This is a genomic window from Fontibacillus phaseoli, assembly GCF_003337355.1.
In the GTDB taxonomy this organism is placed as follows: Bacteria; Bacillota; Bacilli; order Paenibacillales; family Paenibacillaceae; genus Fontibacillus; species Fontibacillus phaseoli.
In genome coordinates, this window is sequence record NZ_QPJW01000003.1 from 345,202 (window position 1) to 402,872 (window position 57,671).

Genomic DNA, 57,671 nt, shown 5'->3' on the forward strand with positions numbered 1-57,671 from the left:
ATGCAAGGCAGGCCGCCGCAAAGCGATCCATCACGAGATACTCTCCGATGACAGGAATGACCGGCAGGCCGAAACAAAAGAACAGCATTTGCAGCAGCAGCGGCGTTCCGCGCATGACATAAATATAGGCGTTTGCAATCCAGGCCAGCGGCTTTACGGCACTCTTGACCATTAAAGTGAACACAAAGCCAAGAGGAATGGAGGTCACGATCGCCAAAAAAAACAGCACGACCGTCGTTCTTGCTCCTTCCAGCATCGGCCCCGTAATATTCAGGAAATATTCCAGACTCATAAATTACGCTCCTTCTATGAAAACTAAAAACCGGATTAGATAGCAATCCGGTTTTTAAAGCCCCCGTCCCGTTACTGTTTTTTAAATTAGCAAATGTAACGCAAACTACTTCAGCACCTTATCTTCGCCAAACCATGTTTCCGAGATTTGCGCCGCAGTTCCATCCTGCCCCAGTTCGTCCAAAGCTTTCTGCAGTTTGTTCAGCAGTTCTTCCTTGCCCTTCTTTACGCCAATGCCGTATTCTTCAGGGGCAAGCGACTCGTCAAGCAATTTGAAGGTTCCGACCTCTTTGGACATATAGTAGCGGGCCACAACTTCATCAATCACGACCGCATCGAGCCTTTTCGTCTTCAAATCGCTTAAAGCCAGAACATTGTCCGGAAATTCCGAAACTTCCTTAATCTCGCCCTTAATCGGGTTTCCATTCAATGCATCCGCAGCTGAGGATAGCGATTGGAGGCCAACGACTTTGCCTGCAAGTTCGCTGATCTCGGAAATTGGCGATTCCGCCAAAGTAACGATCACTTGGCTATTTTTCAAATAGGGTTTTGTAAACAACACTTTTCCTTTGCGTTCCTCCGTAATCGTGTATCCGTTCCAGATCAGGTCAATCCGTCCGCTGTTCAGCTCGGACTCCTTCGCGGACCAGTCGATCGGCTGGAATGTAACCTCCATGCCCATCTTCTCGGCCGCCGCCTTTGCGTAATCGATATCGAATCCGACGATCTCGTTGTTCTCATCCCGGAAGCCCATCGGAGCGAATTTGTCGTCAATGCCAATCACCAGTTTATTATCGTCCTTGCCGGAGCTAGAACATCCTGCCAAGGCTATTAGCATCATACCCAATACCAAAATTAAAATTGCACTCTTTCTCTTCATTTGATATATTCTCCCCCATCCATTTGACAAAAGCGCCAAACGCTTTAGTTCGTTAATACGTTATCAGACTCTCATGATAACATACTACCGGAATAGAGTCGAGAGAAATGAAAGGTTTCCAGAAAGTGAGCTTAAATTGCCACAACTTAGATTAACTACCGGTACCCGTAAACGAGCGGAGCCCCCTCTTCCAGAATAAATAGGCGATAGCCACACTGAGGAAGGCGACAACCGGCGTCCAGACCGCGGTATGACGGTATCCCGAATCTTCGAGAAACCAGGCCGCCGGGTAAAAGGCGGTAAATCCGTACGGAATTATAAATGTGAGCACAAAGCGAATCCCCTTGCCAAAAATATTCATGGGATAACGAGCGAAATCGCTGGTTTGCTGCACCGCATACATGACAGGCAAACTATCCACCATCCAGAACGATAATGTGGCAAAAAACAAATTGACCGCCATATATATAGCCCCGCTGGAGATAACCATCACAATCAGCATAAGTATTTCCGCCGCTCCCCATTCCAGACCAAGTGAAGGCGCCGAAGTGAACAGGACGATCAATCCGATGATAAAGCTGCCGATCCCGTCCTGCTGAACCCGTTCCGCGACAACCTGGAACAGCGGATTTACCGGGCGGATCAATACCCGGTCAAAATTCCCCGGCCGGATATATTGCCAGCCCAGCGTCCAGAGATTGTCGAAGAACGTATGCTCCAGAGATCTTCCGAGCATGGCAATCGCATAAATAAACAGCATTTGCTGAAACGTCCAGCCATGGATCGTATCGATGTGCTGAAACACAATCGCGATGAACAGAATCGATGTGCCTTGCGTAAAAAAGACGGAGGCAACGCCGATTAAAAAGTCAATGCGGTATTCCATCATCACTTTAATCCTTGTCTTGAAATACTGCCAATATAAACGGGCATATCGCCGCATGTCGTATTCTCCTCTCCCTTATTGCCGTACTACCCGCCAAAAATCGTAACCTTGCGGATCGCAAACGACCAGACGGTTCGCATGACCACGATGATCCCGACGAGCCAGGCCAATTGCACGCCCAAAGCCTGAAGAGCTACCAGTCCGGAAAGCTGTCCCGTATAGATCGACACCGGCACGAACACCATCGATTGAAACGGCATAAATCCGCTTAACACGCGCAGCCACTCCGGAAACAAGGTAATCGGAACCAGGGCGCCGGTAAAGAACAGCGTAATCGCACCGCCCAGCACGCGCAGCCCCCAGACATAATCCAGCCAAAACGCCATGATTCCGATAATCAGATCAAGCTGGGTTCCAATCAGGATGCCCAGCAGCGCGCTGAGGAGAAACATAGGAACGGCCTCCCACGAAGCTGGGGCGCTCACGCCAAGAAACAGATAAGCGATCAGCAGCATCGGCAGCGTCTCGCGGATCGTACCGGATATTTTGGAACCGAGATCCAGAGCAACCAATTTATCGAGTAAATTATAGGGACGCATCAATTCAATGGCTACGCTTCCGTCCCTCACCTGATTCGCCAGCTGAGAGCCGACGCCTGACATATAATTGTTCAGCAGCGTCGCGAGCATGGTATATGTAATCATGGCTTGCAGGGACATATCCCCGACCGTAGTGCGATTCTCAAAGACAGCATGCCAGAAGGCATAAATGATCAGCATCCGGAAGATGACCGATGCGCTGCCGGCCCAGTACCAGGCTGTATATGCCGTATCCAGCTTGATTTGCGACTTCATCATTTCCCAATATTTGCGCATCCTTATATCCCCCGGCAATAAATATCCTGCACGATCGTCTCGATTTTGGAATCGGAGATCGTCAGATCCCGGATACGGTACTTTCGAAGCATTTCCGAGATGACATCCGCGGCCGTGATGACATGATTGCTAAATGCGACACTGACGGTTCCCGTTTCTCCCGGCGTCCATTCGGCCTTACCCGCCAGATCAGGAGGCAGTTGAAATTCTTCTTCGAGTTCCAGCTCGAAGTGAATGACCCGCTTATCCCCGTACCGGTCTTTGATCGATTGCAGACTTCCGTCGTACAGCACCTTCCCGGCATCGATAATGATAATCCGGGAGCAAATTTCTTCAATATCCTGCATGTCATGAGTAGTTAGAATGACGGTGGTTCCCCGCATCCGGTTCATCTCTTTGATGAACTGGCGGATTCTTGACTTGACGGCCACGTCCAAGCCGATGGTCGGTTCGTCGAGGTAAACGATGCCCGGATTATGCAAAAAAGCCGCCGCCAGTTCACAGCGCATTTTTTGCCCCAGTGACAGTTGTCTTACCGGCGTCCCCAGCAGAGGTTCAAGCTCCAGTACTTCCGTAAACATCTGCAGGGTTTTCCGGTATTCGTCTTCCGGAATGTCATAGATATGCTTTAGAAGGTCGTAGGATTCACGGACTGCGATATCCCAAAACAGTTGCGAGCGCTGACCGAAGACAGCCCCGATGTTCTTGGCGTTCCGGTTTCTTTCCTTATACGGAACGATCCCGTCTACCAGGATTTCGCCTGTGGTCGGGGTCAAGATCCCGCAAAGCATTTTAATCGTCGTCGATTTTCCGGCTCCGTTCGCTCCGATGTAACCTACCATTTCTCCGGACTCGATTTGAAAGCCGATGTCGTCCACCGCCTTTTTGGTCACGCGTTTTGGCGCGAACAAACTCTTGAACGCTCCCGACAGCCCGGGACTCTTTTCCGTCAATCTGTAATGCTTCGATAAATTTTTCACTTCGATCATAGAATTTCTCCTCTCCACGCTTACGAACAAACGTTTGCACAAATAAAAAAAAGCGGCTCCATTTCATTCGCCATTGAATGATGAAGCCTTGCTCTCGTTGTGTATTTGCTCATCCGATCAGCATTCTGAGACCGATTATTGCAGAATTTTCGAATAAACGCAATGATTTTTTGCGAGCACACGTTCTTATTTTATGACAATTCTTCTGATATAAAATTCCTGAGTCGCCGGTAGATTCCGACGATCTCCTCCATCTTCATCCGCACAAGCCCGCTGGAAGAAGGCGCTACAAAATCAAACACCCCATCGACGACGGATTCGTTCTGAAATCCCCAATCCGCCTTGGAGCTCCCGCTGTATTCCGTGTACACGCCCTTGCCGACAAAGCAAGCGACATTGGGCCGGTATTGACTAAGCTTGTTCCGTAATAGTTGACGTCCTTGTTTATACTCTTCGCGGGTGATATCTTCAGCCCCACGGGTAGGTCGGGCCACGATATTCGTAAAGCCGTAACCCAACTTCAAGAGTCCTCCGTCTTCCGATGCCTCATACAGACGAGGGGTGAGCCCGGATTGGTAAAGGATTCTCCAGAAATTATTGCGGGGATTGGCGTAATGGTGTCCCGTCTCCCCCGAGCGAATGCTCGGATTGAATCCGATAAATACGATGGATAAGCCGTAATCGAGATGATCCTGTACTCCATTCATACGCTGCGGCCTCCTGCTGTGATCAAGAAATATAGTCACCCGGTTTCCGGGTTCTTTGGTCCCTCCGGGTCTTTCGGGCTTGCCGGCTCTTTACTTTATCCGTAAGGACGAAAAAGACGGCATACATCATAATAAACAAAAGCAGGGCGATTCCTTCTTCGGCCAGCAAATAATAGGGATACGGCCCCAGCATATCCAGAATGGAAGGGGTATCCGGTTTATGCAGCAGAAACATATAATTCGCCCCGATGGCGTAATTCAAAAGTCCGATGGCCAGCGCCAGGCCGTTCAGAAACAGCATCGTTTTTCCAATAGATTTCCAGGTTGGCCTGTATTGTTCCATCCAGGTCATATATAAAGAGGCCAAAATGATGGCCGAGTGAGCAATGAAAAATTGAAAGAAACGAAAATGCGGAAAGCCATACGCCAGATTCGGCGTAAGAATAGCTTGCAATGCCCCGCCTATCCCTGCAAAAAACAGTACTTCATAAAGGCCCCGACTCCGGTTCCAAAGCATAATGATGGATAGCAGCAGCGTTATGGAGCATAGCTCAAAAGGCAGGGTATGACGGACATTCCACACCCCTTGCTCCCAATACCAGACATTGAGGCCGACTTCCGATACCAGAAGGATGCCCAGCAATCCGTATCTTACCGCCAGACGCAAACCTTTTCGTTCCCGAATAGGGTTTCGGGCCCAATATAGCCCCAGAATCATAGCAACCAGCAGCCCGATCCAGACAAGGTGAGCCTGAGAAAATAACATAAAATCCGGTGCCTGCCCGGAGGAAAAAAAAGATATCGATTCCATGGGAACTCCCTTCTATCGCGGAAACGACATATCCGATGCCGTACTTCCCCGGTTTCTTCCGCTCTCTTTGGAACGATAAAGCGCCCTGTCTCTGCCAACGTATTGCCGGTCAGTTCAAAAGCAAAACCGAAAGCATACACCGCCGACAATAAGGTGATTCAGAAAAACAGATTGATTCCGGATTACCTAAAATATTAATTATATCGTAGCATAAGAGCGAACCTCAGCGGAAGAAATCATTTCTCGCCCATTCTTCCGAATGTTGATATAATAGAAACGGTTTCAGAAAACGTTTTCTTTGTTATAGGCACCCGACATTTAAACACTGAATAAATTACCCTTTTTACAGTAAATAGAGAGGATTTTCAAGTTTTTTTCATCCACTTCGGAAAACGTTTTCTGTGGTTAAAGGGACGGATTTCATGTTCCCGCGCATTAACTTCTAACTTAGGAAAAGAGGGATGATCAGTGAGCGATGCAAAGCAACGAAGTTTAACCGTCAATCAAGTCGGATATCCGCTGCATGGCGGAAAGTGTGTCATTAGCGCCGGTAAAGAGGGTTCATTCGAAGTTATCAATTCCGATACCGGAGAAGTAGCTTATCGGGGCGAAACCGGGCATTCACAATTTGACGAGTCCGCAGGAACGGCAGTCTGCACCGGCGATTTCTCGGCCCTTACTACTCCCGGCAGCTATTATGTCCGGCTGGGGGACGAAGTTTCCGCTCCGTTTCTTCTATCGGATAACCCCTACGCGGAATTGCAACGCGGTCTTTTAAAAGCTTTTTACCTTTTCCGCTGCGGCTGCGATCTCGATGAAACTTATGCCGGGCCTTGGAATCACAAAGCCTGCCATCTGGCGGACGGAACGGTATATGACGATCCCGGGCGGAAGCTGGAAAGCAAGGGCGGCTGGCATGATGCCGGAGATTACGGACAGTATACCGGACCTGGCGCCAAAGCCGTCGCCGACCTGCTGCTCGCTTACGAGTTCTATCCTCAAGCTTTCACGTCTCAACTTCCTATTCCCGAGAGTGACGACGTTACGCCGGACGTGCTGCATGAATGCCGTTATGAACTGGAATGGTTGTTCAAAATGCAGGATAACAAAACAGGCGGCGCATTTCACAAATTAACGACCAAGCATTTCCCCGACTTGAACGTGATGCCTGAAGACGACTTGGCGGATTTATATTTCCTCCCGGTCTCGGCCACGGCCACCGGCTGTTTTGCCGGAGTCATGGCTATGGCATCCCGGGTCTACCGCCAATTTGACGGCAGCTTTGCCGACCGTTGCCTGGAAGCGGCTAGAGCAGCTTGGCAATGGCTGCTGGATCATCCGGAAACGCCGGGCTTTAAAAACCCGCAAGATGTGTCCACCGGGGAGTACGGGGACGAGCATGATCTCGACGAGCGGTACTGGGCGGCGGCCGAGTTGTTCCGGACAACCGGGGATGAGTCTTATCACCGGCAATTCAAGGCATTGGCCGCGCAGCAATTTCCGAAATACGAGCTGGGCTGGGCCGATATGGGCGCTTACGGGAGCCTTGCCTATTTGGTGGGAAATCCGGTCAAGGCCGATCAAACCCTGTACTCCCAGCTCAAGGCAGGGCTGCTTGCCGAAGCCGACAAGCTGACCGCAATCAGTAATGCCGTCGGGTATGGCATTTCGCTGACTCCGGCTGATTACATTTGGGGCAGCAACATGGTCGTGATGAACCGGGCGATGCTTCTGTTGTTCGCCTACCGATTGACTGAAAATACCCGCTATGAAGAGAGCGCCATTCATCACATTCATTACCTCATGGGCCGCAATCCGCTGGATCTCAGCTATGTAACCGGCTTCGGCGACCGTCCGGTGATGCATCCGCATCATCGCCCGTCCGTCGGCGATAAGGTAGCCGATCCCGTACCCGGCCTTGTGGCGGGCGGCCCAAACCGCGGCCTGAACGACGATTGCATGATGGAACACCTGCAAGGCAAGGCACCCGCACAGTGCTTCATCGACGACGAACTCAGCTATGCCGGCAATGAGGTGACCATTTACTGGAACTCTCCCGCCGTCTTCGTAGTCTCGAATTTCGTGAAATAACGAGCTAATGCATAAGGAAAAGGATCCGGCCAAGACGACCGGATCCTTTCTTTTTAGGTATGAGAGCCCGGCTTCAATCCGCCAGCGCCAATTCCCGCATCATCCTTAACAAGACACCGCGGCCGCGGCCCGGGTCGTGAATTCTGCGGGCGCGAATTTACCGGCGCCTTCCCCTTGGAGGATGCAGCACAGAGAACAAAAAAGAGGATGGCTTGAATTAATCAAGTCCATCCCCTTGTATTGGTTATAGGTTACTCCTTAACTACGACCTCTCCGCCTTGATCGCCAATGTTGTATTTATGATCTCTGGCTGCTTCTTCAATCTCTTGATAAGCCCAATAGGTAGTAGGTACGTCAGTAAAAGTCACGGTATGCGTACCGGTGAGCGGACCGCGTTTGAACAAACGGTTAAGCACCCACGGCTTCGGCTCGAGTCAGCTTTCCATCCGGTCTGAACGTATTGTCCTCATATCCGACCATCAAGCCGGTGGAACTCATGAAGGAGATCGCTTCAGCCGCCCAATGCGCCGAGGACACATCCTTATAACCCGCACTGCTTTGACCGGACAAGGTGGAACAGCCTTCAAATGCGGAGACATCCTTAGTGCATTCCTGCTGAATCCATCGGTAAGCGATTGTGGCCATTTGCGCCCGGGTCACCGAACCATCGGGATCGAAGCTGTCTGTCTTAGTTCCCGTCATCATCCCCAGCGCTTTGGTTTTCAGGATCTCATGGTAAGCCCAATGCGCTGCGCCGACATCCTCGTAAGGACTTTGATCTGCCGATGGCTCTTGATCGGCTGCATTGCGCGCCAGCATGGCGGCCATTTGTGCGCGAGTAACGAATGCGCCAGGACGGAATTCGGTTCCGAATCCTTTAATGTATGCCGTATGATGGCTTACATGCGCTGCCTTCCATCCGTCCATGTACACAAGGGTAAAGGTACTGAACTTCGTAATCGTAAACTCTATACTCTCGGAACCGTCTTTCAAGGTCACCAGCTTGCCTTGAAGCAATTCCTTGGTTCCGTCGCTATGCTCGATAAAGACACCGAGGTTGTCTAGGACCTTCTGCCGTTCGGCAGAATCGGCCGGCAAGCTGTCTTTAAGCGGCAAAACAATGGATACTTCGCGGCTTTGCATATTCGTTTCGATTTCCATCGGGCGGCCCAAAATCCGGACTTCCCCGTTATCTACGATTTCTTGGATTAACTCTTCTTGCTTTGCTCTTTCTTCGACTTGCTTACGCCCGGTCTCCGATTTAATCGGGATGATCCGGAAATATAAATCATCGTTGAAATCGGCGATGGATTTTGCCGGAATGGAGATTATGCCATTGTCCGTTGCAATTTCCAAATTCAAATTACCGTCGTTCAATTGTTTCAATGCGGATTTAGGAACCTCTACCACAATTTCCGAAACCTTATCGTTGGTATCCGGAATGACGATTCTTGCGGTATCGATCCCGAGCTGCTTCGCCTTTTGAGCGGTTTCTTTCGCAATGTTCTCCGACATCGATACATGATCTTTTACAGTCCCGTTTGCTTCCGTTGTGCGCGTAATCGGTGTTTTGGCCAAGTTCGTTCCATTGGCTCCATCGACGTCTACGACAATTTCTTCTTTATTGGAGGTAGGTGCCGTTGGTGATGCACCAACACTACCGCTACCACTGTTGTTGCCGCTGCCTGAATCGGACCCGCCGCTTGGTGGATTAACGGTAATGTTTTGTGTAAAGGTTACAGTGGTCAATTCACCCGCAGGGATGTCGCCTTCCGCTTTCACCCGGATTTGTACCGTTACGTTTCCTGCGAAGACCGGAGGATTGCCCGGGTCATAGCCGTTCCAGAGACTTCCGTTATCCGTGGAATATTCCATAGTGCCGTCCGCACCGACAAGCAAGTTCGCCTCGTCATTCGCCGTTACGCTTGGCGCTCCCGGAATCGGCTCAACTTGTGTTTCTCTGAAGTACAGCACGGTCACCAGTCCGGCAGGAACTTCTCCGGACGCTTTAACTCGAATCTGTACCGTATAGTTGCCGCGGAATACCGGTGCTTCATCCGGATTATAACTGATCCAGAGTATCCCGCCGTCGAGCGAATATTCCATGGTGCTGTCTGCACCGTTAATCATATATGTTGCTTCATTCACCGATACGCTTGGTGCAGAAGGAGCCGGTTGAACCGGATTAGCAGTGAATGTCACGGTTGTTACGGCGCCAGCCTGCATGTTGCCTGCTGCTTTCACGCGAATTTGCACGGTCACATCGCCGGCAAACGTTGGTGCAATGATTGAATCATAGTCCAGCCATTGGATTCCGCCATCTCGCGAATACTCCATTGTGGCGTCCGCGCCAACCAATCGGTTGTTATCATCGTCCGCCGTTACGCTTGGGGCACGCGGGGCAAAGAACAGATCGAACGTTTCCTGAATAGCTGCATAATCGGTGTAGCCGCCGACCGGCCGTTTATCCAACATCCATTGGGCCAGTTCCTGGTATCTCTGAAAACTAAAACCCGGTCCGTCGACTTTATCCAAGTTCAATTGAAAGATGTCCATCATTTCTTCTGGATTACTCGAGCCGATTTGTTCGGCATTATAAGCTTCGGATTCCGTCTGCAGCAAACGCAGTCTCACCAATGCGTTGTACATGTCGGTTTTCTTAGTGACCTTGTTGATGGGCCTATACTCCGAAAAGGTTGCCGTCAATGACTCGCGAGATTGAGAAATCGGCGTTTCATCCCTTGTAAAATAAAATTTCGTTCTATATGCGAAAATCTCTTTGTCCACTTCGGACATGGTAAGGTAAGCTTCCCCGATCGGGGATAACTCGGTCATTCCCTCATAGCCCGAGAACACAGTTTTAAACTGTGTGAATTTCGCGAAAAACGAGGTCAGGTTGCTGTTGATAACATGAAGTTCCCGGTCATTCAATGTAAAGAACGGCTGAACTGCAAAATCCAGCAAAAACTGAAGCTGACCCACATTGTCGTACTTCTCGTTTTCGCTCACCATGTAAATGAACGTTTCGGCCACGGATTCTTTGAGATCGTTGTTCCAACTTTCGAAACCGGCCGGAAGCGACAATCCAAGTTCCGGATTACTAAGCGCGGCGAGCATTTCCTCCACGCTTTCTGCTGTCTTGGCGTCATTCACTTTTTCAAGAGGATCGGCAACCACAGGAGGATCCTGCGCAAAGTCAAGCTTCTCCAATTTGGCGTTTGCCCAAAATCCGTGCGCGACATAGGCTTTATCCCCCTCCCGCAGGAAAGCAATGCCTGCGACCTGAAGGTTGTTGAACTTGCTGAATTGTTCTATGTTACTTGTCAGAACAGGAAGGTTCGACAATTTGGCATGATCCAATTTGTAGACCCTTCTTACTCCGTCGACAAAATATAAATCCCCGTTCGGATGAAAAGCCAGGCTGCTGATCGCCGACGAGAAATTGGTCAACACTTCCGTTGCCGTATTTTCGCCTTTGGCTATTTTATAAATTCCTTTGGTAGTGAATGTCGAAAAATACAAATTATCTTCGCTATCGAAGGCCAGCCCCATCACCCAGGAAGGTTCGTTGGTTGGCGTGTAGAACACTTCCGCTTTTGCCGCCACTTGGCCGGATCCGATCGGTCCGCTGAGCGGCAGGCGGTCAGCAGGAATTTTATAAATATTATTATCCTTGGCGTTGGCTTCCAATGTAAAATACAGGTCCCCGCTGCTGTTCAACGCTACGGATTTGACATTGGCGCTGTAGTCGAAAACTACCAAAGGCGTCACTGCGCCCGATTTCGAAATTTTTGAAATTCTCGCCTTCGTACCGCCGTCCGTCAGGAATTGCGCCACATACACTTCATTGTTGTAGTAGGCCAGTCCTCTCGGATTTTCAAGTTGCACGCTGTTTTGAAATTCGGCTGGTTCTTGAGGCGCGGGCGGCGCCGCTTCGTCTTCGAACGTAAATTTTTTGAGGTAAAATTGAGTTTCCGAAGAGATCGGGATCCCTGGCATGAACGGATCCATGGTGTATCTGTAAATATCAAAGGACAGATAAACCTCCCCACTGTCGGGTAAAAATTGAATCCCGTACAAATCGATCAGCGTTTCACTACCGCTATCCGGAATGGATTCCTCATTCAGATAACTGTTGAAATGGGTGCCGATCACTTCCGTAACCTCCGGCATATCCGCTTTCAAATCCATTTTGTACAGCTTGTTGTTTGCTCCAACCATATACAAATTGCCCTGAGGGCTTACGGAGAGGTCTTCGAAATACGTCGCAAAATTGGACGCCAGCGGGGTCGCTTGCCAGCTTCCGGCGGCAATTTTGAACAATCCGTTAGGATTGTTGCTGGGACGGTTTGAATTCGAATAATAAAAGTTATCGTTTTCGTCGATCGTCATGCCGGTCATGTACGTCTGATCGCCCGTAAATACAATTTCCGATTTGCTCGGAATATCGTTAAAACCACTGATGGCAATCGGCCCCGCTTCTAAAGCCGGTTTAGAAATTTTATAAATATGGGGCAGTGAATTCACGATAAAATACAAATTTCCTTGACTGTCAAAATCGATGGACAACGGTTTTACGTTGTTACTGAACGTGACTATATCGCTGCGATCGTTCGGATCACTTGCCCGCTGCTTGGTAATCGTGCTTGTCTGATTGTTATATATGGATGTATAGATATAACCATCATGGTAAGCTACCCCGCTTACGGTTGAGGGGTAATTGATCTTGTCCGGGTATAAGGCACCTCCGGCGCTGACTTGCTCAACGGCTCCGATACTTGCAAGGAACGGCTGAATCACCAGGATCAGTACCATCAGCTTTTTAAAAAAACGGCTCTTCAATCTTTGCATCCTTTTATTCCTTCCTGTAACTTTTTTCATCATCCTACCATCATCCTCTGAACGGATTCTGAACACTTTCGACATAACCAAACAGAATACGACAAAAAATCCACCTTAAAATAATTTTTCAGGTGGATTTCATTCTATTCTATAAATCTTATCGGTTATTTTTCAGCACAAACTCCAGGTTAGGCGTCACATCGGAAAGGCTGTGAGGGTGAGCGTCCCCTCCCGGTTTCAGGATCGTTGCGCCGCCTCCGCAATTTCCGCCAGCATCGATTCCGCCGCGTCCTTTGCTTCTTCCAGCGGCAGCGCTTCGAATTTGTACGGACTGCTGTGGCCCACATGCTCGCGCCAGGCCGCGTCCAGCACATCCCGTCGGCGGCTAACGGCACGGATAAATGCTCCATCCATGCTCCGGGCCCATTCCGGCGTCCGCTCCAGCACAATATGAAACACATCGCGAAGAATCGCTTTGGCCATAATCCAGTGGCCGTCATCTTCCGGATGGACTCCGTCATTGTATTTGTATGCCGGGTCCGCTTCCCGCCGCATGGCGATAAAGGACATCAGCGGTTCCCGCAGATCGACGACGGTATAACCTTGTTCCGCTCCGTATCTTTTCACCCAATCCGCAAATCTACCAAGCACACCGTTATAATCCTCGTACGGCGTTTCAAAAGCATAGTCCGGCATCCCGTCAGGCTGGGCCTCTCCGTTGATCGACAGAACGTCATACGGCGGCGGAGTCATCAATATTACTCTGGCACCTGTCCGCTGTACCTGCTCAGTTGCCTTTATCATGCCATTCCGGAAAAGCGTGAACCGTTCCTCCGAAAACGGATGGTAGATTCCGTCGTTCATTCCGTAGCAGAGGAACACCCAATCCGGTTTGCTCTCCGCGAGTGCCCGTTCCAAACGCTCATGAACGCAGGGACGGGGGAACGGATGGCTATTTTCATGTGTCCCGGCTGCCGTCTCGCCCCCAACGCCCAGATTGATTAGCTCCAGGTGCCGCTTGGGAAAATGTTGGAGAAAAAATGCGTCAAGATAACGGATATAGGCTCCGTTCTCCGTAATACTGTCGCCTAAAAATAGGATTCGTTTCTTATCCGGAACCTTCAGTAGGTCGTCGGTTCGATGGCTCATGCTGTCATCGCCTTTCGATAAAAATATATTATTATTATTTAACTTCATTTTCTGGCGTCCGTTATATATGAAATCTCGCCCGAAATTTGCCCGGCGGCTCCCCGGTCCACCGTTTGAACTGCCGGCTGAAGTGCGCGATATCTTTGTAGCCTATACGCACGGAGACCTCCTCGACGGAGAGCGACGGCTCCATGAGCAGGAGCTTGGCCTTCTTCAGCTTTAGCGCCGACAAATATTGCCGCGGGGACATGCCGTAAACGCGGTGAAACATCCGGTTGCAGGAAGAAGCGCTGTAGCCCAAGCCCTGAATCACGGCCACCACGGTCTCCCGCGAGTTATCCCGATAATCTTTCCCCTCGACCAGGCCCTCTGCTACCGGCGCTTCTACGCACTTCTCCAGCCTGGCTGCAATCTCGGCGGCAACCCGTGTCATCCGACTGCCGGAATTCTCGGCCCGGCCCTGCTCGGCAAGCTTTTCGCCCAGCCCCGCAAACAATTCAAACACGGCCGACAGTGCCATCATTTTATTCGCCAGTTTCTCCGTTTCCTTCCCTGAAGTAAGCGCAATTAATTTGTCCAGGCTCGGCCTAATGGTCCGGGCAAGCGGACTATTTTCTTCATAATGATACCCGCTTCCCCGGCAAAGCAGTTCTCTCATCACGCGGTCATCCACATTGAAATGCAGGCAATAATAAGTCATCCGGCTGGAGCCCGCCGCACGGCTTTCATGGACGTCTTCCGGCCGCAATAGCATGAGATCGCCCGGGTTCTGCACATATCGCTGCCCGTTGACGAGCATTTCCTGCCTGCCCGCCAGCACCAGATTCACTTCAAATAGCGGATGGGTATGCCGCGGATATGACCAATCCTGTGTTACGGTTCGCAAATGAGCCGCAAAAACCTTAAACGTAGAATCCATATCCGGCAGCATAAATTCGGCAATATGATGCTCTTCGGAGATATTCATCCCCATTCCTCCTGTTTCCGTCGATTACACAAACTGAACGATTTGGATAAATTGATAATCGCTTTGGACATAGGACCAAATAAATCCCCTTGATATAATCAAGTTATCACAACGCTTTCATAAAGAACAGGAGGCACTCAAGATGGGTAAAAATATTTTCTTCAACGCGCATCACTCCCCGATGGGGGCTTTCGCCAGCTTCACGCTAGGGTATCCGGGCAAGAGCGGCGGATTCGACCTGGAGCTCGGCAGCCCTCCGAACCAGAATATATATATCGGGCTCCAGGAAGACGGGGAGCAGCGGTACAAAGCCCTGCCTTTTTTCGGCGAAGGGCAGGATGAGCGGGACCGCTATACCAGCGAACAGGATGAATCCGGGGAGACAAAGAAAGATGCGCTGATTCTTTCTTTTCCCCGGGACCTCATTTCACGTCGCTTCAGCGCAGGTACCGACGAATGGCAAGCCGGGGATCTGACCTTCCGCCTGTATTCTCCGTTCGGCAGCGTTCCCGACCTGGTTTCCGCGGAAACCGACGAGCTTCGCTCCGCACTGATACCGGCGATACTGGCGGAGATTATCGTCGACAACACCCGGGGCACGGCTACCCGGAAAGCCTTTTTCGGCTTCCAGGGCAGCGATCCTTATTCGGCCATCCGGCGGCTGGAAGATAACACGGACGGCGTCATCACCGGCGTCGGCCAAGGCCGCCATACCGCGATCGCCACGAACGACAAACGGGTCAAAAGCGCCGGTTTCTTTACGATGGAGGGCATCCTGGAGCCGAAGGTCGAAGAAAACTTGCGGTTCGGACTTGGTCCGGTAGGCGCCCTGCTGATGGATACGCCGGCAGGCGAAAAAGCAACGTACCGCTTTGCTCTTTGCTTCTACAAAGCCGGGTATGTGACCACAGGAATGGATGCCTCCTATTACTACACCCGCTATTTTTCCAATATTGAAGAAGTGGCTGCCTATGCCCTGGAACATTTTGAGGAGAAAGCGGAGGCGGCGCGCCGGAGCGATGAGCTGGTTGCGGGGGCTTCGCATCTGAACGATGACCAGCGTTTCATGTTGGCGCACGCCATCCGCAGCTACTACGGCTCCACAGAGCTGCTCGAACATCAGGGGGAACCGCTGTGGATCGTGAATGAAGGCGAATACCGCATGATCAATACGTTCGATCTGACGGTAGACCAACTGTTCTTTGAATTGAAGATGAATCCGTGGACCGTCAAAAACGAGCTGGACCTGTTCGTCAAACGATACAGCTATGAAGACACGGTGCGCCTTCCGGGCGATGATACGGTCTACCCCGGTGGCATCAGCTTTACGCATGATATGGGCGTGGCCAATTCTTTTTCGCGTCCGGGTTATTCGTCCTATGAATTGCATGCCATCGAAGATTGCTTCTCCCACATGACCCATGAGCAGCTTGTCAACTGGGTATTATGCGCTTCGGTCTACGTTGAACAAACCGGGGACAAAACCTGGCTGGAGAGCCATTTCGCCATCTTCGAACAATGCCTGGAAAGCATGGTCAACCGGGATCATCCGGACCCGGCGCAGCGTACGGGAATCATGGGCCTCGATAGCTCCAGAACGATGGGCGGCGCGGAGATTACCACGTATGACAGTCTGGACGTCTCGCTTGGCCAGGCGCGGAACAATATTTATCTGGCGGGGAAAAGCTGGGCGGCTTATGTCGCCATGGAGAAATTGTTCCTGGCGAGCGGCCGTCCGGAGTACGGTGCCTTGGCCGGAGTACAAGCGGAACGCTGTGCCCGTACGATAACCGGGCATCTGCTTCCGGGCGGGTACATCCCGGCCGTCATCCAGGAGAATAATGATTCCAAAATCATTCCGGCAATTGAAGGCCTTGTCTTCCCGCTGTATACGGGATGCCAGGAGGCGCTCGACGAGAACGGGCGATTCGGAAATTATATCCAGGCGCTGAAAACTCATTTGCGCACCGTACTCGTCCCGGGCACCTGCCTGTTTGATGACGGCGGCTGGAAGCTGTCCTCGACCAGCAACAACTCCTGGCTCAGCAAAATCTATCTGTGCCAGTTCATCGCTCGTCACATCCTGGGACTTCCATGGGACGAGCAAGGAGCTGCCGCCGATGCCGCGCATGCCGCATGGCTGACATCCGATTCGAACGCCTATTGGAGCTGGAGCGACCAGATGCTCGCCGGCGTCATCTGCGGAAGCCGGTATTATCCTCGCGGAGTCACCTCCATCTTGTGGCTGGAGGAACAACCGAGGGCACAAGCAAGATAGACTGAAAAAACCTATAAACTTAAATCAAAGGAGTCCACTTCTGTGGAACTCCTTTGATGTTTTTGTCCTCCTAGGTATTACGTTTCCCTTAAAACTTCTTCTACTCTACAAAGCGCTGCGGCGATGACTTGATCCATGTCATAGTACTTATACTCTCCTAGACGTCCGCCAAATGTGACATAAGGCTCAACATCAGCCAACTGTTTATATTTTGCATATAACATGCTGTTCTGCTCGTCGTTAATCGGGTAATAGGGCTCATCGCCCAGCTTCCATTCCACACTATATTCCCGGGTGATTATCGTTTGCGGCTGTGTGCCGAATTCAAAATGCTTATGTTCAATAATCCGCGTATAAGGCGTTTCTGAATCTGTATAATTGACAACGGCATTGCCTTGATAGTTGTCCGTATCCAGCAGTTCCGTATCAAAGGTTAAGCTCCGGTATGCCAACACACCAAACCTGTAATTATAATAGGCATCAACCGGCCCCGTATAAACAATATGTTCCGCCACACTGTCCCAATAGGTTTTGTCGGCCAGATAATCAGTTTCCAGCTGCACTTCAATGCCTTCAATCATTTTCTCAACCATTGCTGTATATCCGCCGATGGGAATGCCTTGATACGGATCATTGAAATAGTTGTTATCATACGTAAAGCGCACAGGCAATCTGCGTATTATTAATGCAGGCAGTTCATGACAAGGACGTCCCCATTGTTTTTCGGTATAGCCGCGAATTAATTTTTCGTAGACATCCAGCCCAACCAAATTAATGGCCTGCTCCTCTAAATTGCGGGGATAATCCACATAGCTGTCGTTGCGCTGCTGCTGAATTTTCTGCATAGCTTCTTCCGGGGTAATAACTCCCCACATCTTGTTAAAGGTATTCATATTAAACGGCAAATTGTAAAGCTCGCCCTTATAGTTCGCCATCGGGCTGTTCGTGAAGCGGTTAAACTCCGCAAACTGGTTGACATACCGCCATACTTCCTTGTTGCTCGTATGAAAAATATGGGCACCATACCGGTGAACTTGTATATCCGCCACCTTTTCCGTGTAGATATTGCCTCCGATATGTTTCCTTTTATCAATGATGAAGCAGGTCTTCCCCGCTTTCTTGGCTTCATGAGCGAATACGGCTCCGTATAGTCCCGCTCCAACAATAAGGAAATCGTATTTTTTTTGCATGGGCTAGCCTCCAAATTAGTTAAAGCCGACGACCTTTTGCGTGATTTTGTACACACCTACCGAGATGCTTCTCCCGAAAAGCCCTGGAAGGCTTAGCAGACGCCCCATCATGCCATATCGCAAATGACGGTATAGCTCCAGATCACATTCCATGATAAAGCGCCAAAATGCCCGCTTCTTCTGTAAGTTTTCTTTCGAGCCTGAACGAAGCAGTAGAATCGTCGAGATCATGGTGACAATTTCCAGATGATGGTATAAATATTGACTCAACTTGCTGCTTCGAATACTGTCTAAATCTATTAGTTCAATCATTAGCTTGTTTACTTTTAATTGTTGGTCAATCCTGCTAATCATGACCTTCTCATTTATAGATTGATCGCTACGTCCTATAAAGTATCTATAAAAGTCAACATTAAGATAAAAGATTCTATTTACATAGGGGAGTGGTATTGTAACGTATAAATTATCGACATAGAACGTATGCTTCGGCAATACCAGTCCACACTCCCGCAGGAGTGCTGTTCTATACATGAGCGAGTGCATCATTAAATACTGACCTTTACGGAATCTCCCGATCTCGTCCCAGGTAAAACTCTTGTTTTCCGGCAAAACATTTCCATATTTCATGACTTTCTTGTGTTTCTTACCTTCTTTTTCATATACAAAATTACTGATTAACAGATCAATGAGTTCTCCCTCTGTAGCGAACCGCTTCAAAGCAGTTAGTACCTTTAGATATGCTGGGGTGTCTACCCAGTCATCACTATCAACCACTTTAAAATATAGCCCACTAGCATGTCTAATACCGGTATTGACTGCTTCACCATGTCCTCCATTGGTTTGATGAATAGTCTTGATCATGCTCGGGTATTTTGCTGCGTATTCATCTGCAATATCCCCGGTATTGTCGCTTGAACCGTCATTTACTATCAGAATTTCTACGCTTTCCCCGCCAGGAAGTAAAGATTCTATACAGTTTCTCATATAATCTTGTGAGTTATAGCAAGGAACGACGACTGACAATAGTTTCATGTTCACACAACCTTTATATATTATGGAAATTCCAAATATCCAACATGAGTATTAATCTGCATTTCTAGTAACTTTCTCTCGCAAAAGGAATCATACACAACTTAAAACTAGCGGCACTCCAAAATAAGAGTACCGCTAAAAGTTGGATTAACTAAACAACTATATTTCAAGCAAACTTTCCAGCATACCACACGATAGCATTTTAGTAGAATAAGGAAATTCAGAACTAGCCCCACTCTTACTTAGGGCTGGTTAATGGAATGCCTACCTACTTTTAATATTATCGTATACGTTCTTCGATTCCCGAGCAAACTATTAGTTATTCAACGGGTTTCTGTTTAAAAATTACTTTGAAAATCGGGAAAAATACCCAAAAGGAAATGGCGCTGTTAATGATCATAGTAATAACATCCGCCGTTGTCTCTCCAGAACTTCCCATTCCCCATGTATTCATCAGTAAATTGTAAATCGGAGCTTTATATAAGCCCTGTGCAGCAGCTGCTCCAACTGAAATGATAAGATACGCAATAACGTACCAAAAGGCTGCCTGCCAAATATTACTGTTCGATTTGAAGGTGATATTGCGTTGCAGAAAGAAATTAATGACTTGCGCGATCCCAATCGCGACTTGCACGGCGATAAAGTAGGCAAGGCCGCCTCCTCCACCGGCTGACAATGCGCCTGCCGCGTAGTCAAATACATAGTACGGGGTACCGTCAAAATTACTCCCCAGATGCAAAATTTGAAAACTTGCATCAATTAACGATGTTTTCGCAAGCATTGACTTAAACATCGGCATGACCACGATTTGCAGTACCGTAACCCCATTGCTCAACAGAAAGAACATTAAAAACTGAGCAATGCCCGGATGCTTCTTTGAATAGCTATTCCATAAGCCAATAAGTCCTTTTGTTTGTTGTTTCATTAAGTAATCTCCTTGTCTAGACTTGCCGTCTGCATCAGCTTTTTCCGTTCCCTTAACAGATGGCGTAACCCTTTGAAGAAGCTGCCGTTAACGATCATTAGCATTCCGTCCAGCATAGGCATATTTACTATACCGCCCGTCATTCTTGCAATTCCTCGAAACGGCATATGATAAACCGACATCATAATCAGGTTAGCTGTGCTTCTCTTTCCAATTTTCTGCAAAAACCAATGAGCAAAGGTCATTGCATGAAAAGCAAACCGGGCAAACCAGCCTTTGGCGTATTGACATTGTGCAATAGTGTCATTATATCCGAGCGGTTGTGTGCGATCCCATGTCGCATTCGGCGCCGGGTAACCCAGCAGGTGTTCAAACTCGGCTTGCGGAACGTTGCTTGCCTTGCCGGAATAATAAGACGGAAGCTTGGCCGGCTCATACGGCAATAGCGCACCGCTACCGTTAACGTGCAGATTTGCTTCTAATCGGATATCCATGCTGGACGCCCCGACCATGATGGCATAGTCCGCTTCCTCCACTTCCCAACGATTCGTCTTGATATTAAAGTAGCGGAAGGCTTTATCATCGAACGGAATATAAACCTCTTTGCTCTCGCCAGCCCGCAGAAATAACTTTTTAAATCCCTTCAATTCCTTGTTGGGACGGAAGATATTGTCGGAAGCGCAGCCTACATATAACTGGGCAATCTCCATACCGTCCATGGAACCGCTGTTGGTAATGGTGAACATTGCTCCCGTGGAATCGACGGACAGGCCGGAATAAGCAAATGAGGTGTAGCTTAATCCATAGCCGAACGGGTATAACACATCAACGCGGGCCTTGTCATAGTACCGATAGCCGAAAAATAGTGATTCCCGATACTCCACACTAACTTCTTTACCAGGAAAATGGCTTGCTGCCGGTGTATCCTCGTAACGAAGCGGGTAGGTTTCTGCCAACTTGCCGGAAGGGTTAACCTGTCCTGTCAGTACCCGCAGAATGGCCTTCGCGCCCGCTTGACCACTGAGGTAGCCATGTATCAGGCCCTTCACTTGATGAATCCAAGGCATCTCAATGGCTGCCCCGCAGGATAGTACCGCAACGATATTCGGATTGACTTCGTGAAGTGCCGCAAGCAAGGCTACCTGATTGTCAGGAAGACGCATGCTCGGCCGATCCAGACCCTCTGCCTCTGTCACCTCGTCTAACCCGATATAGAGCAATACGATATCTGCCTGCTTGGCCAGTGCACATGCCCGGGATAGCTTGCTACGATTTCGCTTGCCATAGCGCTCGAAGCCCGGCTCATAGCCGATGCTGTCGATTCCAAAATGCTCCAGCAATTGTAAGGTTTGATCCAGCTTGGTCGGATTAACAACCGACGACCCTGCCCCTTGATAACGGGCTTCCTTCGCAAAGTCCCCGATAACAGCAACCTTCCTTGCGGATGGGAGCGGAAGAATACCGCCTTCATTTTTCAAGAGCACTATCGACTCTTCCGCAGCCACCTGAGCTGCGCTATGATGCTGTTCGATCGGAAGCTCTGTCTTGCCCTTGCCCTTGCCCTTGCCATTGTCCGCTAATGCCTTTTCCGTGGTAAAGACAAGCTGCAACAAGCGGTCCACGCACTGATTAAGCACTTCCTCATCCAGCTTGCCGCTCTTCACTGCCTGAACGATTTCAGCATTGGTCTCACCTGCAGTTGTCGGCATTTCAAGCTCATTTCCCGCGATTAAGCCGGCAATACGATCGTTGCTGCCTCCCCAATCTGTCACGACGACCCCATCGAATTCCCATTCCTTACGCAGAATGTCCTGCATCAAATGTAGATTTTCATTAGTATACGTACCGTTCAGCTTGTTGTAGGAGGACATTACAGTCTGCGGCTTGCCCTCAGTAATGGCGATTTCAAACGCTGTCAAATACATTTCCCGCAGCGTCCGTTCATCGACAATTGTGTCAATGGACATCCGGCGCTCTTCCTGGTTGTTGACGGCAAAATGCTTGACACATGCAGATACGCCATGCTCCTGAATCCCCCGGATATAACCAGCGGCCATTTTTCCCGCGAGATAAGGATCCTCGCTGAAATATTCAAAGTTTCTGCCGCATAACGGGTCACGCTTCATATTGATGCCTGGCCCGAGCAGGACATGAACCTTTTGCGCTGCCGCTTCCTGACCCAGATGGTGCCCGATCTGCTCACCCAGCTCGACATTCCAGCTGTTAGCCACGGTTGCAGCCGTTGGAAAGCAAGTAGCAGGAATACTCGGGTTTAATCCAAGATGATCGGCTGCTTCAGCTTGCTTGCGAATGCCGTGCGGCCCATCGGCGAGGAACATGCTTGGAATTCCTAACCGTTCGATATTCTGAGTTTGCCAGAAATCCTTGCCTGACATTAAAGATGCTTTCTCTTCCAATGTCATTTTGTTGATTAGGTCTCTATATTTCATATTTGATCTCCACTTTACTCCTTGGTTTTGATATGAAGCGCATTCATTTTATCTCTGACGGTTCATCAGACTTCCTACACTTGAAGCTGTTGTCTCGTAATTGCCCCCTTCGCTTTCTTTTCCATCATTCTAGCATGCTTTTTTTTTCGCTCAGCAAAAACGCACAAACTGTATTCTTACTTGCATGAACTGTATCGCATCAAGCAAAAAAAGCAGCAGATCCATATTGATCTGCTGTCTATACGTTAGCTATTATGCCTCGCTGGAATCAATATTTTCAGTTCGAACCAGTTCTCCTGCTGCCCGATACTGACGCCGCCGCCGTATTTTTCTACGGAGTAGCGAATGCTTTTCAGCCCATATCCATGATTAAAGGAATCCGCCTTTGTTGTTACGGGCAAATCTCCATCCAATTCCAGCACGCCTTCGAAATAATTTTCAAAGCGAATCATAGTAAACCCTTTCTGAGCAAATACCGATACATGGATCAAGCGCTTTTCTGCTTCCTCGATTCGCTTCTCATATTCAATCGCATTATCCATGGCATTGCCGAAAATTGTACAGATATCAATTACATCAATTTCATTGAGCAAGCTTCCGTCCGCAACGCAAGTGAGCGTAATACCGTACTTTAAGCAATACATATTCTTGCTGGCTAGCAGGGTATCCAACACATGATTGCCGGTTTTATTCTGTGCCTCGAATAGCTTGATTTCATCCTCCATTTTCTTCAAATAGGCATTGCGTTTCTCATCGTCTTCTTCCGCACGCACCGCAATAATTTGATTCTTCAAATCATGATATTTAATGTTAATTAGCTCAATCGTTTCTTTGGATTGCTGATACTGCGTGTATTGCTGGTGAAGAATATTTTGTACCGCCTTTAGCTCATGACGGGTACGCAGCTCGTTACGCTGAATGTGGTAAGCGTATAGGATCGCGAAGCCGCCAAGATCAACAAGCGTTCGAATATTCAATATTTCCTGCGCATACTGCCCACTGAACGGAGTTTGCATATTAACGAAGCTTAAGTTACTAATGCCGAATACGGCAGCTCCAATAGAAACCGTTGACCATAGCTCGCGCGGCCTGATATTCAGCCTGCCGTCTTCAGGAATATGCTGCTTCTCCAGCAGCCAAATGATAAAAAAAGCAACTCCATAGGTAAAAGGTAAGAGCAGTGTTTCCAGCCAGACCGAAGCATCTCCGTCATGTCGGATAAATACATGTACCTGCCACTCGAACGAAGCTACAAATTCAGCCGCGACAAATGCCCTAACGCTAAAATAACCCGCTTCCTCCCTACTGATATTGCAACTGGCATAAATGAAAATGAACATCATGCCAATTGCGGCAATCATGCAAGGAATCCAGAAAAAGAGGGGCAACTTTTTTGTAAATAATAAAAACAACGATTGTACCAAGAGAAAGGTGCCTGAAAATAAGAGTAGCCCTCTGACTCTTATTTGCTTTTTCAAAGGCAAAATATATACGATACAAGCAAGCCATTCTGCGAATGCGGTATATAAGCGGGGAATTTCCGAAAGGGCGGTATTCACTTGATCACTTCTCCCCAATAGTTGGATAGAGCCTCCATAAAGGCTTTACGTTTTGGACGACTGATAAGGAGCTGTTTGCCTTTTACAACGGCAAAAATGTCGTTCATCCCCTCAACATGCTCCAGGTTAATAAAGTATCCCTTATTCCCACGGAAGAAGGGATACCCTGCAAGCTGCTCCTCCAGTTCCTTCATGGTTCCGGTGGTTTCCATTTCTCCGGTTTTCGTCACAAAAAACAGCTTATGCCCCTGACTTTCGATGTAATAAATATCCGAGATTCGGAAACGCTTTACCCCACCCTTGACTTTGATCGTAATATAATGCTCCTCCCGCCTCTTCATGCGCTCGATCGCCCGATTCAAACGCTGAGAGAACTGAAAGTAGGAAATCGGCTTTAAGACGTAATCCAACGCATCGACGGCATAGCCTTTAATCGCATACTGCGCCATATTCGTAATGAAGATAATGACGACCTCGGAGTCCATTTTCCGAACCTCCTCCGCAGCCGACATCCCATCCATAAAGCTCATTTGCACATCCATTAAGATGATATCGAATTGCGCCTTGAAATCCTCGACAAAATCGTCTCCATCTGCATAGGTTGCTAATTCAAAATATTCGCCTATCTCTTGCTCGAATCGAGTTAGGAACTTCGTGAGTTGCTCTTTATAATGAGCTTCATCCTCAACAATGGCGATTCGGATCATACATATCCCCCTTTGCCCTTTATAAGGGAACAAAACACCCTGATTATAGCAATAGCAATCCCATCTTACCATAATCAGGGGTTTTACCGTGGTTGTATTCTGTGATGATATCACTACGGGGTGCCATTTTCGTGTCTCTTTCGACAAGCCCAAAAAAGCATACGAGGCTTCCCGCATGCTGAATAATAAATATGGTAATCCGCGTTCCAGTCAACATCGGGTTGAAGGCTTTCTAACAAGCATAGCGCAACAGCGGCATCTCCCTTTGAAATGCCGCTGAAACACTTTAAATATCACTTTTGTAAAAGCTTAGTTGACTATTCCATAACTACATGCAATCTCTTTTTTCTTCTGAATTTTCGATAAATGAAGTAAGCCATGAATGCAAGATAAGCACCACCAACTACATTTATTGAAATTTGAATTATTTGTGCTTTTTGAATATCGTTATTAAATATACTTCCCGGCATTGCGCCGTTCATTGCTTTGGAATTAGCAATTGTATATAACATACGCTTCATAGCTTCTCTACCATAATGATAATGAGCCACATCTGATTCTTTAAATGTATATCTAGCTCCTTCAGGAATATTAGTTAGTTTTCCATCCGCTCCGGATTCTAACATTTGATAAGCATCCATAAATTCCCCTGTATTGGCGTTATCCGTAAGAACAAAACCTTTAAAGCCCCATTCATTTCTAAGGACACCTGTAATTAACGGATAGTGCCCTCCAGTCCAGGTATAACCAATACGATTAAATGCTGTCATTACTGCCTGACCTGCAGGAACTTCACGTGATTTGTTCTCAAATACACCTTCTTCATTTTTTTGTACGTAGTTTAGATTCACATTTCCTGCCTTCAAACTCATTTCAAACGGTTTTAAATAAATTTCACGAATCGCCTGTTCATTAGACCAGGTTGCCATACTAAATTGACCTTTAGTATCCCCACGGTGATTTTCTTGATCATTTAATGCAAAATGTTTCAGGTAAGCATATACACCTTTTTGTGCAACACCGTATGTGGTAGCTGCTCCTACATTTCCTGATAAGAATGGATCTTCCGAGTAGTACTCGCCATTTCTGCCGCTAAAAGGAGTGCGATGAATATTCATTGCCGGTGCATACCATCCATTTGTTCCACCTAGAATCGCTTCATTCCCTATCATCTTACCAAATTCTTCAGCCAGATTGACATTCCAAGTCTGTGCCAGAATTATATTATTTTGAAACACCATCCCGGTACCGCCGTAAACTAATCCACTCGTATTATCCGCATCCAAAGAAAATGGACTATTAATAGAATCGAGTCTTGGAACCCCGTATCCTGACTGGGTGATGAGCATCTGATAATCATCAGGTGTTAACTGGTCTAATAAATCATCCCACCGCGGATCGTCAAAATCCAAACCTCTCATATCAATGAGATTCAAATTATTTTTTGCACCATATACTATTTTATCATTAAAGCTACTTGCATCCACCGGACTCAGAGAATCTGTTGAATCCATTTTTGCCAACAGCACATTATCTATAGTTTTGTAGTATTGATAAGACGCTGGATTACCCTCTTGATCCGTTCCATTAATTTCATTTCCCCATGTGCTAATTTTTTCACTTACCATACCATCATGCGTTGGAAAAGTACCTTCCCAGTCGTTTCTGGTGAGATAATCCAAACCTCCATCAGCTTCATCAAACTGATTTTTAATTTCAGTTCCCGTAGCGGTATCCTTAGCGTATGTGGTTGAATCTACTTCTGTATTAGCTGGAGTATATGTTGCAACCATGTCTTTATTTCCATCTGCTGTCATGCCATTCGAAACTGCCTTACCTTTTACTGCTAACACATTATTAATAGCATTATGGGCATCTTTTGCCGCTGTGACATAATAAGTTCCTGCATCTAAGATATACGTTTTGGCATTTACGTAGTCATATGCTTTTAATTGTTCTTGATCAAAGGTTATGGTCACGGTTTCTGTTTGACCCGGTTCCAGCAAATCTGTTTTTCCATATCCCACTAAACTAACTGAGGATTTTTCGATTTTATTGTTCTTGTCATATTCGGTATATGGGCTTTGAACATAAACTTGCACGATGTCTTTACCCGCTACCTCTCCAGTATTGGTGACATCAACTTTCACCGTTGCCTTGGTTCCATCCCAAGAATTTTGGTAATTGGCCCATTCAAATGTGGTATAGGATAAACCATATCCAAATGGATAGACCACTTCTGAAGTATAATCAAAGTTTCCAGCATTCCCCTGCCCTAATACAACATCCTCATACCGAGTTTCATAGTATTTGTATCCTACGTAAATACCTTCTTTGTAACTTACATAGTTATATTTCGTTTCTTGTCCATCCTCTGTATGATATAGGTAACTCCCAAAGTTCTGTGCTGCTGGCGAAGCTAGCGCATCGGCTGCAAATGTATCTATTGTGCGTCCTGATGGATTAATATTTCCGGCAAATATATCCGCTAGCGCATTGATTCCGACACTTCCAACCGATGGGGCGTAAACGACCGATCGAATATTAGGAAACTGTTCTAACCAGCCCAGTTCTATAGCCGCGTTTGAGTTTACTAGCAAAACTACATCTTCAAAATGTTCATTTAGATATTGCAAAACCTCTAACTCAACAGAATCCGGTTCAAGATAACTCTTTGATTGATCTTCTATCTTATCCGTGTGATTATACATAGAACGAGGCATATCACGCCCTTCTCCTGCCACACGCCGTAGAACAAATACCGGCACTGTTCCTTCGAGACTCTCAACTAAACCTTCTTCACTCTTAATCATTGACAAAGGTGCCTCATTGATCGAGAAATCTTCATCATTCCCGAAACTCACAGATCCCTTACCTAAACCATAGTCCTTACCTTTTCCTTTTGTATAAAAATCCCATAGTTTTTCATTCACGCTGAACCCCCTTGACTCAAATCCAGCTTTTAGGCTGGTAACATGTCCTGAAGGTTTAGCGATTTTCGCAAGCTGACTCATTTCAATAAAAGTCTTACTATTTGCGCTTAGAAAGCTAAACTTAGTCCCTTTATCAAAAGGCATAGTATTGTCATCATTTTTCAATAGAACTATGCCTTCTCCCGCAACTTTCATATTAAGCTCTTCTTCAGCTTTAGCTATTTCGTCTTTAGTGTAATCGGATTTATTATAGTTTAGATCTAGCCCTTCCGAATTTGCTTTAGAGGAATCAATAGATTGGTGACGACCCAGGACGTTGTTAACCATACGTTCATTCTTGGCAAGCATAGTATTACTTGCAAACATAACAGCCACAACAATCACTGCGAGTAGACTTAAAAAAATGGACCTAAGTAGCTTAACCACCCTTTTGGTTTTCTTTTTCATTGTTAATGACCTCTTTCACGTTTTGAAATACTTAACGAACATATGACTACGCTTTCAAAATCTGCACGATTGTTAGATGGATAATACGACGGACTAATTTTAGTTCCCCCCTTCTCTGAAAATCGAGAAACTCATTCATTCTCCTACTAAAGCAGATAGAGTCAGATTAATTACAACGAAATAGTATCATACATTTTTCTTTACACTTGTCCGATCTCATAAACTGTTTAATTATTTGCATGAACTGTACAAATTATATCTTTTTAAACTTATTTACATGGTCATGTAAACGATTTACGATTTCCTGATTATAGCTAACTTCGTCAGAGATAGTGGTCATAGATTCAAGCAAACTCGATGTGCTTTCATTAGAATCAATCATTACATTTACGCCATCTTCAATGGCCAGACTGATTCCTCTGATGCCTTCGGCCATATTAGTTGAAATGCTCCTTAAATCTTCTGATTGGCTCGTGAAACGCGACAGCATTTGATTTATGTTTTCGACATCAGCCTTATAGTTATTAGCCGTATCTACAAAGTTCGCGTAGTCGTCCAGTACCCTGCCTGAGATATAAGACATAATCATATCTGCGTTATCGACAAGCTCCTTTACCGCAGCTGTCACCAAAGCGCTAATCGTCTGGATATTGCTCGCAGTATGTTTCGTATGATCTGAAAGCTTTCTGATCTCATCCGCGACAACGGCAAAGCCCTTTCCGGAATCCCCTACCCTTGCCGCCTCAATCGAAGCATTTAGGGCCAGGAGATTCGTTTGGGTGGAAATATCCAGAATGTTCGAGGTGAGCTCGTTAATTTTCTCCACAGAGCGACTATTCAATATTGCAGCAGACATAGCTTGCTCAATATCCTGTACTACAGACATCGTCTGAAGCTTGCTTTGGTTGGACTGTGAATGGATCTGCTCCGCACGATCGAGGATATGGGCAACCTGATCATAATTGACGCCGGCATCCTCTGCAATAAGATTTGCTGCCGAAAGAACGAGCTGGGCCCCGTGATCGATGTCCTGAATGGTGCTACTAATTTCCTCCATGCTTGCTGTCATTTCATTTAAACCTGCCGATATTGTTGTTGTAGAGTCTGTGGAATCCAAAATATTTTTGCTTATGTTTTCAGCCGATTGATGAATTTGATTGGATCCCAGCTTTATAGAAAGCATAGCACTCTGTAATATCTCTAAAAAACGGTTCATTCCATTAGCCATCTGTCCAATTTCATTATCTGAAATATGCTCTAGCCTAGCCGTTAAATCACCCTCATTATTTTCCAAGCTATGAATAATATGATTCAGGCTTTTACTCGCTGTATTCATTGGATGAATGATCGTTTTCAGCGCAAACCTGAAGGCAACAACAGCTGAAATAAGGAATAGGATGGCCATAGCGTAAATGATGATTGAAGACCTTGTAAGTCTTGAATCAATGAGTGTTTTCTCATGAGCAATATGGCTATCCATCACGGTTTGAAAGTGAGCCTCCGCTCCATGCATAGCTTCCAAGAGACGATCCAGTTCCTTGTAGTTTTCTTTTGCTGATGCTGAATTCCCTTGTTCAACTAAATCCAATACAATAGAAACTTGACTTAAATAAGACTGGATTGAATTTTGGTAAGGCAGGTATGAATCTCGGAGGGTGTCGTTCATAACCTTGTTGGAGTACTCCTCTATCAAATTAGCGATTAGCGTGGTGCTAACTGTTGCCTGATCAACATCTTTTTGCGTCGTTTCCGATACTTCCTCTTTCGTTCTGCCATCCGCTAAAAAAAATGTCTGAACAGACAAATCAATCTGGCCTAACTCTTTAGCTAATTTTAATCGCTCATTCTCCAAAACCAAGAATGAATCAGAAAATAAAGTAGCGGATAATTGCACTTGAGAATTGGTAATTCCACTGATTAAGGTGTTTAAAATGAATAGGAATGTAAGAAAAATAAGTACCAATTTGATCTGAAAGGAAATTGTTTTGCGCATATTCAAAGACCCCCTAATCTATCCAATATGTTGTATTCCCAGACATTAACTGTCTAATTTTGATTGAATTATGAAAACAGTATTGCTATGAGACAAGGCAATGTCTGGGTTGAATTTTTCAAATGTGAAGCGATTTACCATCGTTAAAGTCTTATTCAGAAGTTGCCATAGTTTTATCTTCCATATTCCCCCAATAAGAAAGTGATACCTACCCAATACAATTCAGCACCAATTCCTTCTATCGTCTAGTGAAAGGTCGCATTTATACATTTATAAAAGCGATTTCATTTTCACACGCTATTCTTTACTTGATATAAAAAATTCTAGCTTAATGACCTCATTAGAATCGACTTCTTTCTCAAACTGTATGAATTCCTGCATAAACTGTTGAATTTGTTCTAGGATCTTTTCATAACACAAAGAAACAGCAGACAATATTTGATCTGCTGCTGTTTAACCTTTTGTTCTTTTTGTCAATACTGATCACGCCGCCGTATTTTTCTACAAAGTCCGATCGTACCGTTAGAGATCAGGACTTCCAAATCCTCTCCGGTGTTATCGAATATTTTACTGACTTGTCCACTCGTCCGTACCCTTCTCGTGTTCTTCAAGCCGGGTGCGAGCCACGCGGTTTCTTCCTGCTTGTTTGGCCAGATATAGCGCCTTGTCGCTTGATTGATACAGCCGTTCCAGCGGCACCTCGGGCCCTGGCACCACGGTAATGACTCCTACGCTGATGGAATATTCGAACAATCGCCCCCCGCAAGGGGCCTGTTCCACCGAAAGCTTCAACGATTCCGCCGCCTCATCGGATTTCAGCTCATCCGCTCCAGGCAGCAAAATAGCGAATTCGTCGCCTCCGTATCTCCCGAATAAATCGCCTTCCTTTAATTGTCCTCGCATTTTATCCGAAAAATCCCTTAACACTTCGTCGCCTATATCATGCCCGTAAGTATCGTTGATCGTTTTAAATTCATCAAGATCCAGCAGGATGAAGGAGACGGGCATTTGCTTTTTCTCATATATCGCTAAATTCCGTTTCGCTTCCAGAATGAACGTTCTGCGGTTCAGCGCTCCCGTCAAATCATCATAGCTTGCCAACTTAAGCAGTTCCGTATCGGCTCTCTCTTTGGAAAGCAGCACGAATCCCGTGTTTCCCAGGGTCATGATGAGGTACAGGCACAGGAAGGATAAATTCCGGTACAAATTCGGTTCGAACATCGTTACCACCCCGGTGGAAAACCAGGACATTCCCGTGCGGACCAGCAAAGCCACCGCCACTATGAAATACATATAGCCGACCAGCATGCTGAGCGTCGACCTTTCCTTCGAACCGGTCATCCGTAAAACAGGCGGGAAAAGGAAGGCGGCAATCGATAAAGAAACAATGGAAATACGAAGAACCTCCGCATTATGGAACAGAACAACCAGATTATAGGCACCGATCGATAAAAGCATGAGCAAGTAATAATATCGTCTGGACCGCCCGCCATATCCTCCCGTTACTTTCAGCAACGCCATGGTTTCCAACGCAACTCCGCACAAAAAAATACTATTCGCTAGCGAAAGAAAAGCCATTTGGAAGGCAAGTCCCGGGATGGCCAAAATTCCCCAGGTGGCCGATTGAAACCATTTCGATACGTAGAACGTATTCACTGCCGTATCCTTGGCCTGCCTGTACCTATAAGCCGTAATAAGCAGAACGGTAAACAAATGACCGAGGGCCAGCAGGACGAAGACGGTTTTCATATCCAAAATGAAAGGCATAATATTGAGATCATCCGTTTCTTGTCCAAGTCGGAAGTTTATTACAATAAAATCAGAAATATTCCCCAGACCTTTCGCTAAAGTTATGGAAAAATCCTTCTTTTCCATAACCAGTATAAACAAAAAAATAAGGCCCCGACAGTTTTCCTTGTCGGAGACCTTGCTAAAGATAATTTATAAGCTTAGTTATGCTGACGCCGGATTTGAATTGCTTTGTCTGGAGATAGCGAACAGCGCCGCCCAAATCAGAACGAATCCTACAATCTGAGCCGGTGTAACCAATTGTTGAAAAGCGATCCAGTTCAGCAGCACGCCTACCATCGGGAAGCTGAGCTCGGCTAGCGTGGCTACGGACGCTTTCGTTGTAGTCAATCCTTTATAATAAACCAGAAGGCTGAGCAACCCCGGCAAAAGCGCCTGGCCGATCATATTCAGGGAAAAGGCCGTAAGTCCGGATGCGCTGGAAGGCAGATGCCAGGCTGCTCCTTCATTCCAGGTTACTGCGAGCAGCAACGGCAAAGCCAAAATGAATCGCAGCGAAGTCACGGTTTCATATTTCATCTGCCCCACCATCAAACGGCCCATAACGGTGGACCCGCCCCATAATGCAGCGGCACCTAGCGATAACAAGCTTCCCACTTGAACGAAATCGTTCCAATGACCGATCGGAATCTCAAAGCCGAAAGTCAGCAAATAAGTACCGACAAGCGCCAGAATGAACAACATCGAGAAGTGGCGCGGCAAGGATTCTTTCAACAAAAATCTCGCCAAAATAATGGCGAACAACGGCTGCAGTTTTTGCAGCAGCAATACCGCGTTGGCGTTTCCGTTCGCCAGCCCCATCGTAAACAGAATGGTGGCGATCGCCGAACCTCCCCAGGAAATAAAGAGCAGCGCCCCTACCTGCTTCCAGCCTATGCCCAGAAGCTCGCGGCGGTTTTTCCACAAAATCGGCGCCACGCAGAGCGCGATGATCATATGCTCCACCAAAACGATTTGCGCCGAAGTGATCGATTTCAGCAAAATCAGACGAAACAGCGGATCAACGCCCCATAAAGCGGCCCCGAGGACGACCAGCCAGAAACCGCTCTTCGAACGGGTGCCCGGTACCGACAACGGCGGACTAACTTGAACTCTTACGCTTGATGCATTTTCCATATTCCTGACTCCTTCTTGAATATGGGGTCTACGCAGAAAGCCCCCGCCATTGACGAACGTCAACATACACGGGGGCTGATCAAATAAGCTTGCGGGGCGCAAAAATAGCTTGCCCGCATGCCTATCATTGATCTTCTCCCATCCGGACTTTACCGTCGGCCTTGGAATTTCACCAAATCAGTCGTTATTCTTACAGAATAACGAGTCGCGGGCTAAAGCCATCTGGAGGATGACTATCACCGCCGGTCAGGAATTTCACCTTACCCCGAAGATCCATATTCATTTAAATTTTTAATGTTATATGGGTTGATTTCATAGTACTTCGCCTTAGCGCTTATTCTCTGTAACAATCATCACATGAAAACAACCTATGACTTATTTTATGAAAGTGAACCTCATTTGCAATCATTATACATTATAATATTATTTTTGTAACCTGCTAATTTTTTGATAGTGAGGTTAACAAGGGATTCCGTAAGGATCTTTATTCGAATGCCGGAATGGCGATTTCGCTATACTTCGTCTCCAAAAACTGCTTCACTTCAGGGCCGGACAAACGTTCCGCCAATTTCTTAATCGGCTCGGAATCCTGGTTATCCGCACGGGCCACCAGCGTAATCGCAAAAGCGGAATCCGTCGTTTCCGTCAGGAGCGCATCCTTCTTTGGCGTTAAGCCAAGCGGGCTGGCATAAGCAGGCGTCATCAACACCAGGTCGGCGTCGTCCAACATCCGGGCCAGCATCAGCAGATCGACTTCCTCAAATTTGAATTTTTTCGCATTCTCCGTAATATCGGTCACCGTAGCGTTAATCCCGACCCCTTCCTTCAACTTGATGATTCCGGCCTTCTCCAGCATGACTAGCGAACGCCCGGTGTTCGACGGGTCATTGGCAATGGCTATCGTAGCTCCTTCGGGCAATTCCTCCATATTCTTATAACGTTTGGAATACGCGCCGTAAACCGCATGATAAACAGGCTGAACGGCCACTAGCTCGCTATTCTTGCTCTCGTTGTATTGATTCATATATGGTACGTGTTGAAAAAAGTTGGCGTCTACTTCCTTATTGGCCAGCGCATCATTCGGCTGAATATTGTCGGATAGCACGACCAGTTCCAGGCTGATGCCGTCTTCCTTAAGCAAAGGCTTAACCAGTTCCAACATTTCCGTCATCGGCGGAATCAGGGTAGCTACTTTCAAAGTAACTTCCTTGTTCTCGGTTTCTTGAGCAGCAGGGGCATTCCCTTGTTGTTCTTGGGCATTATTGCTTTGGGTGTTTCCATTACTGCAACCGGCCACAACTACCATAAGCAGGGCTAGCAGCCCCAGCATCCACTTTTTGTTCATCTCCAACATCCTTCCAAGTTAAATTCGTTCTCTTTTTCTAAATCACTATCTTTTGTCCAGCCATCTTGAGATCATACTCCCCGCAAATTGGACCAATTGCACCAGAATGATCATCAATATAATGACCGCCGCCATCAACTCGGTCTCAAACCGCTGGTAACCGTACCGGATGGCAAAATCGCCGACTCCGCCTCCGCCGACGACGCCCATAACCGTTGAATAGGAGATAAAACTGATGGTCGACGTCGTAAGTCCAAGCACCAGACCCGACCTGGCTTCCACAAACAGAAACTTACAGACGATGCCCAACTTGGAGGCGCCCATCGACTGGGCGGCTTCCACCACGCCGCGCGGCACCTCGAACAGCGACTGCTCCACTTGCCTTGCATAAATCGCGATCGATACGATTCCGAGCGGCACTGAGGCAGCAACGGTACCGATTGCCGTCCCCACGAGGAAACGGGTAACGGGAATCATAAATACGACAAGCAGCAGAAACGGAAAGGACCGGACAACGTTCACGAAGCCGTTAAGGATGACGGACCAGGTCACATTCTCGCGAAGCTGCCCTTTAGCGGTGAGGAAGAGCATCGTCCCGAGCGGAAGGCCGAGCAATATCGCCGCCAAAACCGAAATGCCGACCATCAAAAAGGTTTCCCCGACCGCTTCGGCGATTTGGGTGCGATATTCCATGAACTTCTCCAGCATCAGTGAGAAATCAAACATCTCGCATCCCTGCTTTCCCGAGCAATTGCTCCCGGTAGGACGGTCTCTGGGTAATATCGCTCTTTCCGGGCCGCACTTCCAGCTCGAAACCGTCCGTCAACCGCCCTTGTTCCACCACGGATACGGCGTGACAGACCTCCTTTACGACATCCATTTCATGGGTGACGATCACGATGGTAACACCCAGCGTCTTATTGATATGCCTCAGGACATCCAAAATTTCCGCCGTCGTGCCGGGATCCAGCGAGGAGGTCGGTTCATCGCAGAGCAGCAAGGAAGGGCGGTGAGCAAGCGCACGGGCGATCGCTACCCGCTGTTTCTGTCCGCCGCTCAGCATCGCCGGATATTGGCGCGCCTTATCCGGCAACCCGACAAACTTCAAACATTCCTGTACCCGTTCTTTCCGCTGCTTTTTCCCAATCCCGGCAAGTTCCAGCGGAACCGATACATTTCCGCTCACCGTCCGGTTATTTAGCAAATGAAACTGCTGAAAAATCATCCCGATTGATCTTCGGGCCAATCGCAGCTCCTTCTCGGGCAAAGTGGTCAAATCCTTCCCGCCGACCATGACCTTTCCCTGATCGGGAAGCTCCAGCACATTCATCATGCGCAGCAGTGTTGATTTCCCCGCTCCGCTAGGGCCAATAATTCCGTGAATCGTCCCTTCGCGAACCGTGAGCGAAACCGATTGAACGGCTTCAAAGATCCCTTCTCCGGATTTATAACTTTTACTGACCTCTTGAAGGGAAATCATGACCCTCACCTCACCCCACCCCGACGCCTGAAATAGTTGTATTATTAATTTTAAAATGCTGTTATATTGTTTAATTTCTTTTGATTATAGTTCATTATAGTTTCTGTGTCACTAATAATGAATTATTATTTCATGAATAGAATAAATTTTGAAACATTTAATATCTGTAATGCGTTTAAAGAATACTTAAAGATATCAACATCCAGGGAGGGGAATCACTACATGATCCAGATGAAAAAAAGCAAGCTCATTGCAGCTTTGGTCGTCTCCACAACACTAGTCCTCAGTGCATGCGGAGATAATTCGGAAACAAAAAAAAACGACTCAAATACGGTGCAGGAAAACAACCCGCCCGCTCAAAACGATAATCCCGGCAATTCGCCGAATAACGGTACCGGCGGAGAGGAATCGAAATCGGCGCAGGATCAGTTGGTCGCCGAATTCGACGCCTTGCTTCAAGAAGGGAACAAACTTCCGAAAGCTTTCGATTTTATCGAAAAGCATGCGGACAGCCTAAACCCTGAACGGGTTTCCCATCTGCTTTTGTCGGTGGAAGATGCCCAGATTGCGGCACTGGGAAGCCTCGCGGACCGTTTTTACGAAGGGAATACTCAGGAGCAGATTACCAAGATATTCGAAATCGGCGATTCTTTGGATGAATTGATCGGCAAGGCGACCGACGAAAAACTTAAAGCTTTGCTTACGGAAACCAAGAACAGCGGTTACCAGCTCGATCCGACCGAAGGCATGTTCAATCCGGACCCCGATTACAGAGTAGCTGCAGCGTATGCCGCCAAAGCCACCGGAGATGTAACGAATTATATGCAATTGAAGGCAAAGGAATCCGCAGAGCGGTCGCTTCGCGACGCCGCCCTCGTCATCGGATGGGATGAGCTCCTGACCCGGGCGCTCGCCGCCGAAGACTTCACCAAGCAATACCCGGACTCCAAGCGAATCAAAGAGATCGAGTCCATGCTTACCAATTACACGACGACGATATTTTACGGAGCGAACAATACCCCGTTATTTAGTTACGACAACAAACAAATGGATCCGGATGCGCAAAAAGCCTATGAATCGGCGCTTAAAGAAGCAGTTTCCGGAGCCGGCCCGTTACTGGACGATCTGAAGGCATTTATGGACGCAGCCGCAAAGAACAAATACAAGCTCACGGAAATCTTATGGACGCAGCCGCAAAGAACAAATACAAGCTCACGGAAATCGCTGGAACAATTGCGCGGCGAACTGGTGCCGCTGAATTACGAGTAAACCAGGCCCAATGACCCGGTAAGAGATTGAAAAGATTTTTTGAAGGCAATGGAAGTAAAGGTCGAACCCTAATGAAGGTTGGTCACGGTCGGCGGTTGGTCTCAGCGGGGGCAATAGTGGATGGAGGTTGGTCACGGTCTGTGATCGTCACGTTCGTTAATCGGTCTCGGCAGAGAGATGATTTTGTCCGGAGGTTGATCTCCGCTGGGCGGCCGGACTCTTCCGCGGTTGACCTCGGCTAACGGACACCACGGCCCTTAAAACGCCTAAATCACGGCATTTCAAATTCTAACGGACATGACGGCCCTTAAATACTGGTTGAACGCCTATTTTCGGGTCAATGGAGTGAGTTAAGGGCCTGTGTGTCCGTTAGATTTGCAAAGCAGCCATTTTCGATCCAATAGCGGCCCTGGTGTCCGTTAGAATTGGGATGAGAGCGGAATGGAACTGCTGAAAGGCGTGGAAGTGCTGAAAGGCATGGAAGTGCCAAAAGGCAATGGAAGTGCGGAAAGGTACCGGAACAGGAGAGGGGCTGACATAAACAAGAGTTGGCCCAGCAGATGCTTAAGAAAAAGACAGCCGGAGCAAGTTGCCCTGGCTGTCTTTCTTCATTTTGGCGACAGCGGATGGATTCCCCGTCCTGTCACGGATTCATAAACTGTCCCCGCACCAACAGGCGCGACAGAACGACTGCCGCTTCCGCGCGGCTGCTGATGCTTTGCGGTGCAAACCGGTCTTTCGATTGCCCCTGGATAATTCCGGCATCAAGCAAGGTTTGCACGTCTTCGCGTGCCCAATCCTGAAGCCGGGCGGCATTCCGGAAGCTGCCAAGCGTGGTGGCTGATGGCAAATCGCCATCCGCATCAAGCAGCTTCAGAGCCCGCCCCGCCATAACAGCCATCTCTTCGCGGCTGATCTCGGCGTTCGGGCGGAAAGTGCCGTCGGCATATCCTTGAATCAGGCCGGCTTCGGCGGCCGCGGAAGCGGCCTCTCGGAACCAGTCGCCCGAATTCACATCGCCGAACCGATCGCTGGCTTGACCGCTGCGCAGATCCAGCGCCCGCACCAGCATCGCCGCAAACTCGGCGCGCGTAAGAGATTGCCCCGGCCCGAAGCGGCCGTCAGGGAAGCCGTTTACGATCATCCGGGAAGCGAGTTTCTCGATATCCTTGCCTGCCCAATGACCGGCCAGGTCGGAGAACGTTCTTTCGTTCACCGCCACGGTAAATATTCCGTTCGCGTCGGTCTTGAACGTAACTGTAGTCGATCCGTCCGGATTGGCCTTAAACAAAGCCGGCACATAACGGAGCGTACCGGAAGAAGGATCGTAAAAGAGGCCGACCGCGGTTTGCGGATTCCAGGTTCCTTCCAGCGTAAGCAGACGTTCGACAGATCCCGGACCATACCGGGAGATCGGCGTTTCTTTTTCGCCTTCAATAACAGCAACCCTAAATTCAGCGGCATTTCCCTGCTGCTTGAGGCCTTGTTTGACTGCGGCTTGAGCCATGCCGGATTGCGCTTGCTCCGAATCCGCAAGCTTCGTCAAGCTGAACTTCACGATCGCCTGATTGGCATCACTGACCCCGGCTTGGTTCAATATACCTTCCACATAACTTAACGGGAAGCGAACCTCCGCCGTCGCTGCGGTATCGACTACCGACAGAATGGCGTCCGAACGGGAAGAAGCTGCCGCAAGAAGAGCGCCCGCATGGAGGCTTGCGTTTCCTTGATCGTCCGTTTTAATTTCGATCCGGCTTTGACCGGATGTAAGAGCCGCGTTCAATTGGTCGTCGAAGGAAGTAGTCCCGGTTGTTGAAGGCGTCGTAGCTGAACTGCCGCCCCCACTACCGCTGCCACTGCCATTGCCTCCGCCGCTGTTCCCCGGGTTTCCGGGATGCTCGGGACCGCCCGGATCAACGACCGGCTTCTTGGCGGATGCAAAGCCCTGGTTAATTTCCTTGAAGGCGAATCCTGCCGCAGGGTTGGACACCATCTTCATCCGGTCGCCGCGCACGATGACATTGTCGACCGTGGCGGAGCCTTTCAGGTTCGACGTTACGTCTACACCATGGGTGCCCGCCCTGTCGATGACCAGATTTTGCAGCAGCACGTCGTTCATCGCAAAATCCCCATGCATGATCAAACCGGAATATGTGCTGTCCTTCGTTACATTGTCACGAACGACAACCTTTCCGTTCATATTGCTTTCCCCGGCAAACAGCCACAGCGCCCCCAGGCTGACGCCATAGCCGGTATCGTAGCTTCCGGTGCGGATCAGCGTATTGCGTTCCACCACCGTGGTTCCTTCGAACGGTTCCGCGTTGAACCGGGTTGATACCGCAATGCCCGCCCCGTTCGTTACCGTGTCTTTCACGAGATTATCCTGAATTTTATTGTCCTTGCCGCCGAATACCACGATATTGTCGGCCAGCCACGGCAAGGTTACCGTATTGAAGCGCGCCGTATTGTTTACGCTAGGCGTCCGCTCCGCACCGTTCACGTCGCCTAGCTTCGGATCGGTGAACGACCACATGGCAATGCCGTCGTCGCCCGGGTAACGGATATCGCTCTGCTCCATCATGCTGTTTCCGGTGCCCACCGCGAAATTGATGCCATCCGCCATCAGATTGCGGATGCGCAGTCCCATCATGTACAATCCGTTCGTGCGGGCGGTCTCTCCAGCCGTTTGAGTCAACCAAAGACCGGCCTTCGTATGCTCGATCCATACATGCTGGATGACCGAACCCGGACCGAACGCTCCATGGAACGCATTCGTGACGGCCTCGTCATCGCGGACGTTAATGCCGCCATCGATCAGCAGATCGTAGACTTCCACTTTACCTCCATGACCGAAAAATTTGGCTCCGTTCATAGTCGTATGCCACATTCCCGCGCCACGGATCACCGCCGATTCCAGATCCAGCAGTTCGTCGCCGAAATCGAACGTGCCTTCCGGGAACCAGACGCCTTTCCCCTGGTTCGCCGCAGCCGCCAGGGCGTCTTTAAATGCCGCAGTATCGTCCATGCCGTCATTCGGAACCGCCCCGAAATCGGTTACGGACAAAAATCCTTCCGCAGGCATTCCATAAGCGTCTTCCACCTGTTCCATTTCCACCAGATCGATGATATAGGATTCCGCCCGGTCACCGGCATCTTTTTGCAGCTTGATGACAGCGCCAGCCGGGACGTCACCGATCAGGGCATGTGTCTCGTCAAAGAAGCGGTGGCCGCTGCCCTGACGCGGATCGTTCGACCAAGGATAGCTGCCGTATTCCCAGGCATACTTGGAAGTGAGGTTCAAGGTTTGTTTAAATACCCCGTTCACGTACAAGGACAAGGTTTCATCCGCGCCTTGCCCGTCGGCGCTGTCCGGGATCGAATAACGGAGCACCAGAGAATTGGCCGGTTTGGCGAGCGAAAACTCGACGAAATCGCCGCTCTCATTCAGGCTCACCGCCCGGCGTCCCGAAGCTTCGGAAGCGATGCTCCGGAATTTGCGCGAAGGTCCGACGATACTTCCGTTACTCTCGCCATCCTCCGCTTCATAACTGACATACGGCACAGTCGCACCGCGATAGTTTTTGTTTATGCTGTTTTTCACGGTCATCGAGTCGATGACCGATGCTTTCAGGCTCCCTTGTGTCCTTTCCAACGAAACCGAGTTCATGCCGCTGCGCAAATTCAGCTTTATATCAGCGGTTTTCCAGCTACCTTCCTTCGCGAGAAGTATCTCTTGCTGCGGATAACCGTTGACGACAAGTTGAATCCGCCCCTCTGCGCCGGAGTCGTTCCGGTAACGAATAACCCCGTCGTATTCCCCGGCATGATCACCATGAACGGCAAAGCGCAGAACATTGTCGCCGCTAAAGGCATCCGAGGCAGAATACTTCACGTCCGAAGCCACGGATTCAAACCGCCATAATCCTTCCGATGGGGATGCGCCTTCTCCGTAATCCGCTCCTTGCGCCGAGTCTAGCAACTTCCCTGAAGCCTTCACATTCGACAACGTGAAGTAACCTAACTTTTCTCCAACATTCCATTGTGAATTCAAGGCTTTTCCGGAGGCGGCAACCGCCGGCTCAAGCCGCTCATTCAGCGCCAGATAGTGCCCTGTGGCGATGTTCTTGAGTAAATGACGGCCATTGAAATCCTGCATCAGCCATTCGCCGGACGTCTTTGCGCTTGCCGCGTCGGCGTAGACCAGCTTACCGCCCGCTTCGGCCAAGACTTTACCGCTTTGTCCTTTGGGCGAAATCGTGACTTTGTTCGTATCATCTTGTACCGGGGTAGCCGTGTTCAGATTGCGCGGCTCCGCCATCTCGGGCGTCTTGAATTCCTCCGGCGCCGGAAACAGGCTCCACTGTACCGAACCCCAGGATGACGGCAAAAGCCCCCGTTCCGCATACCCGGTATTGTTTTGCAGGTGGATGTATTCGTCGTCGTAATTGCCGTATTGACTACGAATCGTCACGTTGACGCCGTCTTCCGACCGCGTCACGGACCAGCCCGACGCTCCGTCAGCCGCCGGTGAATCTTGGCTGCTCTCCAGAAACGTATAGTCTTCGGTCAAGGTCAGATAGTGTCCGGTCGCCCGGTTCCGAATCAGCTTAGTCCCGTTGTCTTGGGCCATGATCGTCCAATGGGAGTACCCGTTGTCCGCCGCCAAATCCCCGTACAGCACCACGTCTCCCGGATGTTCATACAAGTAAGAGTCGCCCGTTGCGCTCTTGATCCGAACCGGCGTATCCGGAATCGGCTGCTCCGCGATCGTCACAGGCTCGGCGATAAAAGCCGCTTCCGCCCGCTCGTTCGCGCCGGGAGCCCTGCTCACTTTAAAGATCGGGCTTCCTTCTTCATCTTCGGCTGCGTACAGATAATGTCCGGTCCAGCCGCTTTTAATAGTTACTTCATTCGTTCCCGGCTTGGGTTCGGTCACCCATTTTATGCTGCCCCAGACCTCGTATACCTCGGTCCGGGTTTCCACCGGCAGCGCCGGCTCATCCTCGGCCTCCACCTGAGCCTCGGCCAGATTTTGTATGGACAAGGATCGCCCGCTGCCTTTATTCTTCATGATGACCGCACCACTCCCGCCCGACTCCTGCAAAAACCAGACCGAGTAGTCGTCGTCCGACGCTCCGTAGGTCGCATCGATTGCGGAATGGATGCCTTCCGCATCCTTTAAATAAAGCCCGTCGCCATTTTTCAATTTGAACCGAAAATAAGGATTGGTCTGCTCCGTTACGGGAAGAAATCTCCACTGCGGACTCCCCCAATTCGGATTAATGACGCCGTACTCCGCATACTTGGTTAGATTTTGCAGCGATATGAATTTGCTGAAAGGTTCCCCGGAAACTTTATCGCTTACGCTGCTGATCAGATAAGTGCCGCCGCCGAGGTTTTTGGCGCTCCAAATGTAGGTATCAGGCACGCTGCCGACATCCGCGAGCGGAGTTACCTGAATATGACCGTCTGGCATATCGGCAATGTTCATGTAGTGCCCGGTTTCCCGGTTCTGAAACAGCTTGCGCCCCTGATGCTTGACTACAAGCCACTGGTCACGTTGGTCGTCCTTCCGGGGGTTTCCGTATTTCAGCGTTCCATCCTGGTTTTCGTAAAGATAGAACGGCTGCCAGGAATTTTGAATACGGATGTAAGATTCCGACCCGTCCACCGGCAGAGACGGATCAATCAATTCCCACTGCGCCCCAAGGCTTCCGGCATCTCCGCTGACGATCACGCTGTCGCCCGCTCCGACAGCAATATACTGCCCGGCCACTCCCTTGTTTTCAATCGTTTTATAATCATCGTAATCTTCCGATGCCGTAAACGACCATTCATATGTCGCTTCCGTCACACTGACGGGACCGGCCATCAGGAGATCGCCGTCGATGTTCAAATAATGATTTGTAGCGGCATTCCGAATCCGCTTGCTCGTATCATAATCCTCCACGATCCATAAATACCGGGCGTCGGAAGACCCGCTTCCACCGCTGATGGCTCCATGCTTCACCGCCCCGTTGTCCTCATAAAGAAAATCGGCGGCCGCTTTGGCATCCGTATAAGCCCCGATCCGGACCGCCGGCAACTCCGACACTGGCTTGATTTTCCATAAGGCGTTTACGCCGTCGGCTCCGCCCGCCCAATCATTGGAGCGGACCGCATCGTCGTCCGGAAATTGCGGATTCATCCAGTTTCCGGGCATTCCTACATTCTCAAACACGACGAACCCCGGCTGACTAGTCGCATCCGCCATGTTCCACAAACTTAAGCCCGGTTTACCCGAATTGGAATCACCGGTTAAAATCCCCGCCCAGGTCGTTTCATTCTGCAAAATCACATGACCGGTAGCCTTGTTGCGTATCGTGAACCTCCCGCTTCCGTCCTGTTCCAGCAGCCACTGGGCGGATGGATCATCGGCCGCCTTGACGCCATGTTTGACTTGTCCGTCCTGTTCAAAGATGACATTCCCGGGACGCATTAAGCTTTCGATCCGGACCACTGCATCATCGACGGAGATAAAAGCCCATTGGGGGCTTTCAAACGTAATGTTAATGTCCGAACTGGCCTCGGCAAAGCCGAGCTGGTCTTCTTCGTGAATGACCAGATTTCCTTCCGGCACACTTGCGCTGCGGACGACCATGAAGCCGTCCCGGTTGGACTTGTCGATGATCCATCGTTCTCCGGCGGTATCCGCCGATGCTAATGTGGTCAGCGGCTGATTCCGCTGTGTCGTACGCGAAAGTGATATGTAATTGCCGGTCTTACTGTTCTTGATCCGCGAGATGCCGCCCTCCGTCTCCACGATCCAGTGAGCCGACTCATCGGTTGGATGAGTCAGCCCATACCGAACGATGCCGTTCGAATCCTCGTACAAAACATTGCTCTTCCATTTGTTCTTGATCATGACTTTTCCTGCCGGAATGTCTCCGGCTCCGGTGCCGCCGGTATCCGCATGTGCCGGATATGCGGGCAATGCGGATAAGATAAGCAGCATTGCAAGCAAACCCGCGATCATCGGCCTGATTTTTTTCATTTGCGCGACCTCCTTTGTCTAATAGGGGCTTTCCTCCTTCATCTTAATTTAAAAGCGTTTTCATTCCGGTGTGCGTTTATATGGAAAGAATGTGCATTGTTATGGATTACCTATCCGTTAGACAAAAAAAAGAGCTGCTCCGCGCAATATTCCCGCAAGAGCAACCCTTTTATTATCTAAACCAGACCACGGACAAATCTGCCTTCATCAGCCGCCGATCCATCTCCGCTCGGTATCGTTGTCGATCCCCCTCTGCCGTTCTTCCAGCGTGATTCTGCAGCTGGCCGACAACGCCTCCACCGCCAAAATAGACGAAATCAGCTCCATATTCATCCGGTCATGATAGAGTACCCGGTTTACCGTCTCCAGCGTAATCCCCGCGTGATCTCTTTCCATGAGAGCCAGCGGTTGCTCAACACTCACCACGCCTTCCCGGAGCACCCTGAGGTAAAAACCGGTAAAGCCGCTTTCTTGGAACCACAAGGGCAGTTGCGGAGACGCAAACCGTTTGGCCAACTTATGGCATGGAGGGCGCGGTTGCGAAACCTGGATCACGGCCTCTCCCCAAGCAAAGATATCGCCAACGCACACGTTGCTTTCGGTCAATCCGTCGACCGTCATGTTTTCGCCGAAGTCCCCGTAGTTCAGTTCCTGATTCAGCACCTTGGAAAAATAGCGGTAATGCTCGGCCGAGTGCATGCTAAGCACTTTATTCGGACCGCCGTGACGAAGACGGTTAGCCTGGGCGTCTCCCTCCAGATTCAACTTGGTGAGTTGAAGATCGTGCTGCACGGGATATTTTTGAATCGCCGTAATGACTTCTTTGCCTTCATACACCAGCCTAGCCGGCTGTCCAATATTGACCGACAATAATGTCACCATCTTCATCCATCTCATCCCTTCCTGCGGTATTGTAACGACACGTTTACCCTTGAGAGGCTTCCGCCAGCACGGGGTTCTTGTCCGCAGGAGGCAGCACGGCATCTTCCCTCTTCCGATGATTCCGAATCAGCCGGAACTGTGCAGGGCCGGCCAAAAGCAGCAGCAAGGCAACCGCCGAGAACATCACGCCGCCGCCGTAATATTCAAACAGCAGACCGAATAATATCGGGCTTAGCAGTTTGGGAATCGACATATACATCCCGAAGATAGCGTTATATTTTCCGCGCATATTGGAAGGGGCGATTACGGAGACGTATTTTTGCAGATGAGTCATGCCGATGATTTCCGCCACCGTAAATATAAGTTCAACCAGCACCAGAATATAAAAATGACGGGCAAAACCATAACCGACGCCAACGACGGCAAACAGGACGTAACTCAGCAATATCATCATTTGCGGGGAACGCCGCTCCGTTTTTTTGGCAACCCACACCATCGCCGCCACGACGACTATCGAATTGATCGTCATCAAAATCGCAAACAACGAGGAAGCGTTGGCAAAATGTTCTTTTAAATGAAGCGGAAATGTCGTCTCCACTTGGGAATACAACACGCCCACCGGCAGTGTAAACAACGTAAACCAATACAGCAATCGGTGGTCGCGAAACGTAACCTTGGGCGCTGCCGCTCTCTGCGGCAGACTATCCTCGGCTAAACGGGCAGGCACCGTCTCGGGCACCTTCCACCATACCAACATGGCAAACAGCAGGAATGAAGCCGCTGAAACCGAAAACACGGTGCCTTGGTTCCAGGAGTAAATAAGCAATCCCAGCAATGGGCCGACCGCTCCCCCCACATTAATCGCGGTATGTATGAGGGCGAACACTTCCCCCCGTTTTTCGGGAGGGACCACGTCGGCGACCTGCGCGTTGGCGGCCGGCAAGAACATAGGCATGCCCATGCCGTTAATCACGGACAGCACGGCAAACTCCCAGACCTGGTCGGTAAAGACGAAGCCGAGCATACAAGCCCCCTGAATCAGCAGGGCAAACAGCATTACCGGCTTACGCCCGTACCGGTCGGCGATTCCCCCGCCCCAAAAGCTCAGCAGGATTCCGGCGAGCGGCTGTAACCCCACGATCAGCAGCGGAAGCAGGATGGAGCCGTTCAGCTTATCCGATAAGTAAAATACGAAAAACGGCCTTAACATAAAGGTAGTCGTCGCGCATAAAGCGGTCCCGAAAACCCGAATCCAGATCACGGCATTGTATTGGGATAAAGAAGCGAAGAATCGTTTCATCTTAGCCCATGCCCATATGATTGTTGCCTTCGCAGGATAACTCCCATGTCCTTAGCTCGTAAGATTCCACCCCGGCCTGCACATAAGGATCTTTTTCGGCAACCGCCTTCGCCTCTTCGTAATTGGCTGCCTTAATAATGACCATCCCGCCGCGGTAATCGGTGAACGGGCCGCACAACACAAGCCTGCCTTGACGGTCCAACTCCTTTAAGTGCCCGACATGGGCCCGGATCAAATCTTCCGACATTTCCCGGCCGGGAATCACGGACAACAAAATGACGTAACGAATATCCTCTTCTCTGGTTAGATACATGAAGATCGCTTCCTTTTTTTTATATTCTGCAGCTTTGGTATCGGTATTTCTTCCATTAAGATCATGTGGCAAATAGACCGCTGTCCACATGTTCCTTTGCCTGTGCCGCCTCCGGGGGAAGCCAGCAATGCGGATCCTCCGCCATATGAGTCTGATAATAACCGTAAGCAACACCCCGGCAGCCGCCGCAACGTTCGCGGATCCGGCAAGTTCCGCATTTGCCTTCCAAATGGCTACGGTCGCGCAAATCCGAAATGACGGACGACTCATCCCATATTTCACGGAAAGGTTTATCTTTCACATTCCCGATGCCGACCGGCAGCATCACGCAAGGAGTAACCGTGCCGTCCGGGGCAATATACCCCTGACCCATCCCTGCCTGGCAGCCGCGGAAAGCTTCTTGCCGCGCCAACGACGAATCGACCAGAGCCATTTGCGCCAAATGACTGGTGAACTTCATCCTGCCGGCATACTCCCGGCGTTTGTTCGCCCAAAGTCGGGCAATCTCCTTCCATTCCTCGGCCGAAAGGTCCATCGCCTGGCTGCCCCGACCGACCGGAACGAATTGAGACAGATTGAACAGATGAATACCCTGCTCGTAAGCGAATTGAATAACATTCTCCAAATCGTGCACATTGTCCCGGTGCGGCGTAAAACAGACATGCGTCTGCAGCCCCGCCTCCCGGCAGGCATGCATTGCCGCGGTTGCTTTCTCGAACAACCCGGGCAAGCCTCGCACTTGGTCATGAACCGGTCCCAGTCCGTCAAGACTGATCTGGACGCGATGCAAACCGAGCCGTTTCAGCTCATGGGCTCGCTCCTTCTGAATCCACCAGCCGTTGGTACCGAGTCCAACCTGCATATTTCTTTTCACCGCATGAGAAATCAGTTCGTTAATGTCAGGTCGGAGTAAAGCCTCTCCACCCGATAGCGCCAAATCCACGATGCCCAATTCCGACAGCTGGTCGATCAAGCCGAGAGCCTCATTCGTGTCCAACTCGCCAGGCAGGCGACAGCCTGCGCTGGATGAACAATGAACGCAGTGGGCATTGCACAAATTCGTGACCGCCCAAACCATATGCAGCGGATAGCGGAGTATGAGACTCATGGAAACCCCTCCTCTTCTTTTAAGATAGTTTCGCATGTTCCGGCGGTCCGGCAATCACCTGAAATGGCGGCTCTTCCAGCAGGCGGCCGGCCAGATTTGCGAGCTGCCTCTCCGTCAAGGCGTCGATCCTGTTCAGCACTTCCTGAAGGGTAACCATCTCCCGCCCTGGAAGCCAGGCCTGCGCCATTGAAATCATCCTGCTATCCGTAGTTGAAGCATCTACCGCCAGTTGGGTCTTGATCTTATTTTTTGCCCGCCGGAGTTCTTCCGGATCACTTTTTCCTTCCAACAAACGCCTCAGTTCATCCATCACGATGTCCTGTACCTTCTCCTCTTGTCCCGGCGGAAAAGTGCTGTAAATTTTCAGCATGCCTCCCCCGGTAAAAGAGGTATATACCGCATTGGCCTGCTCCGCAATCCGCGCCCGTACCAGCACCGTTTCAAATCTTGAACCCAGCGTATTGTCGTCGCCGAGCAGCGTGCACAAAAGATGAGCGGCATAATGCTCCGCACCCTGGAGTTCTGGGAGCCGCCATCCCCAAATTCCCGCGCCATTACGGAAAAGAGGGGCCTCAAGCGTTGAGACACGACCATCCGCTTCGGATAACGGGCTCATGCTTTGTCCTTGCCGGGTCTCTTCGGATTGAAGACCGCCGTCTAGACCGCCTGTGCCCGGCAGCCAATCTTCCAGCGAAGCCAGCGCCTCATCGATCTGTTTCTCTTCGTAGGCGCCCGTAATGATGACGAGCGTATTGTCCGGAACGTAATGACTCCAATGAAAAGCGCGTAACTCATGAAGCTCCAGAGCTCCAATTTGTTCCTTCGAGCCGATCAGGATGCCGCCCATTCTGCCGGCGAAGCTTATCCGGTGAAGCTCATGGAGCATTACGCTACGAGGCTCATCCAACTGCCTCGCCAATTCCTCCTGAACCACGCTTTGCTCCACTTCATAGTCGGCAGCATCCAGCTTGGGATGACGCACCATATCCGCCAGCACCGGAAACAGGCTGCCGAAATACTCCGGCAGCATCCGGGCGTATACGCACGTCCCTTCCCAAGCCGTAAAAGCGTTCATGTCCGAGCCGGTTTCCCGCATCGCCCGCCGGATGTCTTCCTCCGAGAATACTTCGGAGCCCCGGAACAGCATATGCTCCAGCAAATGAGCGGCTCCCGTTTGCTTTGGCGTCTCGTCGCGGGCCCCGCTCAAGATGTAAAAACAAACCGACACCGTTGCCATGGAAGGCATGCGGTGCAGCAGCACCCGTAGTTTATTCGGCAGCGTAACCGAACTTTGCTCCATCATGGAATCTCCTCCTCAATGAATCGCTCCCGCCTTGAGATCGCTTGCCGCCAAAGGGCCGATGCTGGCGATGCCAAGGGAACCAGTCAGCGGATGCCGAAATATCGCCTCCGAGACAGCGGCCGCCGATACCTCTTCAATCGAACGGCGCATGGCGTCCAGCGTACGCGGATATTTTGGATACCAGCCCGAGGTCAGTAAGGTATTCATCCTGGCAACCGTACTTTCGGAACGCATTACCATCTGCTTAATCAATTGGCCTTTGGCGGATTGCACTTCCGATTCCGTCACACCATCCCGTTCCAGACGCCGTAATTCAAGGATGATCTGTTCCAGCGCCTCCAGTGCCGACTCCTTCCGGGAACCCAGTTGAATGGTCATTAAGCCGGCGTCGCGGAAAGAAGTGAGGCTACTGCGAATCTGATAAACGAGCCCCCGGCGCTGCCGGATCTCCTCATACAGCCGGGAACCGTCCCCGCCGCCGATAATCTGAACCAAAACGGCGAGTGGAAAAAAATCATCATCGTCATACGGAACACCGGGAATTCCCAGCGTCAAATACGCTTGATTGGCTTCGCGTTCCCTGGCGACGATTCCCGGCGTCCACAGTGGCGCAAGGGCAGACGGGAAGCCGGTTACCGAGAAGCGGTCTTTCCATTTTTCCTGGCAATCGTAAAGCAGTTCATCCAATTGAGCTTCATCGTAATTTCCGACAATAGCGAGTACACAGTTGGCGGGTTGATATAACCGCTCATACACGTTTCGAACAATCTGCGGGTCCAGCGTGCCGTAGCCATCGCTTCGGCCATACGCCGACCTGGCAATCGGCTGCGTTCCGCCCATGGCTTGTCTGAGCAGATCGGCCGTACACGCCTGAGGCTCATTTTCACGAGCCGCGGCCTGATGAGCCGCCAGGGATCGAAACGCGGCAAAGGAACGCTCCTGCAAGCCCGGTGCTGATACCGCTTGAAGCAACGTCCGCAGCATCTGCGCAAAATATGGAGCGAGCGCCGTGGCCCAATATCGGGTCCACTCGATGTTCGGAGCGGACTTTTTGTGGATTCCCAGGTCGGCCAGCTCTGCGGACAAACCGTCCCAAATCCAATATTCAAGTATCCTCGAACTACCTAGTTCACCCGGTTCTTCCAGCCTCGCGCCAGCCCCTGTCAGCAAACCGACCGAAACCGTCTCAACATCGGCCTGTGGCATCGCGATTACGGTTAATCCGTTAGTCAACCGCCGCAAGGATAAGTCGCTTTTTTCCATGGCCATCGCTCCCTTAAAGTAATGGAGAAAAAAGGACCTCCCTGTGAAGAAAGGTCCCCTCCGCCGGTCAGATTACCCGCCAGGCAATCAGCGACAGCTCGCCCAAATCCACAATATCCATGTAATCCACAGCCGAAAGCAGGTCGCACTCTTTCATTTCGGATAATGAAGCCCTAGCCGTTTCCAACAGCAATTCTTTAGTTTGTTCCATGATCTCACCTCCTTTCCCAATCGAGAAAGAATTAGTTAGAAATCGTAACCAGTTTTCGTTGCTCCAGTCGCTCCAGGAGTTTCCAGACCGCCATCTTTCCTTCTTCACAGCCCAAAGCGGGTATTTCTTCGGAAGCGATCGACGCCAGCTTATCAACCTCGCATGAATATTCGCATAATTTCAAAATGGCATGGGCAACGGGCTGCAGTAGATGAATCTCATCCGTCGCAGGATTGTAAACAATGAATTTCCGGTTCTCCTCTTTGCGGGTAACCACTCCCGGAGTCCGGCTAACAACACTGTTACAGTTGATATTGCTCATCACGTTTTCCTCCTAAAGTGCCGCGGCGGTTTCCGGTACGATCCAGCAATACGGATCGCCGAGCGCCGGGTCTCCATAATAGGCCAGAGAGGCCGAGCGGCAGCCGCCGCAAACAAATTTGTGCTCGCAAGTTCCGCAATTCCCCTCGGTTTTGGACTTGCGATCGCGAATGCCGGCAAGCAGCGGGGAATGATTCCAAATCTCGTCAAACGTAGATTCCCTCAGGTTTCCTGCCGCCATAGGCAGGGTTACGCACGGGGTTACATTGCCTTCAACCGTAATCCTCGCCGTTACCCGCCCGGCTCCGCAGCCGATGTACATAGCGCCTTCTTTCGGCGGCAGCATCAAAGCGACCCGGCAGTCATGCCAATAAATTTTCATTCTGCCGGCGTATTCCTTCTGCATCTCGATCCAATCCTCGATCACACCCTTTAATTCCTCCGGCGACAAAGCCAAGTCTCGGTCCCCCCGGCCGGTCGGAATAAATTCCGACAGATTCGCTCCGTTCGCCCCAAGCTCCGCCGCCAGCTTCACTACGTTTCTGCCGTCCCGGAAATTCAGCTTCGTGGGCGTATAGCCGACGGTCACGCTGATTCCATTACGGACCAGGCATGCCACGGCCTCTACCGCTTTGTTAAACAAGCCCGGCACTCCGCGGACCTGTTCATGCACCTCCGCCGTCGCGCCGTCGATGCTGACGCAAACGCCCTGAATTCCCGCTTGCTTCAGTTTTCCGCACATCGCGTCGTTAATGACCGCTCCGTTCGTACCGACCGACACCATCATCCCGCGCTGACTTGCACGTGAAGCGATCTGCATCCAATCGGGGCGCAGTAGCGCCTCGCCTCCGGACAGTCCCAAAATCAAAACGCCGGCATCCGCAAGTTGATCTACTACGGACAATGCCTCCTCCGTTGAGAACTCCATCGGATGGGCTTGCCCGGCTCCGGAATAACAATGCACACACTTTGCATTGCACCGCAGCGTAATTTCCCATACCAGGTAGAAAGGGGCTTTAAATTCGTCTTGAATCGTTGCAAGCACACTCACAAGCATATCCTCCTTCCGTCAGATGACTGCCGTATATTTCCTGTTTTTATCCAATATGTCTCTAACTGATTTCAAAGTAACACGCCTAACTTTTCCGCTCATCGTCCATTTGAAGTAGATGGGGATAAAAATATACAAAAATAAACAAGTACTGTGGAGAATGAAAGATACGCGATAACGAAATGGCGGGTTAATCAACCGGGATTATTCGGGGACGAAGATGTGCCGGGGTAGACGGTAATGGGCAAGATAAAGTTTGCTAGGGCGTAAGCAATAATGTGCAAAACGAAGTTGCAGAGACGAACTTGGTAATGTGTTTGAACGAGGAAGGGGTCGGTAACGGGATAATATGCAAAATCTATAATATGCGGACATAACACAGCCCCATAAAATGGGGCTTTAGGGGCTGTAGGCTGCTTAAGTTCTTACTCGTTAACTCGTCGCGCCAACTATTCAGTTACTCTACACGGGCGTGAGACGGACGGAATATCGCATATTTCTAGCGGACACCAGAGACCTTAAATACGCCCAAATGGCAGTTTTCCAGCCAATTATGAGCGAAAAAAGGTCTCCTGTGTCCGTTAGCCGCTCAGAAGTCCAGATTTGCTTATTTTAACGGCTCCTGTGTCCGTTAGAATTCCCAACTGATGCGGGAACGTTTAGCAAGACAAAAAAAGTTGATTAGGAAACTAATCCTGGGGGAAACGTCGCAATTTGGCATGCAGAAAAGGGACACAGGCGGTGGTGTGCAAGCCAAAGTTTACGGGGCGAGTGTGGTAAGTTGCAATAACGAGTCTACTGTGACGTACGGGGGAAATCACAATGCGAATTCTACTGTGACCAACCTGGTGTTTTGCAGTTGCGGATCTACTGTAATGTACGGTGTATTTGTAGTAGCAAATCTACTGGGCAGAACACGGTAATTTGCATTAGTGGATCTACTGAGCCAAACGTGTAAACACAGGAACGAAGTTAGCAAGACGTGCAAGTACTCATTAGCAGCAGGGACAATAATATGCGGACAACAAAAAGTAGCCCCATAAGGAAAGGTACGGGCTTCTTCACCACTCATTGGGTTACTTCACGGGTACCGGGCAGACTACAGTAAGATCTAACGGACACCAGGGACGTTAAACTACCCGGAATGGCTCCCCACAAATTCTAACGGACACCAGAGACCTTAAATACGCCCAAATGGCAGTTTTCCAGCCAATTATGAGCGATTAAGGTCTCCTGTGTCCGTTAGCCGTTCAAAAGTACGGATTTGCCTCGTTTAACGGCTCCTGTGTCCGTTAGAGTTATTGCTGCGGCAAATGGTCGTAGGAACGCAACACACCGAAGGTTAAATGCATCCCAATTAAAACCTCAAAAGCATTGCGACAACATAAAGCTAAATACCGCAATAGCGAAACACTAAATACCGCCATAGCGAAACACTGAATACCGCGACAGCGAAATGCAAAGTGCCGCGACATCGCGATAAAGTAATAGCCCGCCTATGGCCTATTCCAGCAACTTTAACCTCAGCCTTCGCTTTCCAAAGGAAGTTTGGCATATTCCCCCATGGCCAGGGAAACGGCCTCCGTCCTTTTGTGGACGCCTAGTTTACTTAGCACATTGCGGATATGGGTGCGTACCGTGTTGTAGGTGATGCTCATCCCGGAAGCGATTTCTTCCGTCGAGTACCCCTGGCACATATACTTTAAAACCCGCATCTCACTGGGAGTCAGTCCGAAAGATGGCCTTACCCCCTGCACTCGCTCCAGCACCACATGAACCACCCGATCCGACAATTCCGATCCCCGGCTGATAAATACTGTTTTGGATACGGGAATGGCCCGGCTGCGGACATTCAAATAGACATGGCGCTTTCCCAGATAACTGCCCATCGTTTTGGCAGCCTGATGGATCGGGCAATCCTGATCGCAAACGCAGCGGCCCCGGGTATCGCAAAACAGGGAAAGTTCCCTGCACGGGATGCCGAGCGTTTTGGCGGCTCCGATCCCGGTCATCTGCTCCATCCCCCCGTTCCAAGCGAGAATGGTTCCCTTCGAATCGATTTCAAAAGCGGAATTCGACAATTTCTTGATCCAGACAACTGAGTCCCTGAGGTGTTCCTCTTGGCCGGCAGAGTTTATCATATTCTCACTCCTCGCGTTGATCCCGCTCTTTAACTATTTCGGACAGACCTGGCTTGGTTAAACCCTTTATTTGTTTCATGATAACAATTTTTTACTATATAAGGAAGGGGTGGAAAAAGAGGGATTCTGTCGAAAAATGCGCGTGCAGAGTCCGCAATCGAAAAAAGAACATTCAGCTCCCACCACATGCGGGAGCCAAAAGTTCTTTAGGATATATGTCAATTATATGAATCAGATCGCCGGCATCACGTTGCCGCCATTCACCGGAATATACGCTCCGGTAATAAAGCCCGCTAAATCCGACGCCAGAAAAGCAACCGCATTCGCGATATCCTGATCCTCGCCTCTGCGTTTTAAAGGTACTTGATTCACGTAAGAGGCATCATTCAGGTCGTCCGCGCCGCGATCTTTTTCGCTGATCGTCCATCCCGGAGCAACCTGATTCACGGTAATCTGATGCGCACCGACCTCTTTGGCCAGCACGCGATACAAGCCGTCCATTCCACGCTTGCCTGCCGTATAGGCGGATTGGTTGGGAAAGTTTTGCATCGCGCACTCGGTATTGATGCCGATCATCCGACCTCGGCCCTTTTCGATCATAGCCGGTATAAAAGCTTTGGCCAATAAGACATTCTGCATGACGCAGGACTCAAACTGGCTGACATAATCTTCCGGCGCCTGTTCCAGAACAGAAGTCCAGCCGTATTGTACGACGGCATTCGCGACCACGATATCGGGATCGCCAAGCTGCTCACGAATCTGCTCCTTCATACTCTCGATCTGCTCTTTTTTCGTGATATCGCCTTGGACGATCATGGCTTGTCCCCCGGCTTCTTCGATCTCCTGGAGCAGTTCACGTGCTTTGGCTGCATTACTCATATAATGGATGGCTACTTTCGCTCCGCACTGAGCCAACGTCCGGGTCATGACCCTGCCAAGCTGCCCTGTGGCTCCGGTAACCAGCGCGATTTTCCCCGTTAAATCGATATTCAACATCATTGCAATGGTCTCCTCTCAATCCTGTAGATGGGACAGGTTTATAAATGCTGCGTTATTTAAATTCTGCAAAAAGGGCTTCAATCCCTGCACCAAAGCCACCCACCTCCATTTTATTCATCACATTTTGTAATTTATAATAACTATTTTGCAATATATATATTGCATTTTGATGATTATATTATTACAATCAAATAGTAAGCTCACTTAAAAAGGATTCTCTTTCACTAGAAAGGAGTTTTAAAGATGATGAAGTGGTTTGGTAAAAACAGGCTCGACGATGAGCGCATTCTCCACCTTAAGAACAAGATTTTTAGAGAGGCCTTCATTCTGATCATGGTTATATGTAATTTTTCCTTACTTTTGAAATTACTTGTGTTCCGGAGCGATCTGGAGTCCGTTATAACCGAGCTTGTGATCGTAACGGCGGCCAGCCTGTATTACAGCATCCGAACCGTAACGCTCGGGATCTATTCAGAACAGATAGAAGCCCATGACAGCCGGAGTAAAGTACCGTATAGTCGCAAAAACATTTTGTCCGGTCTCGGCACGGGCATGGCGATCTCCTTATTCTTTGGCATCCGTAGTGCGATTCTGTATGGAGACGGCCAATTTTCGACGCAGGCCTGGTATTTCTTTATTGTCTTTGCCGTCTCACTCATGATCTATCTGCCGTTCTTTATCGGAATTCTTGCCGTCACTCATTCTCTAGCCAACAAGGCAAGCAAGAAAGTTTCCGATGATGACTTGCTGGATTCTTGAAGAAAGGGGCCGGAAAATATCGCATGAAAAATCTTAAATTAAAAATGGCCCGGGTAGAAAAGGATCTGTCCCAGGATGAATTGGCCCAGCTTGTGGGCGTGTCCCGACAAACGATCGGACTCATCGAACTTGGCAAGTACAACCCGTCGCTCAGTTTATGCATCGCTATTTGCAAGGCGTTGTCCCGAACGCTCAACGATCTGTTTTGGGAAGACTGAAATCTCCGGGTTTTATCTTCCCTTGTGAGGAAAATTTATAAACATTTACAATTGCAACAATTCCAGAAGTTCCTCAGGACGCGATAATTTGTATCGGGCCGGAATGATTTCGTGATTTTTGCAGCCCCACAGGGCAAGGGCAAAATCGACTCCCGCATCTCTGGCGCATTCAAAATCATAAATCGTGTCGCCGATATAAATGGAGCTTTGGGGGTCCGAACCCGAAATCTCCAGGTATTTTAACAGGGGCTCCGGGTGGGGCTTGTGTTTTTCGGTATTCTCTGCAATGACCTTATAGGTTAAATACTCCATCAGCCCGAACGGCATAAAGTCATCCTTCAATTCCTCGCCCGTTTTTGAGGTGACTATTCCCTGCTTGAGTTTTCTTCGTTTTAGCGTTTGTAGAACTTGGGAAATTCCGTCAAATACGCTCACGGTGGAATAGAATTCCTTCATGTACTCATTCCACCGGTCATTGGCTTCTTCAACATTTTGAATGCCTAACTGGGGTAGCGCCACAGCTCCTGGGATACCGAGCACAAAAGTTAAATCCCGCTTCTCCATCGCCATCCCGTAATCGGTGTTCAGCATTTTTTGCAGCGATCCCAGAACGGCACGTTCCGTATCGATCAATGTGCCGTCTACATCATAAATAATGGATGTGTACATTTATTTTCAACCTCCCGTTACTGGCATGCCTTAGAACCGATTCCAGCATAAAAGATGAAATGGATTTCAGGTCAACCCTAAATCGAGGAGCGAAGGATCAGTTTATAGGGCGTTTCCACCTTTGCTTTGGATTTGGCCATGGCCAGGTCAAAAGCTTGTTCTCCTACCTTCACCAGTTGATGGTCCAGGGAGGACAGATCAAGCCCGACACCGACCGGCTGATTCTCCTGCCCGATGATGACCAGGTCTGCCGGAATATCCAGTCCAACCGATTTGGCATACTTGAAAATGCCTCCGGCAACCTCGTCCCCGTTCGCATACACCGCCGTTGGTCTCGGATCCAGGCTCAGCAGCCGCTGCCCAGCCGCATATCCGTCCTCAAAACGAAAACAATCGGACTGTTGGTAAGCCCGATCCAACTTGCCGAACACGTTCTCATAAGCCGCTATCGTTTGGCGGGTACTGGTGCTTTCGGTTCCACGAGCCGTGGTAAAGGCGATGTTCCGGTGCCCCTTATCTTTTAACAATTGAAAAACTTCAAGATAAGAGGCATACCGGTCCATATAAGAGCACCCGATTTCCGGATGTCCCGTATATTCGCAAGAAATGACCGATCCGTACTCCGTAAAAGGAAGGATGTCTTCCCAAGGATTGGCCCGCGACGTGATAATGATCGCGTCCAACAATTTATTTTTCAGCATAAATAGGTGTTCGATTTCCTTATCGGGATTGTATTTGGTAGGCAGTACAATGATCGCATAATCCTTCTCTACGGACCGGTTAAGTACCCCGTGCAGAAGTTGATCGAATGCCTGATTGTTCGTATACGGAATAATGACCCCGATCTTCTTCGTCTCTCCGCGAATTAAATCGACCGCATTCCGGTTGGGCGTGTAGTTCATTTCATCAATGATCTTCTGAACCGCGGCTCGTTTTTCTTCAGACACATATTTATGATGATTCAGCACACGGGATACGGTCGATACGGACACGCCGGCCAGCCTGGCGATTTCGTTGATATTTGCCATACGGTTGTTCTCCCCACTCGCATATTTGTACTTCCATCGCTAAACCTAGTA

Annotated in this window: 44 protein-coding genes and 1 riboswitch (1 of these 45 running past the window's edge); of the genes, 6 read left to right on the forward strand and 38 right to left on the reverse strand. The window is 49.4% G+C overall.

The window, feature by feature from the left end; all coding sequences use genetic code 11:
• The 7 genes from DFP94_RS11715 to DFP94_RS11745 all read right to left on the reverse strand — a co-directional run.
• Positions 1-292 carry the beginning of an amino acid ABC transporter permease gene (locus DFP94_RS11715; protein ID WP_114496653.1) on the reverse strand. The gene continues 368 nt to the left of window position 1, outside the view, so 292 of the gene's 660 nt are visible here — the first part of the coding sequence; its start codon is at positions 290-292; its stop codon lies off the left edge, out of view.
• A gap of 105 nt (positions 293-397) precedes the next feature.
• Entirely contained in the window at positions 398-1,171 is a 774-nt protein-coding gene (locus DFP94_RS11720) for an amino acid ABC transporter substrate-binding protein (protein ID WP_114496654.1), read from the reverse strand.
• A gap of 151 nt (positions 1,172-1,322) precedes the next feature.
• Positions 1,323-2,114, reverse strand: coding sequence for an ABC transporter permease (locus DFP94_RS11725; RefSeq protein ID WP_114496655.1), 792 nt, complete (start codon positions 2,112-2,114; stop codon positions 1,323-1,325).
• Positions 2,115-2,143: 29 nt separating this feature from the next.
• Positions 2,144-2,932 (reverse strand): ABC transporter permease, encoded by a 789-nt coding sequence (locus tag DFP94_RS11730; RefSeq protein ID WP_114496656.1) that lies wholly within the window; start codon positions 2,930-2,932, stop codon positions 2,144-2,146.
• Positions 2,933-2,934: 2 nt separating this feature from the next.
• Positions 2,935-3,921 carry an ABC transporter ATP-binding protein gene (locus DFP94_RS11735; RefSeq protein ID WP_114496657.1) on the reverse strand — a complete coding sequence of 329 codons (987 nt, stop codon included), beginning with the start codon at positions 3,919-3,921 and terminating at the stop codon, positions 2,935-2,937.
• 191 nt (positions 3,922-4,112) lie between these two features.
• Positions 4,113-4,628: a mismatch-specific DNA-glycosylase gene (locus DFP94_RS11740; protein ID WP_114496658.1), complete on the reverse strand. Its 516-nt coding sequence runs from the start codon at positions 4,626-4,628 to the stop codon at positions 4,113-4,115.
• A 22-nt stretch (positions 4,629-4,650) separates the two neighbouring features.
• A complete protein-coding gene (locus DFP94_RS11745) occupies positions 4,651-5,439 on the reverse strand; it encodes a YwaF family protein (protein WP_114496659.1) in 789 nt (262 codons plus the stop codon).
• A gap of 468 nt (positions 5,440-5,907) precedes the next feature.
• Between DFP94_RS11745 and DFP94_RS11750 the strand changes: the two genes are divergently transcribed.
• Entirely contained in the window at positions 5,908-7,530 is a 1,623-nt protein-coding gene (locus DFP94_RS11750) for a glycoside hydrolase family 9 protein (RefSeq protein ID WP_114496660.1), read from the forward strand.
• A 251-nt stretch (positions 7,531-7,781) separates the two neighbouring features.
• Here the strand turns inward: DFP94_RS11750 and DFP94_RS25505 are convergent, their stop codons facing one another.
• The 4 genes from DFP94_RS25505 to DFP94_RS11765 form a co-directional block, all read right to left on the reverse strand.
• On the reverse strand, positions 7,782-7,934 hold the full coding sequence (locus DFP94_RS25505; RefSeq protein WP_181873107.1) for a hypothetical protein: 153 nt from the start codon (positions 7,932-7,934) through the stop codon (positions 7,782-7,784).
• 4 nt (positions 7,935-7,938) lie between these two features.
• Positions 7,939-12,381, reverse strand: a complete 4,443-nt coding sequence (locus DFP94_RS11755; protein WP_181873108.1) for a DUF4073 domain-containing protein — start codon at positions 12,379-12,381, stop codon at positions 7,939-7,941.
• A gap of 228 nt (positions 12,382-12,609) precedes the next feature.
• A complete protein-coding gene (locus DFP94_RS11760) occupies positions 12,610-13,521 on the reverse strand; it encodes an SGNH/GDSL hydrolase family protein (protein WP_181873109.1) in 912 nt (303 codons plus the stop codon).
• Between the two features lie 61 nt (positions 13,522-13,582).
• On the reverse strand, positions 13,583-14,488 hold the full coding sequence (locus tag DFP94_RS11765; protein WP_181873110.1) for an AraC family transcriptional regulator: 906 nt from the start codon (positions 14,486-14,488) through the stop codon (positions 13,583-13,585).
• Positions 14,489-14,630: 142 nt separating this feature from the next.
• Between DFP94_RS11765 and DFP94_RS11770 the strand changes: the two genes are divergently transcribed.
• Positions 14,631-16,766 carry a glycoside hydrolase family 52 protein gene (locus DFP94_RS11770; protein WP_114496663.1) on the forward strand — a complete coding sequence of 712 codons (2,136 nt, stop codon included), beginning with the start codon at positions 14,631-14,633 and terminating at the stop codon, positions 16,764-16,766.
• Between the two features lie 77 nt (positions 16,767-16,843).
• On the opposite strand, the gene glf is transcribed toward DFP94_RS11770, so the two are convergent.
• The 13 genes from glf to DFP94_RS11835 form a co-directional block, all read right to left on the reverse strand.
• Positions 16,844-17,956, reverse strand: coding sequence for a UDP-galactopyranose mutase (glf, locus tag DFP94_RS11775; RefSeq protein WP_114496664.1), 1,113 nt, complete (start codon positions 17,954-17,956; stop codon positions 16,844-16,846).
• Between the two features lie 15 nt (positions 17,957-17,971).
• A complete protein-coding gene (locus DFP94_RS11780; protein WP_114496665.1) occupies positions 17,972-18,988 on the reverse strand; it encodes a glycosyltransferase family 2 protein in 1,017 nt (338 codons plus the stop codon).
• A 319-nt stretch (positions 18,989-19,307) separates the two neighbouring features.
• A complete protein-coding gene (locus DFP94_RS11785; RefSeq protein ID WP_114496666.1) occupies positions 19,308-19,913 on the reverse strand; it encodes a hypothetical protein in 606 nt (201 codons plus the stop codon).
• Positions 19,913-22,363: a beta-glucosidase family protein gene (locus tag DFP94_RS11790; RefSeq protein WP_114496667.1), complete on the reverse strand. Its 2,451-nt coding sequence runs from the start codon at positions 22,361-22,363 to the stop codon at positions 19,913-19,915. The genes DFP94_RS11785 and DFP94_RS11790 overlap by 1 nt, the downstream gene beginning before the upstream one ends.
• A 245-nt stretch (positions 22,364-22,608) precedes the next feature.
• Positions 22,609-23,724: an ATP-binding protein gene (locus DFP94_RS11795; protein WP_245954747.1), complete on the reverse strand. Its 1,116-nt coding sequence runs from the start codon at positions 23,722-23,724 to the stop codon at positions 22,609-22,611.
• 194 nt (positions 23,725-23,918) lie between these two features.
• Complete coding sequence (locus tag DFP94_RS11800) at positions 23,919-24,629, reverse strand: LytR/AlgR family response regulator transcription factor (RefSeq protein WP_114496669.1); 711 nt, start codon at positions 24,627-24,629, stop codon at positions 23,919-23,921.
• Positions 24,630-24,946: 317 nt separating this feature from the next.
• Positions 24,947-28,009, reverse strand: a complete 3,063-nt coding sequence (locus DFP94_RS11805) for a glycoside hydrolase family 3 N-terminal domain-containing protein (protein ID WP_114496670.1) — start codon at positions 28,007-28,009, stop codon at positions 24,947-24,949.
• A gap of 253 nt (positions 28,010-28,262) precedes the next feature.
• A complete protein-coding gene (locus DFP94_RS11810) occupies positions 28,263-30,002 on the reverse strand; it encodes a methyl-accepting chemotaxis protein (RefSeq protein ID WP_114496671.1) in 1,740 nt (579 codons plus the stop codon).
• Between the two features lie 567 nt (positions 30,003-30,569).
• Complete coding sequence (locus tag DFP94_RS11815) at positions 30,570-31,769, reverse strand: GGDEF domain-containing protein (protein ID WP_181873111.1); 1,200 nt, start codon at positions 31,767-31,769, stop codon at positions 30,570-30,572.
• 186 nt (positions 31,770-31,955) lie between these two features.
• Positions 31,956-32,927, reverse strand: coding sequence for a DMT family transporter (locus tag DFP94_RS11820; protein WP_114496673.1), 972 nt, complete (start codon positions 32,925-32,927; stop codon positions 31,956-31,958).
• 126 nt (positions 32,928-33,053) lie between these two features.
• Positions 33,054-33,204, reverse strand: a riboswitch (FMN riboswitch).
• A gap of 207 nt (positions 33,205-33,411) precedes the next feature.
• Positions 33,412-34,272, reverse strand: coding sequence for a MetQ/NlpA family ABC transporter substrate-binding protein (locus tag DFP94_RS11825; RefSeq protein ID WP_114496674.1), 861 nt, complete (start codon positions 34,270-34,272; stop codon positions 33,412-33,414).
• Between the two features lie 45 nt (positions 34,273-34,317).
• Positions 34,318-34,998: a methionine ABC transporter permease gene (locus DFP94_RS11830; RefSeq protein ID WP_114496675.1), complete on the reverse strand. Its 681-nt coding sequence runs from the start codon at positions 34,996-34,998 to the stop codon at positions 34,318-34,320.
• Positions 34,991-35,752 carry a methionine ABC transporter ATP-binding protein gene (locus DFP94_RS11835; RefSeq protein ID WP_114496676.1) on the reverse strand — a complete coding sequence of 254 codons (762 nt, stop codon included), beginning with the start codon at positions 35,750-35,752 and terminating at the stop codon, positions 34,991-34,993. The genes DFP94_RS11830 and DFP94_RS11835 overlap by 8 nt, the downstream gene beginning before the upstream one ends.
• A gap of 222 nt (positions 35,753-35,974) precedes the next feature.
• On the opposite strand from DFP94_RS11835, the gene DFP94_RS11840 reads away from it, so the two are divergent.
• Both DFP94_RS11840 and DFP94_RS11845 read left to right on the forward strand, forming a co-directional pair.
• A complete protein-coding gene (locus DFP94_RS11840; protein ID WP_114496677.1) occupies positions 35,975-37,021 on the forward strand; it encodes a hypothetical protein in 1,047 nt (348 codons plus the stop codon).
• Positions 37,022-37,462: 441 nt separating this feature from the next.
• Complete coding sequence (locus DFP94_RS11845; protein ID WP_114496678.1) at positions 37,463-37,678, forward strand: hypothetical protein; 216 nt, start codon at positions 37,463-37,465, stop codon at positions 37,676-37,678.
• Here DFP94_RS11845 and DFP94_RS11850 read toward each other — a convergent pair.
• The 12 genes from DFP94_RS11850 to DFP94_RS11900 all read right to left on the reverse strand — a co-directional run bounded on the left by DFP94_RS11850 (position 37,665) and on the right by DFP94_RS11900 (position 54,940).
• On the reverse strand, positions 37,665-44,054 hold the full coding sequence (locus tag DFP94_RS11850) for an S-layer homology domain-containing protein (RefSeq protein WP_114496679.1): 6,390 nt from the start codon (positions 44,052-44,054) through the stop codon (positions 37,665-37,667). The two genes, DFP94_RS11845 and DFP94_RS11850, sit on opposite strands and share 14 nt — an antisense overlap.
• Positions 44,055-44,261: 207 nt before the next feature.
• Entirely contained in the window at positions 44,262-44,942 is a 681-nt protein-coding gene (locus DFP94_RS11855; RefSeq protein ID WP_181873112.1) for an MOSC domain-containing protein, read from the reverse strand.
• Between the two features lie 37 nt (positions 44,943-44,979).
• Positions 44,980-46,236 (reverse strand): MDR family MFS transporter, encoded by a 1,257-nt coding sequence (locus tag DFP94_RS11860; RefSeq protein ID WP_114496681.1) that lies wholly within the window; start codon positions 46,234-46,236, stop codon positions 44,980-44,982.
• Position 46,237: 1 nt separating this feature from the next.
• On the reverse strand, positions 46,238-46,549 hold the full coding sequence (locus DFP94_RS11865; protein ID WP_181873113.1) for a YciI family protein: 312 nt from the start codon (positions 46,547-46,549) through the stop codon (positions 46,238-46,240).
• A gap of 61 nt (positions 46,550-46,610) precedes the next feature.
• Positions 46,611-47,657: a radical SAM/SPASM domain-containing protein gene (locus DFP94_RS11870; RefSeq protein WP_181873114.1), complete on the reverse strand. Its 1,047-nt coding sequence runs from the start codon at positions 47,655-47,657 to the stop codon at positions 46,611-46,613.
• Positions 47,658-47,676: 19 nt separating this feature from the next.
• On the reverse strand, positions 47,677-48,960 hold the full coding sequence (locus DFP94_RS11875) for a M16 family metallopeptidase (RefSeq protein WP_114496684.1): 1,284 nt from the start codon (positions 48,958-48,960) through the stop codon (positions 47,677-47,679).
• 12 nt (positions 48,961-48,972) lie between these two features.
• Positions 48,973-50,223, reverse strand: coding sequence for a M16 family metallopeptidase (locus DFP94_RS11880; RefSeq protein WP_181873115.1), 1,251 nt, complete (start codon positions 50,221-50,223; stop codon positions 48,973-48,975).
• 67 nt (positions 50,224-50,290) lie between these two features.
• A complete protein-coding gene (locus tag DFP94_RS25510) occupies positions 50,291-50,434 on the reverse strand; it encodes a hypothetical protein (protein ID WP_181873116.1) in 144 nt (47 codons plus the stop codon).
• 31 nt (positions 50,435-50,465) lie between these two features.
• Positions 50,466-50,756 carry a PqqD family protein gene (locus DFP94_RS11885; protein ID WP_114496686.1) on the reverse strand — a complete coding sequence of 97 codons (291 nt, stop codon included), beginning with the start codon at positions 50,754-50,756 and terminating at the stop codon, positions 50,466-50,468.
• 12 nt (positions 50,757-50,768) lie between these two features.
• On the reverse strand, positions 50,769-51,806 hold the full coding sequence (locus DFP94_RS11890) for a radical SAM/SPASM domain-containing protein (RefSeq protein ID WP_181873117.1): 1,038 nt from the start codon (positions 51,804-51,806) through the stop codon (positions 50,769-50,771).
• A 1,523-nt stretch (positions 51,807-53,329) separates the two neighbouring features.
• The gene (locus tag DFP94_RS11895; RefSeq protein ID WP_114496688.1) at positions 53,330-53,947 is read right to left on the reverse strand and encodes a helix-turn-helix domain-containing protein; all 618 of its coding nucleotides are present in this window, start codon (positions 53,945-53,947) and stop codon (positions 53,330-53,332) included.
• Between the two features lie 231 nt (positions 53,948-54,178).
• Positions 54,179-54,940 (reverse strand): SDR family NAD(P)-dependent oxidoreductase, encoded by a 762-nt coding sequence (locus DFP94_RS11900; protein ID WP_114496825.1) that lies wholly within the window; start codon positions 54,938-54,940, stop codon positions 54,179-54,181.
• Between the two features lie 249 nt (positions 54,941-55,189).
• Here DFP94_RS11900 and DFP94_RS11905 point away from each other — a divergent pair, with 249 nt between their 5' ends.
• Positions 55,190-55,705 (forward strand): DUF6773 family protein, encoded by a 516-nt coding sequence (locus DFP94_RS11905; protein ID WP_245954748.1) that lies wholly within the window; start codon positions 55,190-55,192, stop codon positions 55,703-55,705.
• A gap of 23 nt (positions 55,706-55,728) precedes the next feature.
• The gene (locus tag DFP94_RS11910; protein ID WP_114496827.1) at positions 55,729-55,923 is read left to right on the forward strand and encodes a helix-turn-helix transcriptional regulator; all 195 of its coding nucleotides are present in this window, start codon (positions 55,729-55,731) and stop codon (positions 55,921-55,923) included.
• Between the two features lie 45 nt (positions 55,924-55,968).
• Here the strand turns inward: DFP94_RS11910 and DFP94_RS11915 are convergent, their stop codons facing one another.
• Positions 55,969-56,592, reverse strand: coding sequence for an HAD family hydrolase (locus DFP94_RS11915; protein WP_114496689.1), 624 nt, complete (start codon positions 56,590-56,592; stop codon positions 55,969-55,971).
• A gap of 77 nt (positions 56,593-56,669) precedes the next feature.
• Entirely contained in the window at positions 56,670-57,620 is a 951-nt protein-coding gene (locus tag DFP94_RS11920) for a LacI family DNA-binding transcriptional regulator (RefSeq protein WP_114496690.1), read from the reverse strand.
• Positions 57,621-57,671 lie beyond the last annotated feature (51 nt).

Coding starts and splice junctions, on each gene's coding strand:
- DFP94_RS11720 (WP_114496654.1), bottom strand. CDS start 1,171: ATGAAGAGAAAGAGTGCAATTTTAATTTTGGTATTGGGTATGATGCTA.
- DFP94_RS11725 (WP_114496655.1), bottom strand. CDS start 2,114: ATGCGGCGATATGCCCGTTTATATTGGCAGTATTTCAAGACAAGGATT.
- DFP94_RS11730 (WP_114496656.1), bottom strand. CDS start 2,932: ATGCGCAAATATTGGGAAATGATGAAGTCGCAAATCAAGCTGGATACG.
- DFP94_RS11735 (WP_114496657.1), bottom strand. CDS start 3,921: ATGATCGAAGTGAAAAATTTATCGAAGCATTACAGATTGACGGAAAAG.
- DFP94_RS11740 (WP_114496658.1), bottom strand. CDS start 4,628: ATGAATGGAGTACAGGATCATCTCGATTACGGCTTATCCATCGTATTT.
- DFP94_RS11745 (WP_114496659.1), bottom strand. CDS start 5,439: ATGGAATCGATATCTTTTTTTTCCTCCGGGCAGGCACCGGATTTTATG.
- DFP94_RS11755 (WP_181873108.1), bottom strand. CDS start 12,381: ATGCAAAGATTGAAGAGCCGTTTTTTTAAAAAGCTGATGGTACTGATC.
- DFP94_RS11760 (WP_181873109.1), bottom strand. CDS start 13,521: ATGAGCCATCGAACCGACGACCTACTGAAGGTTCCGGATAAGAAACGA.
- DFP94_RS11765 (WP_181873110.1), bottom strand. CDS start 14,488: ATGAATATCTCCGAAGAGCATCATATTGCCGAATTTATGCTGCCGGAT.
- DFP94_RS11770 (WP_114496663.1), top strand. CDS start 14,631: ATGGGTAAAAATATTTTCTTCAACGCGCATCACTCCCCGATGGGGGCT.
- glf (WP_114496664.1), bottom strand. CDS start 17,956: ATGCAAAAAAAATACGATTTCCTTATTGTTGGAGCGGGACTATACGGA.
- DFP94_RS11780 (WP_114496665.1), bottom strand. CDS start 18,988: ATGAAACTATTGTCAGTCGTCGTTCCTTGCTATAACTCACAAGATTAT.
- DFP94_RS11785 (WP_114496666.1), bottom strand. CDS start 19,913: ATGAAACAACAAACAAAAGGACTTATTGGCTTATGGAATAGCTATTCA.
- DFP94_RS11790 (WP_114496667.1), bottom strand. CDS start 22,363: ATGAAATATAGAGACCTAATCAACAAAATGACATTGGAAGAGAAAGCA.
- DFP94_RS11795 (WP_245954747.1), bottom strand. CDS start 23,724: ATGATTGCCGCAATTGGCATGATGTTCATTTTCATTTATGCCAGTTGC.
- DFP94_RS11800 (WP_114496669.1), bottom strand. CDS start 24,629: ATGATCCGAATCGCCATTGTTGAGGATGAAGCTCATTATAAAGAGCAA.
- DFP94_RS11805 (WP_114496670.1), bottom strand. CDS start 28,009: ATGAAAAAGAAAACCAAAAGGGTGGTTAAGCTACTTAGGTCCATTTTT.
- DFP94_RS11810 (WP_114496671.1), bottom strand. CDS start 30,002: ATGCGCAAAACAATTTCCTTTCAGATCAAATTGGTACTTATTTTTCTT.
- DFP94_RS11815 (WP_181873111.1), bottom strand. CDS start 31,769: ATGCCTTTCATTTTGGATATGAAAACCGTCTTCGTCCTGCTGGCCCTC.
- DFP94_RS11820 (WP_114496673.1), bottom strand. CDS start 32,927: ATGGAAAATGCATCAAGCGTAAGAGTTCAAGTTAGTCCGCCGTTGTCG.
- DFP94_RS11825 (WP_114496674.1), bottom strand. CDS start 34,272: ATGAACAAAAAGTGGATGCTGGGGCTGCTAGCCCTGCTTATGGTAGTT.
- DFP94_RS11830 (WP_114496675.1), bottom strand. CDS start 34,998: ATGTTTGATTTCTCACTGATGCTGGAGAAGTTCATGGAATATCGCACC.
- DFP94_RS11835 (WP_114496676.1), bottom strand. CDS start 35,752: ATGATTTCCCTTCAAGAGGTCAGTAAAAGTTATAAATCCGGAGAAGGG.
- DFP94_RS11840 (WP_114496677.1), top strand. CDS start 35,975: ATGATCCAGATGAAAAAAAGCAAGCTCATTGCAGCTTTGGTCGTCTCC.
- DFP94_RS11845 (WP_114496678.1), top strand. CDS start 37,463: ATGGAACTGCTGAAAGGCGTGGAAGTGCTGAAAGGCATGGAAGTGCCA.
- DFP94_RS11850 (WP_114496679.1), bottom strand. CDS start 44,054: ATGAAAAAAATCAGGCCGATGATCGCGGGTTTGCTTGCAATGCTGCTT.
- DFP94_RS11855 (WP_181873112.1), bottom strand. CDS start 44,942: ATGAAGATGGTGACATTATTGTCGGTCAATATTGGACAGCCGGCTAGG.
- DFP94_RS11860 (WP_114496681.1), bottom strand. CDS start 46,236: ATGAAACGATTCTTCGCTTCTTTATCCCAATACAATGCCGTGATCTGG.
- DFP94_RS11865 (WP_181873113.1), bottom strand. CDS start 46,549: ATGTATCTAACCAGAGAAGAGGATATTCGTTACGTCATTTTGTTGTCC.
- DFP94_RS11870 (WP_181873114.1), bottom strand. CDS start 47,657: ATGAGTCTCATACTCCGCTATCCGCTGCATATGGTTTGGGCGGTCACG.
- DFP94_RS11875 (WP_114496684.1), bottom strand. CDS start 48,960: ATGATGGAGCAAAGTTCGGTTACGCTGCCGAATAAACTACGGGTGCTG.
- DFP94_RS11880 (WP_181873115.1), bottom strand. CDS start 50,223: ATGGAAAAAAGCGACTTATCCTTGCGGCGGTTGACTAACGGATTAACC.
- DFP94_RS25510 (WP_181873116.1), bottom strand. CDS start 50,434: ATGGAACAAACTAAAGAATTGCTGTTGGAAACGGCTAGGGCTTCATTA.
- DFP94_RS11885 (WP_114496686.1), bottom strand. CDS start 50,756: ATGAGCAATATCAACTGTAACAGTGTTGTTAGCCGGACTCCGGGAGTG.
- DFP94_RS11895 (WP_114496688.1), bottom strand. CDS start 53,947: ATGATAAACTCTGCCGGCCAAGAGGAACACCTCAGGGACTCAGTTGTC.
- DFP94_RS11905 (WP_245954748.1), top strand. CDS start 55,190: ATGATGAAGTGGTTTGGTAAAAACAGGCTCGACGATGAGCGCATTCTC.
- DFP94_RS11910 (WP_114496827.1), top strand. CDS start 55,729: ATGAAAAATCTTAAATTAAAAATGGCCCGGGTAGAAAAGGATCTGTCC.
- DFP94_RS11915 (WP_114496689.1), bottom strand. CDS start 56,592: ATGTACACATCCATTATTTATGATGTAGACGGCACATTGATCGATACG.
- DFP94_RS11920 (WP_114496690.1), bottom strand. CDS start 57,620: ATGGCAAATATCAACGAAATCGCCAGGCTGGCCGGCGTGTCCGTATCG.